49 protein-coding genes and 2 pseudogenes (2 of these 51 cut by a window edge) are annotated in these 56,661 nt (G+C 61.8%); 24 read left to right on the top strand and 27 right to left on the bottom strand.

Annotation, left to right across the window (positions count from 1 at the left end; all coding sequences use genetic code 11):
• The 3 genes and pseudogenes from BLS60_RS06630 to BLS60_RS06620 all read right to left on the bottom strand — a co-directional run.
• On the bottom strand, positions 1 to 895 hold the start of the coding sequence (locus BLS60_RS06630) for a sensor histidine kinase (protein WP_092366125.1). It extends 1,109 nt beyond the left edge of the window; the window shows 895 of its 2,004 coding nt (coding positions 1-895); the start codon lies at positions 893 to 895; its stop codon lies off the left edge, out of view.
• A 46-nt stretch (positions 896 to 941) separates the two neighbouring features.
• Positions 942 to 1,853, bottom strand: coding sequence for a putative 2-dehydropantoate 2-reductase (locus tag BLS60_RS06625; RefSeq protein WP_092366122.1), 912 nt, complete (start codon positions 1,851 to 1,853; stop codon positions 942 to 944).
• Positions 1,850 to 2,821 (bottom strand): annotated as a pseudogene (locus tag BLS60_RS06620) (response regulator); the annotation flags it as partial. The gene BLS60_RS06625 and the pseudogene BLS60_RS06620, both read right to left, overlap by 4 nt.
• 255 nt (positions 2,822 to 3,076) lie before the next feature.
• On the opposite strand from BLS60_RS06620, the gene BLS60_RS06615 reads away from it, so the two are divergent.
• Entirely contained in the window at positions 3,077 to 3,556 is a 480-nt protein-coding gene (locus tag BLS60_RS06615) for a YajQ family cyclic di-GMP-binding protein (protein ID WP_092366119.1), read from the top strand.
• Between the two features lie 73 nt (positions 3,557 to 3,629).
• Positions 3,630 to 4,472 (top strand): mechanosensitive ion channel family protein, encoded by an 843-nt coding sequence (locus BLS60_RS06610; RefSeq protein ID WP_070882115.1) that lies wholly within the window; start codon positions 3,630 to 3,632, stop codon positions 4,470 to 4,472.
• A 47-nt stretch (positions 4,473 to 4,519) separates the two neighbouring features.
• On the opposite strand, the gene BLS60_RS06605 is transcribed toward BLS60_RS06610, so the two are convergent.
• Together BLS60_RS06605 and BLS60_RS06600 are read right to left on the bottom strand one after the other, a co-directional pair.
• Complete coding sequence (locus tag BLS60_RS06605) at positions 4,520 to 6,079, bottom strand: AmpG family muropeptide MFS transporter (protein ID WP_092366117.1); 1,560 nt, start codon at positions 6,077 to 6,079, stop codon at positions 4,520 to 4,522.
• 107 nt (positions 6,080 to 6,186) lie between these two features.
• Positions 6,187 to 6,549 (bottom strand): MGMT family protein, encoded by a 363-nt coding sequence (locus BLS60_RS06600; RefSeq protein ID WP_092366114.1) that lies wholly within the window; start codon positions 6,547 to 6,549, stop codon positions 6,187 to 6,189.
• Between the two features lie 149 nt (positions 6,550 to 6,698).
• Here BLS60_RS06600 and BLS60_RS06595 point away from each other — a divergent pair, with 149 nt between their 5' ends.
• Entirely contained in the window at positions 6,699 to 7,703 is a 1,005-nt protein-coding gene (locus tag BLS60_RS06595; RefSeq protein ID WP_092366111.1) for a DUF481 domain-containing protein, read from the top strand.
• Positions 7,704 to 7,770: 67 nt separating this feature from the next.
• Here BLS60_RS06595 and BLS60_RS06590 read toward each other — a convergent pair whose 3' ends face one another.
• Positions 7,771 to 8,529: an SDR family oxidoreductase gene (locus tag BLS60_RS06590; RefSeq protein ID WP_070882119.1), complete on the bottom strand. Its 759-nt coding sequence runs from the start codon at positions 8,527 to 8,529 to the stop codon at positions 7,771 to 7,773.
• Positions 8,530 to 8,619: 90 nt separating this feature from the next.
• Between BLS60_RS06590 and BLS60_RS06585 the strand changes: the two genes are divergently transcribed.
• From BLS60_RS06585 to BLS60_RS06555, 7 genes are all read left to right on the top strand, one after another.
• Positions 8,620 to 9,351 carry a HugZ family pyridoxamine 5'-phosphate oxidase gene (locus BLS60_RS06585; RefSeq protein ID WP_092366108.1) on the top strand — a complete coding sequence of 244 codons (732 nt, stop codon included), beginning with the start codon at positions 8,620 to 8,622 and terminating at the stop codon, positions 9,349 to 9,351.
• Between the two features lie 63 nt (positions 9,352 to 9,414).
• Complete coding sequence (locus BLS60_RS06580) at positions 9,415 to 9,879, top strand: FxsA family protein (protein WP_070882121.1); 465 nt, start codon at positions 9,415 to 9,417, stop codon at positions 9,877 to 9,879.
• A gap of 270 nt (positions 9,880 to 10,149) precedes the next feature.
• Entirely contained in the window at positions 10,150 to 10,443 is a 294-nt protein-coding gene (locus tag BLS60_RS06575) for a co-chaperone GroES (protein ID WP_042554944.1), read from the top strand.
• Positions 10,444 to 10,491: 48 nt separating this feature from the next.
• Entirely contained in the window at positions 10,492 to 12,132 is a 1,641-nt protein-coding gene (groL, locus tag BLS60_RS06570; RefSeq protein WP_070882122.1) for a chaperonin GroEL, read from the top strand.
• 224 nt (positions 12,133 to 12,356) lie between these two features.
• Positions 12,357 to 12,560: a hypothetical protein gene (locus tag BLS60_RS06565; RefSeq protein WP_241077659.1), complete on the top strand. Its 204-nt coding sequence runs from the start codon at positions 12,357 to 12,359 to the stop codon at positions 12,558 to 12,560.
• 111 nt (positions 12,561 to 12,671) lie between these two features.
• The gene (locus BLS60_RS06560) at positions 12,672 to 13,502 is read left to right on the top strand and encodes an isocitrate lyase/PEP mutase family protein (protein WP_092366105.1); all 831 of its coding nucleotides are present in this window, start codon (positions 12,672 to 12,674) and stop codon (positions 13,500 to 13,502) included.
• A 14-nt stretch (positions 13,503 to 13,516) separates the two neighbouring features.
• Complete coding sequence (locus tag BLS60_RS06555) at positions 13,517 to 14,194, top strand: extensin-like domain-containing protein (protein WP_420848438.1); 678 nt, start codon at positions 13,517 to 13,519, stop codon at positions 14,192 to 14,194.
• Positions 14,195 to 14,198: 4 nt separating this feature from the next.
• Here the strand turns inward: BLS60_RS06555 and BLS60_RS06550 are convergent, their stop codons facing one another.
• A complete protein-coding gene (locus BLS60_RS06550) occupies positions 14,199 to 14,609 on the bottom strand; it encodes a hypothetical protein (RefSeq protein WP_092366099.1) in 411 nt (136 codons plus the stop codon).
• Positions 14,610 to 14,704: 95 nt separating this feature from the next.
• Between BLS60_RS06550 and BLS60_RS06545 the strand changes: the two genes are divergently transcribed.
• From BLS60_RS06545 to BLS60_RS06530, 4 genes are all read left to right on the top strand, one after another.
• Entirely contained in the window at positions 14,705 to 15,487 is a 783-nt protein-coding gene (locus tag BLS60_RS06545; protein ID WP_092366096.1) for a class I SAM-dependent methyltransferase, read from the top strand.
• Positions 15,488 to 15,629: 142 nt separating this feature from the next.
• Entirely contained in the window at positions 15,630 to 16,139 is a 510-nt protein-coding gene (locus BLS60_RS06540) for a (2Fe-2S)-binding protein (protein WP_092366093.1), read from the top strand.
• Positions 16,136 to 17,125 (top strand): FAD binding domain-containing protein, encoded by a 990-nt coding sequence (locus tag BLS60_RS06535; RefSeq protein WP_092366090.1) that lies wholly within the window; start codon positions 16,136 to 16,138, stop codon positions 17,123 to 17,125. The genes BLS60_RS06540 and BLS60_RS06535 overlap by 4 nt, the downstream gene beginning before the upstream one ends.
• Positions 17,122 to 19,317 carry a xanthine dehydrogenase family protein molybdopterin-binding subunit gene (locus BLS60_RS06530; protein WP_092366087.1) on the top strand — a complete coding sequence of 732 codons (2,196 nt, stop codon included), beginning with the start codon at positions 17,122 to 17,124 and terminating at the stop codon, positions 19,315 to 19,317. The genes BLS60_RS06535 and BLS60_RS06530 overlap by 4 nt, the downstream gene beginning before the upstream one ends.
• 114 nt (positions 19,318 to 19,431) lie before the next feature.
• Here the strand turns inward: BLS60_RS06530 and hutC are convergent, their stop codons facing one another.
• The 8 genes from hutC to BLS60_RS06490 all read right to left on the bottom strand — a co-directional run bounded on the left by hutC (position 19,432) and on the right by BLS60_RS06490 (position 28,377).
• Complete coding sequence (hutC, locus tag BLS60_RS06525) at positions 19,432 to 20,145, bottom strand: histidine utilization repressor (RefSeq protein ID WP_092366084.1); 714 nt, start codon at positions 20,143 to 20,145, stop codon at positions 19,432 to 19,434.
• A gap of 112 nt (positions 20,146 to 20,257) precedes the next feature.
• Entirely contained in the window at positions 20,258 to 21,790 is a 1,533-nt protein-coding gene (hutH, locus tag BLS60_RS06520) for a histidine ammonia-lyase (protein ID WP_070882132.1), read from the bottom strand.
• Positions 21,791 to 21,793: 3 nt separating this feature from the next.
• Complete coding sequence (gene hutU / locus BLS60_RS06515) at positions 21,794 to 23,464, bottom strand: urocanate hydratase (RefSeq protein ID WP_092366081.1); 1,671 nt, start codon at positions 23,462 to 23,464, stop codon at positions 21,794 to 21,796.
• A 41-nt stretch (positions 23,465 to 23,505) separates the two neighbouring features.
• A complete protein-coding gene (locus tag BLS60_RS06510; protein ID WP_070882134.1) occupies positions 23,506 to 24,819 on the bottom strand; it encodes a YjiH family protein in 1,314 nt (437 codons plus the stop codon).
• Positions 24,820 to 24,944: 125 nt separating this feature from the next.
• Positions 24,945 to 25,886 (bottom strand): formimidoylglutamase, encoded by a 942-nt coding sequence (gene hutG / locus BLS60_RS06505; RefSeq protein ID WP_092366075.1) that lies wholly within the window; start codon positions 25,884 to 25,886, stop codon positions 24,945 to 24,947.
• Complete coding sequence (gene hutI, locus BLS60_RS06500) at positions 25,876 to 27,093, bottom strand: imidazolonepropionase (RefSeq protein ID WP_092366072.1); 1,218 nt, start codon at positions 27,091 to 27,093, stop codon at positions 25,876 to 25,878. The genes hutG and hutI overlap by 11 nt, the downstream gene beginning before the upstream one ends.
• 160 nt (positions 27,094 to 27,253) lie before the next feature.
• Positions 27,254 to 27,628, bottom strand: a complete 375-nt coding sequence (locus BLS60_RS06495) for a GFA family protein (RefSeq protein ID WP_092366069.1) — start codon at positions 27,626 to 27,628, stop codon at positions 27,254 to 27,256.
• A gap of 113 nt (positions 27,629 to 27,741) precedes the next feature.
• Complete coding sequence (locus BLS60_RS06490) at positions 27,742 to 28,377, bottom strand: TetR/AcrR family transcriptional regulator (RefSeq protein WP_070882138.1); 636 nt, start codon at positions 28,375 to 28,377, stop codon at positions 27,742 to 27,744.
• A 90-nt stretch (positions 28,378 to 28,467) separates the two neighbouring features.
• On the opposite strand from BLS60_RS06490, the gene BLS60_RS06485 reads away from it, so the two are divergent.
• Together BLS60_RS06485 and BLS60_RS06480 are read left to right on the top strand one after the other, a co-directional pair.
• The gene (locus BLS60_RS06485; RefSeq protein ID WP_092366066.1) at positions 28,468 to 29,571 is read left to right on the top strand and encodes an efflux RND transporter periplasmic adaptor subunit; all 1,104 of its coding nucleotides are present in this window, start codon (positions 28,468 to 28,470) and stop codon (positions 29,569 to 29,571) included.
• Positions 29,572 to 29,577: 6 nt separating this feature from the next.
• The gene (locus BLS60_RS06480) at positions 29,578 to 32,664 is read left to right on the top strand and encodes an efflux RND transporter permease subunit (protein WP_092366063.1); all 3,087 of its coding nucleotides are present in this window, start codon (positions 29,578 to 29,580) and stop codon (positions 32,662 to 32,664) included.
• A gap of 55 nt (positions 32,665 to 32,719) precedes the next feature.
• Here BLS60_RS06480 and BLS60_RS06475 read toward each other — a convergent pair whose 3' ends face one another.
• From BLS60_RS06475 to plsB, 3 genes are all read right to left on the bottom strand, one after another.
• Positions 32,720 to 33,397: a DUF4197 domain-containing protein gene (locus BLS60_RS06475; RefSeq protein WP_092366060.1), complete on the bottom strand. Its 678-nt coding sequence runs from the start codon at positions 33,395 to 33,397 to the stop codon at positions 32,720 to 32,722.
• A 128-nt stretch (positions 33,398 to 33,525) separates the two neighbouring features.
• Positions 33,526 to 34,629 carry a peptidoglycan-binding domain-containing protein gene (locus BLS60_RS06470; protein WP_070882142.1) on the bottom strand — a complete coding sequence of 368 codons (1,104 nt, stop codon included), beginning with the start codon at positions 34,627 to 34,629 and terminating at the stop codon, positions 33,526 to 33,528.
• A 123-nt stretch (positions 34,630 to 34,752) separates the two neighbouring features.
• The gene (plsB, locus tag BLS60_RS06465) at positions 34,753 to 37,236 is read right to left on the bottom strand and encodes a glycerol-3-phosphate 1-O-acyltransferase PlsB (RefSeq protein WP_092366057.1); all 2,484 of its coding nucleotides are present in this window, start codon (positions 37,234 to 37,236) and stop codon (positions 34,753 to 34,755) included.
• Positions 37,237 to 37,714: 478 nt separating this feature from the next.
• Here plsB and BLS60_RS06460 point away from each other — a divergent pair, with 478 nt between their 5' ends.
• Complete coding sequence (locus BLS60_RS06460) at positions 37,715 to 38,692, top strand: GntR family transcriptional regulator (protein WP_092366054.1); 978 nt, start codon at positions 37,715 to 37,717, stop codon at positions 38,690 to 38,692.
• Between the two features lie 10 nt (positions 38,693 to 38,702).
• Here BLS60_RS06460 and BLS60_RS06455 read toward each other — a convergent pair whose 3' ends face one another.
• The gene (locus tag BLS60_RS06455) at positions 38,703 to 40,238 is read right to left on the bottom strand and encodes a UxaA family hydrolase (protein ID WP_092366051.1); all 1,536 of its coding nucleotides are present in this window, start codon (positions 40,236 to 40,238) and stop codon (positions 38,703 to 38,705) included.
• A gap of 214 nt (positions 40,239 to 40,452) precedes the next feature.
• On the opposite strand from BLS60_RS06455, the gene BLS60_RS06450 reads away from it, so the two are divergent.
• The 6 genes from BLS60_RS06450 (at position 40,453) to BLS60_RS06425 (ending at position 46,515) form a co-directional block, all read left to right on the top strand.
• Positions 40,453 to 40,956, top strand: a complete 504-nt coding sequence (locus BLS60_RS06450; protein ID WP_092366048.1) for a TRAP transporter small permease — start codon at positions 40,453 to 40,455, stop codon at positions 40,954 to 40,956.
• Positions 40,957 to 41,022: 66 nt separating this feature from the next.
• A complete protein-coding gene (locus BLS60_RS06445; protein ID WP_167357657.1) occupies positions 41,023 to 42,300 on the top strand; it encodes a TRAP transporter large permease subunit in 1,278 nt (425 codons plus the stop codon).
• A gap of 102 nt (positions 42,301 to 42,402) precedes the next feature.
• On the top strand, positions 42,403 to 43,422 hold the full coding sequence (locus BLS60_RS06440) for a TRAP transporter substrate-binding protein (protein ID WP_092366042.1): 1,020 nt from the start codon (positions 42,403 to 42,405) through the stop codon (positions 43,420 to 43,422).
• Between the two features lie 65 nt (positions 43,423 to 43,487).
• Positions 43,488 to 44,405, top strand: a complete 918-nt coding sequence (locus BLS60_RS06435; RefSeq protein ID WP_092366039.1) for an NAD(P)-dependent oxidoreductase — start codon at positions 43,488 to 43,490, stop codon at positions 44,403 to 44,405.
• Positions 44,402 to 45,250: a fumarylacetoacetate hydrolase family protein gene (locus BLS60_RS06430; RefSeq protein ID WP_092366036.1), complete on the top strand. Its 849-nt coding sequence runs from the start codon at positions 44,402 to 44,404 to the stop codon at positions 45,248 to 45,250. Before BLS60_RS06435 ends, BLS60_RS06430 begins: the two co-directional genes overlap by 4 nt.
• 59 nt (positions 45,251 to 45,309) lie before the next feature.
• The gene (locus tag BLS60_RS06425; protein WP_092366033.1) at positions 45,310 to 46,515 is read left to right on the top strand and encodes an alpha-hydroxy acid oxidase; all 1,206 of its coding nucleotides are present in this window, start codon (positions 45,310 to 45,312) and stop codon (positions 46,513 to 46,515) included.
• Positions 46,516 to 46,716: 201 nt separating this feature from the next.
• On the opposite strand, the pseudogene BLS60_RS06420 reads toward BLS60_RS06425, so the two are convergent.
• From BLS60_RS06420 to BLS60_RS06390, 6 genes and pseudogenes are all read right to left on the bottom strand, one after another.
• A pseudogene (locus tag BLS60_RS06420) lies at positions 46,717 to 47,567 on the bottom strand (dihydroxy-acid dehydratase domain-containing protein); the annotation flags it as partial.
• A gap of 383 nt (positions 47,568 to 47,950) precedes the next feature.
• On the bottom strand, positions 47,951 to 48,997 hold the full coding sequence (locus BLS60_RS06410) for an Ldh family oxidoreductase (protein WP_092366030.1): 1,047 nt from the start codon (positions 48,995 to 48,997) through the stop codon (positions 47,951 to 47,953).
• Positions 48,994 to 50,520: a tripartite tricarboxylate transporter permease gene (locus BLS60_RS06405; protein ID WP_092366027.1), complete on the bottom strand. Its 1,527-nt coding sequence runs from the start codon at positions 50,518 to 50,520 to the stop codon at positions 48,994 to 48,996. The genes BLS60_RS06410 and BLS60_RS06405 overlap by 4 nt, the downstream gene beginning before the upstream one ends.
• 9 nt (positions 50,521 to 50,529) lie before the next feature.
• Positions 50,530 to 50,985 (bottom strand): tripartite tricarboxylate transporter TctB family protein, encoded by a 456-nt coding sequence (locus BLS60_RS06400; RefSeq protein WP_092366024.1) that lies wholly within the window; start codon positions 50,983 to 50,985, stop codon positions 50,530 to 50,532.
• Positions 50,986 to 51,053: 68 nt separating this feature from the next.
• Positions 51,054 to 52,043 carry a tripartite tricarboxylate transporter substrate binding protein gene (locus tag BLS60_RS06395; protein WP_092366021.1) on the bottom strand — a complete coding sequence of 330 codons (990 nt, stop codon included), beginning with the start codon at positions 52,041 to 52,043 and terminating at the stop codon, positions 51,054 to 51,056.
• 159 nt (positions 52,044 to 52,202) lie between these two features.
• On the bottom strand, positions 52,203 to 53,147 hold the full coding sequence (locus tag BLS60_RS06390) for a LysR family transcriptional regulator (protein WP_244153371.1): 945 nt from the start codon (positions 53,145 to 53,147) through the stop codon (positions 52,203 to 52,205).
• Positions 53,148 to 53,312: 165 nt separating this feature from the next.
• On the opposite strand from BLS60_RS06390, the gene BLS60_RS06385 reads away from it, so the two are divergent.
• Positions 53,313 to 54,494: a fumarylacetoacetate hydrolase family protein gene (locus tag BLS60_RS06385; RefSeq protein ID WP_092366018.1), complete on the top strand. Its 1,182-nt coding sequence runs from the start codon at positions 53,313 to 53,315 to the stop codon at positions 54,492 to 54,494.
• Between the two features lie 41 nt (positions 54,495 to 54,535).
• On the opposite strand, the gene BLS60_RS06380 is transcribed toward BLS60_RS06385, so the two are convergent.
• Together BLS60_RS06380 and BLS60_RS06375 are read right to left on the bottom strand one after the other, a co-directional pair.
• Positions 54,536 to 55,948 (bottom strand): M16 family metallopeptidase, encoded by a 1,413-nt coding sequence (locus tag BLS60_RS06380; RefSeq protein ID WP_092366015.1) that lies wholly within the window; start codon positions 55,946 to 55,948, stop codon positions 54,536 to 54,538.
• Positions 55,948 to 56,661, bottom strand: the end of a protein-coding gene (locus tag BLS60_RS06375) for a Na/Pi cotransporter family protein (protein WP_092366012.1). The gene runs 930 nt beyond the window's last position; only the last 714 of its 1,644 coding nucleotides appear in the window; the start codon falls outside the window, past its right edge; the stop codon is at positions 55,948 to 55,950. Before BLS60_RS06375 ends, BLS60_RS06380 begins: the two co-directional genes overlap by 1 nt.

Raw genomic sequence — 56,661 nt, 5'->3', positions numbered from 1 at the left:
CTGAAGGCATGGAGTCGATGATGCTATTGAGGTAGTTCTGGAAACCGGTGAGTTTCTTCTCGATCTTGCTGCGCACCTGCACTTCGAGTTCTAGCTTGCGGTTCGACAGGCGGGTTTCCTCGGCCAGTCCCTGAGCCTGATTGTAGGCCTCTTCGGAATCATCACGGGCACGCTTGAGCTGCTGCTCGCGGGCTTCGATGCGCGTCAGCATGGTGTTGAATGCCTCGGCGAGGCTGCCGATTTCGTCCTGGTTACCGCGCCGGGCACGCAGTGAATAGTTCTCTTCGCGGGTCACCTGGCGGGTCAGTTCCTCCAGGCGCTTGATCGGGCTGGTGACCAGCCGGCGGATCTGCCGCGCCACGAGCAGCCACAGCACCAGGCTGAAGCCGAGAATCACCAGGCTGGCGGTCAGCGTGCCGGTGTAGAAGGCGCCAGGCAGCTCGCTGGAGGCGACCAGCAGCAGGTAGCCTGGAGGTGCGTCGAGCTGGGGCAGTTCGACCAGTTGATTGGCGCGAAACTCGCCAAGGCGCCAGTCATCCAGTTCGACGACCCGGGAAGGCAGCTGTAGTTTTTCGCCGCGCTGCAGTTGCGCCAGGCTATCGCCGTTGGCGTCGTAGATCACTGCCGCACGCAGCGGCGCGTAACCATCGAGACGCCTGAGCAAGTCGTCGGCGGCCTGGGCTGAACTGAGCGCCTCGCGGCTCAGAGCGGGGCTGGCAATCAGCCGGCTGAGGGTTTGCAGAGCCTGGGGCGCCACGCTTTCCTGGGAGATCCAGTAGGCGGCACTGATGAAAGTCAGGTTGGCCACCACCAGCACCGCCGTCAGTAACACCAACAGGGCAGCGAGCAATTTACGGCCAACGGGTAGATTTTTCAGGCGGTGGCGCAGGCGCATGGGGCTATATCGTGACGGCGGGCAGAGGTGCAGGTTAGCGCGCGTCTCAGTGGTGCGGCAATCCGCAGCTGCCCAAGTGTGCCTGCAAGCGGTGATGAATCACTTGTAGGCGTGGCAGCCTCAGCCCGGCCTTCGAGCCTGCATTGCAGGCATAGCCCAGCAGGTAGCTGATCTCGGTGCGACGTTTGGCGGCGACGTCCTGGTACATGGAGGAGTAGTTGGTCGCTGTGGCCTGGATCACCCGCCAGACATCCTCGCGCAGGTCTGCCGCGGCCGAAGGCTGTCCGCATGCGGTCAGTAGCTCGATCAGCTCTGCACACAGATCATCGACTTCCCCACGATGCGTCTCGAGCTCGCCGTTGCGGCAGCCGTGCAACACGGTCAGTGGGTTGATCGCGCAATTGAGCGCCAGCTTGCGCCACAGCCGGGAAACAATATCCGTGCTCCAGGTATGGGCGATGCCGCTCTGCTGCAGATCGGCCAACCAGCCCGGTGGCGTCTCATCCGCAGGATCGCCGAGCCAGGTATGGCCCTGGCCGGCGAACACCACGCGCCAGCCACCCTCACGAAAGGCGCCCTCGGTGCTGGAGGCAAATACGCAGCGGCATTGCGGTAGCAGGGCGGCGACTTCGTCCTGGCTGCCCAGGCCGTTCTGCAACAGGATGACCTCAGCGCCTGGTTGAAGGCGGTGAGCGACATGCTTGATTGCGTTCGCTGCGTCATAGGCTTTGCAGGCCAGCAGCAGTCGCTGGATCGGTGTGTCGCTATCGACGCTGTCCGCCGGGATGGCGTAGCGGGTGGCGTGGTCATGCTCGACCAGGGTGATAGCGCCAACCTGGCGATAGCTTGCCAGGCGCTGCGGATCGCGGAGGATAAGGTTTATTGGCACGCCTGCACGATGCAGGCGTGCAGCCCACACGCTGCCGAGGCTTCCTGCACCGAGCACGTGCCAGGTCATGGGCGGGGCAGGCGTACTGCGGTGACCCGGCCGCTGGCGTGCGCTTCCGGCAACAGGCGGGCGGCAACATCGAGCAGTTGCTGCTGCTCCAGCGGCAGCGCCTTGCTGTCTAGCCCGACCACGGCAAAGCCGGCCTTGAGAGAAATGAAGCCTTCGCTGGTCTTGAAGGCCTTCAGATTGAGGCCTTCATGCAAGCGCTTGAAACTGCTCGGCGCGCATTCGTGCAGATCGTCGAGCAGGGTGATTAGGGCAAAGTGCCGGTCGTCCAGGCTAACCAGCACATCTAATGGCCTAACCAGTTGCTGCAGACGGCGGGCCACACTGCGCAGCAGTTCGGTATAGAACTGCGTGCCGTGGCTACTGATCAGCTCGTCGACGCCTTGGAGACCGATCATCATGTAGCACATCGCACCGCCGCGCGATTCCACCTGGCGCAGGCTGTCGGCAAGTTTCTGCTTCAGGTAGCGGGTATTACCCAGACCGGTCAGCGGGTCGACCAGATTGCGCTCTTCAAGGGAGGCGATGTTCTGCACCAGCAGCGCATTCTCATGAAGCAGGCGCTGCAAGGTATTGCACAGACGATCAGCAGCGAAAACACGCGGCAGCAACTGTTCATTCATCGATGACTTGCTGATGAAGTCATCGACGCCGCGATCAAAGGCTTCGCTAAGCACATTCTCGCCTTCCTTGCCGGTCAGCAGCACGATGTAGGTGTAGTGCTCGGCTGCTTCGTCGAGCTGGCGTACCCGGCCGGTGAGCTCCAGGCCGTCCATCTCGGGCATCAGCCAGTCAGCAAGCAGCACACTGGCGGGGCGTTCTTCAAGGTTGCGCAGGGCCTCGGCAGCGCTGGTGGCAAAGCGTACGTCCTGATAACCAGCTTGACTCAGCGCGCGGCCGATTATGGCGCTGGAGAACTTGGCGTCGTCCACCACCAGAATGCTGAGATGGGGGTTGGGCATGATGGCACTCGTAGGCAAGAAAACAGGTCGAGGAAGAGGAGTAACCAATACAACGCCGAACGGTCTGTATCAGAGCGGATATAATGATCGCGCCAATTATATCGTCAAGTCATGCGCGTGGCTTGCTGAGACGTTATTCACGATCTCGCGAACAGCCAATCAGGCACGGCAATCGGCCGGACTCGCTATGGCAGAGGTCAGCCTGAGCACGGCAGATCGAGAAAACGTTCCCTGCAAAGCTGCGCCCCTATCAGGAGGAATTCCATGCCTTCATTCGACGTGGTGTCGGAGCTGGATAAACACGAACTCACCAACGCCCTGGACAACGCGGCCAAGGAGCTGGAGCGACGTTTCGACCTGCGCGGCAAGTGCAGCTTCGAGACCAAGGACAAGGCCGTCACGCTAACCGCCGAAGCGGATTTCATGCTCGAGCAGATGCTGGAGATCATTCGCTCCTGCCTGATCAAGCGCAAGATCGACGGCCAGTGCATGGAGACCAAGGACGCCTACGCATCAGGCAAGGTGGTCAAGCAGGAGGTCGAGTTCCGCGAGGGCATCGACAAGGAGCTGGCGAAGAAGATCGTCGCGCATATCAAGGACGCCAAGCTCAAGGTACAAGCTGCCATTCAGGGTGAGCAGGTGCGGGTGACCGGCAAGAAGCGCGATGACCTGCAGGAAGCCATCGCCGCCTTGCGTGCCAAGGAATTCGGCATGCCGCTGCAGTTCAATAACTTCCGCGACTGATCGACGCCTGACGCACTGCATCGCTGGAAGCGTTCCACGCTATTGCTGCAGCGCTTAATACGAGGAAACACCTATGGATTTATCCGCTGAATTCGACCACTTGCTGCAGGAATCGCAAGCCTGGTTACCGATGATCATGCACTACGCCAGCCAGCTGCTGCTGGCGGTGGTAACGCTGCTGATCGGCTGGTGGCTCATCAACCGGCTTACCAGCAAGATCAGCGGCCTGCTGGCGGCTCGCAAGGCCGATCCGGCGCTGCATGGCTTTATCGGTAGCCTCGCCAACATCGTGCTGAAGGTGCTGTTGTTGGTCAGCGTCGCCTCGATGATTGGCGTGGAAACCACCTCCTTCATCGCGGCCATCGGTGCTGCCGGCCTGGCCATTGGCCTGGCGCTGCAGGGCAGTCTGGCCAATTTCGCCGGTGGGGTGCTGATCCTGCTGTTTCGTCCGTTCCGCATTGGTGATTGGATCGAAGCGCAGGGCGTAATGGGCACGGTCGACAGTATCCAGATCTTCCACACGGTGCTGCGTACCGGTGACAACAAGACGGTCATCGTGCCCAATGGCAATCTGTCGAACGGCATCATCACCAACTACAACCGTCAGCCGACCCGCAAGGTGGTGTTCGACGTGGGTGTGGATTACGAGGCTGATTTACAGAAAACCCGCGAGGTCCTGCTGGGGCTGGCGGACGATCCTCGCGTGCTGAAAGATCCGGCACCGGTGGCCGTGGTTACCACGTTGGGTGACAGTGCGATCACTGTTTCACTGCGGATCTGGGTGGAAACGCCCAACTACTGGGACGTGATGTTCATGCTTAACGAGCAAGCCCGCGACCGCCTCAGCGCGCAAGGGATCGGCATTCCGTTTCCGCAGCGTGTGGTACGGGTCGTTCAGGAAGTGGCCGCCGAGTAACCGTGTTGTCCGCATAAACCCTGCCAGGCTTGAACTGGCAGGGTTTTTTATTGCTTGTTGTCTGGCTCTGGCTCTGGCTCTGGCTCTGGCTCTGGCACTAGCGACGAGCCGCGTTGCTGGTACCACTGCAAGGCAATCATCAGCAGGGTCGGAATGCCCATCAATGCGGTGAGCAGGAAGAAATCGGCGTAGCCATATTTTTCCACCAATACGCCTGAGTAGCCGCCGATCAGGCGTGGCAGCAACAGCATGATCGAGCTGAGCAGCGCATATTGCGTCGCCGAGAATTTCAGGTTGGTGAGGCTCGACAGGTAGGCGACGAACGCGGCTGTGGCCATGCCGGAGCTGAAGTTGTCGGCAGAGATGGTGAAGATCAGCATCTGCAGATCGGCGCCCATACCCGCCAGCATCAGGAACAGCAGGTTGGTCGCTGCTGACGCGACGCCGCCGATGAACAGGATCGGCATGATGCCGAAACGCACGATCAGCAGGCCGCCAGCGCCAGCGCCAAGCAGCGTCATGATCAGCCCGAACAGCTTGCTGACACTGGCGATCTGGTCCTTGGTGAAGCCCTGGTCGATGTAGAACACGTTGGCCATCACGCCCATCACCGTGTCCGACATGCGATAGGTGGCGATCAGCCCAAGCAGCAGCAGGGCTTGCCAGCGGTAGCGCAGGATGAAGTCGTTGACCGGCGTGAGTACCGGCGCCAGGCCGCGGCGGCCGAAGGTGGACAGGCACAGGCAGGTGAGCGTGGTGTAAAGAATCGCGCGCAGGAACGCACGGTCTTCGAGCAGAAGGTCCCACAGGGTGGCTTCGCCGGTGATCAGGCTGGGGAAGTCGGTGTTGTAGAGCTGGGTGAACATCGCCGGTACCGAAACCAGCAGCACGATCAGCACCAGCACCGAGGCGATCTGGTGGCTGAAACCGTACTTGGCGGCGGCCAGTTGGGTCTTCAGCGAGACATCCGGCTCCTTCATCCACAGGCTGGTCAGCAGGCCAGGCAGCATCATCAGCGCAAACAACAGATAGGTGCCGGCCCAGGCTGCGTGCTGGTAGAGCAGCACGGTCGAACCCAGGCCTTCAGCGACATACAGCGCTCCCGCCGTGGCCAATAACGCGGCGACGCGGTAGCCAGCCATATAGCTGGCAGCCAGCGCCGCCTGGCGGGTGTCATCGACGATTTCTAGGCGGTAGGCATCGACGGCGATGTCCTGGGTGGCCGAAGCAAAGGCCACCAATACTGCCAGAGCGATCAGCCAGGTCAGGTGGGTATGCGGGTCGCACAGCGCCATGCCGGCCAGGCCAATGGCAATCAGTATCTGCGACAGTACCAGCCAGGAGCGCCGGCGGCCGAGCTTGCCGAGCAGCGGCAGGCGCCATTGATCCAGCAGGGGCGACCACACCCATTTGAAGGCGTAGGCGAGCCCGATAAGGCTGGCGAAGCCAATGGTTTCCCGCGCAACGCCTGCTTCGCGCAGCCACACGGAGAGCGTTGAAAACACCAGCATGTAGGGCAGGCCGGCGGCGAATCCGAGCACCAGTAGAACCAGTGTCGAGGGACTGGAATAGGCAGCGATCGCGTCGCGCCAGCTTTTACGATGCATTGGGCAGGGTCGGCCTGGAGGGAGGGAGCATGAACAAATGGCGCACTCTAGGGGCTAGGATCGGGTCAGTGCAAGCTGACAGCGCAACGCTGGTGTCGGCAACAGGCTTATTGCGCCGAAGGGCGCCAGCCATGGCGGCGGATATCCACCCGGTCATTGTGGGATAGCACCCCTTCGACGCGCAATCGGGCGCGTTGTTCAACGCCGCTCGGGCTGCCGTCTGCCAGGCTCAGGCGGCCGCCAGCAGCGACCACCCGGTGCCACGGCAGGCTGGTGCCGTCAGGCAGTTGGCTCAAGGCGCGGCCTACCCAGCGCGCAGCGCGGCCCAGGCCGGCCATGGATGCCAGTTCGCCATAGGTCACGACCTTGCCTTCCGGCACTTGAGCGAGCGCCAGGTACAAGGCGTCGCGTCGGGCCTGCAGATCGGTAACGGCCAGTGGCGCGTTGTCACTCGCCTGTCGTGTGGTCATGGCAGGCTCCTGTCTATAAATGGCGTGCAGAGCGGCGGTTTCGACGCCAGTCGTGAACTCGCATGGATTCCGTCGGTCATTTCTTGCTCATATATCGGGTATGCGGATAATGCCCGATTTACCGCGAACCGGAGCATCAACACCCGCTTATGTTTACTCGAACTCTTTTGTGCGTGAGCCTCAGCGCGGCAGCGATGCCCCTCATGGCAGACACCGTCTGGATGAAGAACGGTGACCGACTGACCGGAACAATCAAACTCCTCGACGGCGGCAAGCTGTTGCTGGAGACCGATTACGGCGGCTCCATCCCGTTGAGCTGGAGCAAGATTGCTACGTTGGAAAGCGATCACGAGCTGCTGGTCAAGGAAAATGAAATCACTGGCGAACGCGCCAAATCCCTCCTCGCTTCTGACGAAGGCAAGGTCACGCTGGCCAACGGCGATACGCCGAAGACCGTCGAGCTGGCCAGCATCAAGCAGATCATGAAGCCTAAGCCCTTTGTCGAAGACTTCCTGTGGAAGGGCAATGTCGATGTGGCCATGGACTACAAGCGCGCCGAGAGTGACACCGACGACTACGACGTCGACCTCAAGACCCAGGCGCGGCACGGCAAATGGCGTCACAACGCCACGGTGGATTACAACCGTGAGCTCAGAAATGACGTGGTCAGCACCGACAATTGGGGTACCGAGTACGCCCTAGATCGCTTCCTTGACGAGCAATGGTTCTGGCAGGGTCGTTTGGAATACAAACGCGACAAGATCGAAGACCTCGCTCGCGAGCGTACCGTCGGCACTGGTCCGGGTTACCAGTTCTGGGACAACGAGCTCGGCGCACTCTCGGTTGCCAGTCTGCTTAACCGTACCGACTACGAATACGCTGACGGCGAGAAGGACAACTTCTATGCCATCAGCATGCGCTGGGACTACAACCGTTATCTGGTCGGCAAGACGTTCGAGCTATTCAGTACTGGCGAAGTTGGCAAGCCGCTGTCAGGGGTTGCCGACTATTCTCTGGATGCCGAAGTGGGCCTGCGCTACAAGGTCACGGATTGGGCATCGCTCAATATGAAGGCCTCGAAAGATCAGGTCAGCGGCTCGGACGGCGACAAGGACGAGACCCGTTACACCGTTGGCTTTGGCGTGGGCTGGTAACCGTCCGCGAGCAATAGCAAAAAGCCCCGCATCAAGCGGGGCTTTTTTATGGCTGATGTAATGGATGCTACATGCGCACGCCACCGTCTAGTTCGAGAATGCGCCCGGTGAAATAGTCGTTCTCCAGCAGGAAGGCGACCGAGTGGGCAATTTCCCGCGGCTTGCCCAAGCGCTTGAGGGGTATCACTGCGGTCATGCGTTCCAAGGCTTCGGGCTTCATGCTGGCGACCATATCGGTCTCAATGAGGCCAGGCGCGACACCGGCCACGCGGATGCCGTAGCGGGCCAGTTCGCGCGCCCATACCACGGTATCGGCGGCGACCCCGGCCTTGGCGGCCGAGTAGTTGGCCTGGCCGACGTTGCCTGCGCGTGAGACCGAAGAAATGTTGATGATCGCACCCTCGTTCTGCAGCTCGATCATCTTCGCTGCCACTTCGCGGGTACACAGGAACACGCCGGTCAGGTTGACGTCGATCACCGATTGCCACTGCGCCAGACTCATCTTGCTCATTTCGCCGTCTTTGACCTTGATAGTCAGGCCGTCGCGCAAAATGCCGGCATTATTGACCAGCCCGTTGATCGAGCCGAAGTCCTCGGCGATCTGTGTGACGGTCTGGATGACCTGTTCCTCGCTGGCGACGTTGCACAGGTAGGTGCGCGCCTGGACCCCCAGCGCGCGGCACGCGGCAGCGGTCTCATCGAGCTTTTCCTGATTGAGGTCGACCAGCGCCAGGCGCACCCGTTTTTCCGCGAGGTATTCGGCCATGGCCCGGCCAAGCCCCTGACCGCCGCCGGTGATTATGATGACCTTGTCTTCGAGCTGCATGCCAATCCCCTTCGAATAGTTGGCGGGATGCCGTGAGCAGACTGTAGCGATTATCCTAGGTGCTTGTCTGCGTCCATCAGGAGTCGTGATATGAGCGAGCAAGCCAAGCGTCAGGCCCGGGAGCTGCTGCTCCGGGAATACCGGGGCGTGCTGTCGACCCAGTCCAAAGCCATGCCAGGCTTTCCCTTCGGCTCGGTGGTGCCTTATTGCCTGGATGCCCAAGGCTGGCCGTTGATCCTGATCAGCCGCATCGCCCAGCACACCCACAACCTCAAGGTCGATGGCAAATGCTCGTTGCTGGTCGCCGAGCGCGGTGCTGACGACGTGCAGGCAGTAGGCCGTCTGACACTGCTCGCAGAAGCCAGAATGCTTGATGAGGCGGCTGACATCGCGGCAGCGGCTGAGCGTTATTACCGCTACTTCCCTGAGTCGCGCGGCTATCACGACGCCCATGACTTCGATTTCTGGCGCCTGCAACCCGTGCGCTGGCGCTATATCGGCGGTTTCGGCGCGATTCACTGGCTCGATGAGGTAGCGCAGGCCAATCCGTTCGCCGGCGACACCGAGCTGCGCATGCTCGAGCATATGAACAGCGACCATGCCGATGCCATCGCGCATTATGTTGCGCTGAGCGGCCTGCCGCTTACGGAGCCGGCGCAGATGGTGGGTATCGACCGAGAGGGCTTTCACCTGCGTATCGGGCAAAGCCTGCATTGGCTGGCCTTTCCAATATCCTGTAACACTGCAGGAGAGGTGCGCGAAGCCCTTGTACGTCTGGCGCGGGCAGATGCCTGGCCAACAGAATTCGAGACTTCAGCTTGAATTAAGCGCATTCACCCATACTTCAGTCCTACTGGAAGTCGTTCTTCCGTTAAGGAAACCGTGATGCGCATTTTCATGTTGTTGTTGCTGCTGTTCCCGATTCTCGAGCTCACCGTGCTGATCTCGGTGGGCAGTGCTATCGGCGTGCTGCCGACCATCGCTTTGGTGATTGCCACGTCGATCTTCGGCGGTCTGGTGCTGCGTATCGCCGGTATCACCACCGCCTGGCGGGCCCGTGAACGGCTTGCCCGCGGCGAAATGCCTGATCAGGAAGTGCTGCAGGGCGTGATGATGGCGGTCGGTGGCGGCCTGCTGCTGCTGCCAGGTTTCATTACCGACATCATTGGTGTGCTCTGCCTGTTTCCGGGCACCCGCCGTTTGCTGATCGGTCGTATGCGCCGCCGTGCTGCCGAGCAGGCCGAGCGCCGACGTGCCTTCGCTGATGATCTGGCGGCGCGCAATGGACAGCCTGGCCCCGGTGCGAGCAAGCCGAACGTGCTGGAAGGTGAATACGAGCGTCGCGACTGATCGAGTCGCTACGCCACTGCAAGCCCTGGGTTGGCCCACGCCAGCCTGGGGTTTTTCGCTTCTGTAGCGGTGATTTGCAGACGCTGCGCGAAGAAAATTTTTCCGCCCCGCCCTTGAATTGCTCTTGATCGACCTTATGTAGCGGTCACCGCAAGGTTTTTTCAGCGTTCTGCGCTGAAACATATTTCGGTGCTACGTGTAATGCGCAGCGCCATGATCCTGCCGGTGAGAACACCGGTTGAAGTCAACAACTATTGGGAGAGATCGACAATGAAGCTTCGTCCTTTGCATGACCGCGTCGTGATCCGTCGCAGCGAAGAAGAAACCAAAACCGCTGGCGGTATCGTGCTGCCGGGCTCGGCTGCCGAGAAGCCGAATCAGGGCGAAATCGTTGCTGTAGGTACTGGCCGTGTTCTGGATAGCGGTGAAGTCCGCGCGCTGGCCGTCAAGGTCGGTGACAAAGTGGTTTTCGGCCCGTATTCGGGCAGCAACACCGTCAAAGTAGACGGCGAAGACCTGCTGGTGATGAGCGAGAACGAAATCCTCGCTGTCGTCGAAGCCTGATTTCCCGCGAATCTCCGTTTAACCGTCAAGAATTGAGGATCAATTTCCATGGCTGCTAAAGAAGTTAAATTCGGCGACTCCGCCCGTAAGAAAATGCTCGCCGGTGTGAACGTCCTGGCTGATGCCGTTAAAGCGACCCTGGGCCCGAAAGGCCGTAACGTGGTACTGGAAAAGAGCTTCGGTGCTCCGACCATCACCAAGGACGGCGTTTCCGTCGCCAAAGAAATCGAGCTGAAAGACCGTTTCGAAAACATGGGCGCTCAGTTGGTCAAGGACGTTGCGTCCAAGGCCAACGACGCTGCTGGTGACGGCACCACCACCGCTACCGTTCTGGCTCAGGCCATCGTCAACGAAGGCCTGAAAGCCGTCGCTGCCGGCATGAACCCGATGGACCTGAAGCGTGGTATCGACAAAGCCACCATCGCCATCGTCAAAGAGCTGAAGAATCTCTCCAAGCCGTGCGCTGACACCAAGGCGATCGCTCAGGTTGGCACCATCTCTGCCAACTCCGACGACTCCATCGGCCAGATCATTGCCGAAGCCATGGAAAAAGTCGGTAAAGAAGGCGTAATCACCGTTGAAGAAGGCTCGGGCCTGGAAAACGAACTGTCCGTCGTAGAAGGCATGCAGTTCGATCGTGGTTACCTGTCCCCGTACTTCATCAACAAGCCGGACACCATGGTGGCCGAGCTGGACAGCCCGCTGCTGCTGCTGGTCGACAAGAAGATCTCCAACATCCGCGAAATGCTGCCGGTGCTGGAAGCTGTTGCCAAAGCTGGCCGTCCGCTGCTGATCGTTGCTGAAGATGTTGAAGGCGAAGCGCTGGCGACTCTGGTCGTCAACAACATGCGCGGTATCGTCAAGGTCGCTGCCGTCAAGGCGCCGGGCTTTGGTGATCGTCGCAAAGCCATGCTGCAGGACATCGCCATTCTGACTGGCGGTACCGTCATCTCCGAAGAAGTCGGCCTGAGCCTGGAAAGCGCTACCCTTGAGCACCTGGGTCAAGCCAAGCGTGTTGTCCTGAACAAGGAAAACACCACCATCATCGACGGCGCTGGCCAGCAGGTCGACATCGAGTCGCGCGTTGCGCAGATTCGCAAGCAGGTCGAAGACACCTCGTCCGACTACGACAAAGAGAAGCTGCAAGAGCGTCTGGCCAAACTGGCTGGCGGTGTTGCTGTGATCAAGGTCGGTGCCGGTACCGAAGTTGAAATGAAAGAGAAGAAAGCCCGCGTTGAAGACGCCCTGCACGCAACCCGCGCAGCCGTCGAAGAAGGCGTGGTACCTGGCGGTGGCGTAGCACTGGTTCGTGCTCTGCAGGCTATCGCCGAGCTGAAAGGCGACAACGAAGACCAGAACGTCGGTATCGCTCTGCTGCGTCGCGCTGTTGAAGCGCCGCTGCGTCAGATCGTTGCCAACGCCGGCGACGAGCCGAGCGTGGTGGTCGACAAGGTCAAGCAGGGTTCCGGCAACTACGGCTACAACGCTGCAACCGGCGTCTATGGCGACATGATCGAGATGGGTATTCTCGATCCGGCCAAAGTCACTCGTTCCGCGCTGCAAGCTGCTGCTTCCATCGGTAGCCTGATGATCACCACCGAAGCGATGATCGCTGAAGTGGCTGACGACAAAGGCGCCCCGGCTATGCCGGACATGGGCGGCATGGGTGGCATGGGCGGCATGATGTAAGCCACCCGGCACCAGCTGTAAGAAGAACCCCGCGCTTGCCGCGGGGTTTTTTTTGCCTGTTATCTGGGGGCGTGAGTGAAAGGCGGTGACTGCGACCGAATTCGCGAGGGCATACCGTTCGTCTTGCTAACCGTTGCATTGCACTATTGTGATCTAGTGTTAGCCAACGTTGTTGGCTTCACTATCAAGAGGTTGCGATCGTGAGATTAGAAATAGCGCGAGGTATGTTTCTTGTCGCTGCGCTCAGCGTGTCGGTGTTCGCGGCCGCCTCCTGGTATGAACCCGGACATGGCGTGGTCAACAGTCATGGGCGCAGTTACTGTGTAAACCCCGATCTCAAGCGTGTATCGGCGCCTCAGGTGCAAGCCAATCAGAACCTGCTGTGGCTGATGTTGAGCCTGTCTCAGGGCATGCGACCGCAAGGCTGATTACCTGTCCTCTGATATCGCTGACAAAACAGTGAATTTCTCCGTACCTGGAAAACTCCGATACCCTGCGCAGTGATCCGATCAGATCGGCCAGCCTCAGGGGGAAAGAGCATGTCCACTCAGCAGCTTCTCGGCGAACGCTTCAGCCAACTGCATCGGCAGGACGGTCTGCTGATAATGCCCAACCCGTGGGACGCCGGTTCGGCAAAGATGCTCGCCGGTCTCGGCTTCCAGGCTTTGGCGACCACCAGTGCGGGCCTCGCATTTTCCTTGGGTCGGCGCGATGCCGAAGGCGCGGTGTCGCGCGACGAGGCGTTGGCCAACGCCCATGACATCGTGGCGGCCACTGCACTGCCGGTCAGTGCGGACCTGGAAAACGGTTACGGCGATGGCCCCGAGGACTGCGCGCACACGCTGCGTCTGGCCGCCGCTGCGGGGCTGGTCGGCGGCTCTATCGAGGACGCTACGGGCCGCGCCGATGCACCTATCTACGCATTCGAATTGGCGGTCGAGCGCATTCGCGCCTCGGCGGCTGCGGTGCGCAGCCTGGACTTTCCGTTCACCCTGACCGCGCGCGCAGAAAATTATCTGCACGGTTGCGCTGATCTGGATGACACCATTCGCCGCCTGGTGGCCTACGCCGAGGCAGGCGCCGACGTGCTCTACGCACCGGGCCTGACCCAGCGCGACGAAATTGTGGCGGTGGTGCAGGCCGTGGCGCCGCGCCCGGTCAACGTGCTGGTCGGCTCACCCAGCCTGCGCTTGTCACTGGACGAGTTGGCCGAGCTCGGCGTCAAGCGCGTCAGTCTCGGCTCCAACTTGGCGCGTGTGGCCTACGGTGCGTTTCTGCAAGCGGCAACGTTGCTGGCCGATTCGGGCGATTTGCGCGGGGCGCACGAGGCACTGCCGTTCGACCGCATCAACGATCTGTTCCGCGGCTGAGCGTGCGCCAGTTTCTGATCGCCTTATTGTTGTTCGTGCTGGTGGGCGGCCCGCTGGCGCTGTACCGGCAATGGATTGACGTGCCGCCACGCTGGAACCCCTGGGCACCGCTGGATCTGCGCGATACGCCGAACTGGCTGACCGATTACAAGCTGCGCCGTCTGCAGGACGACCCGGCGCTGTGCCGCACAGTGCTGGATACCTCATCGCTGCGCTACGTGACGCTGCAGGACAGCACACCAGCAGCCGATTGCCCGCTGACCAACACCGTGCGGGTGCAGGGCAGCGAGGTGCGCTTGAGCAGCAGCTTCATCGCTACCTGTCCGGTGGCGGCAGCATTCGCATTGTTCGAACGACATGGCTTGCAGCCCGCCGCTCAACAGCGCTTCGGCCAGCGCGTCACGCAGGTCGATCATGTCGGCAGCTTCGCCTGCCGCACCATTGCCGGCAGCCAACGACGCAGCCAGCACGCCTCGGCCAACGCGCTGGATATCGTCGGCTTTCGCCTGGCAGATGGCACTCGGATCAGCGTGCTACGCGACTGGCCGGGCAGCGATAACAAGTCGTTGTTCCTGCGCCAGGTGCAAAAGGCCGCCTGCGACAGCTTCAACACCACGCTGGGCCCGGATTACAACGCCGCGCACCGCGACCATTTCCATCTGGACATGGGCCTGTTCCGCATGTGCCGCTGAGCGCTCAGCCGACCAGGCGCTGTTGCAGCGTCAGGCGCCCGAGCAGCAGTTCCCAGGGTTCCAGCGCTTCCTCGAGCAGCGGATTGGTGGCGGCGTTTTCGCTGTCGCCAAGCGGGGCCAGCAATTGCGGTTGCAAGGCCAACTGATCGAAAAGCTGATCGCTGTCGGCGTCGTTCAGCGAGCAGTTGAATTGACGCTGGATCATCACGTCTTCGAGCGTGCGAACGCCCAGTGAGGGGGCGATGTCCGCCGGTGCTTGGCTGGCTGCTGCGGGTGCGGCCTGCGGCGGCTGCATCGACAGCAGCACGCTGCGTAGAATCTGGTCATACAGCGCCGCACCGGCACTCGATGGTGTACCAGCTTTCTGAGCGGCGACCCGGGTGTCGCCGGGTATCTGGGAGATGACATCGAACATCGAACGGCTGGCTCTGGCAAACTATCGCATCACAGGCTATCGGCCGCTCGATGCCTGAGTTGAGCCTTTCTACCGTTATCGATGGACGATCCACAATGAGCGAAGCACCCACCGCCGCGCGTATCCGCATGGAGGCCTTGGCGCCACATCTGCACGAGGCCGCGCAGCAATGGGCGCAACGCCTTGGGCTGGCGTTCGACGATGTAGACGCGGGGTTTGCCTTGCAGCTGGGCGAGGCCGGCCTGCAGCTTGCCGAACTCGGCCCACAGGCGCCGGGGCCGGTACGCGTGGATTTTGTCGAGGGCGCCGTGGCGCATCGCCGCCAATTTGGTGGTGGTGCCGGGCAGATGATCGCCAAGGCCGTTGGTATTCAGCAGGGGATTCGTCCCGCCGTGCTGGATGCCACCGCAGGGTTGGGGCGTGATGCGTTCGTGCTGGCCAGCCTTGGCTGTACGCTCAGTCTGATCGAGCGTCAGCCATTGATCGGCGCTTTGCTGGAAGACGGCCTGCAGCGTGCAGCCATTGATAATGAGGTGGCAGCCATCGTCGCGCGCATGCGTTTGCTGCAAGGCAACGCGATTTCGATCATGGCCGATTGGCAGGACGAAGCGCCCCAGGTGATCTACCTCGACCCGATGTTTCCCCACCGCGACAAGAGCGCGCTGGTGAAGAAGGAAATGCGCCTGTTCCGGCCCTTCGTCGGTGACGATCCGGACGCCCCGGCGCTGCTCGCCGCGGCGCTCAATCTGGCCAGTCATCGTGTGGTGGTCAAGCGCCCGCGCAAGGCGCCGATCATCGAAGGCGCCAAGCCGGGCTATGCGCTGGAAGGCAAATCCAGCCGCTACGACATTTACCCGCTCAAGAAGCTCACGCCTTGAGCGGGCGCGGCTTCGGCCCGGCAGGTTGAACACCAGCGGCTGCCAAGCGTGACCGCTCTTCGCGCAACCTGAACGATTTCCGGACGCTTACCTCAGATTTTGAACGGATGCATGAGACATCCGAGCAAACCGAGGTAGCCCCATGAGCGAGACCACCACCGACGGCGCCGAGCGCCGTACGATTTCCCTGTCGCTGAACGGCAGCCCCCTGCAGGTCGATGTCTACCCGTGGATCACCGCGCTTGACCTGCTGCGCGAACAACTCGACCTGATCGGCACTAAAAAAGGCTGTGACCACGGCCAATGCGGTGCCTGCACGGTGCTGCTTGATGGTCGCCGGGTGAATGCCTGTCTGACCCTCGCGGTGATGCTCGACGGCCACCAGCTGACCACCATCGAGGGCCTGGCCGACGGCGATGAGCTACATCCCATGCAGCGTGCCTTCGTCAAGAACGACGCCTTCCAGTGCGGTTATTGCACGCCGGGGCAGATCTGCTCTGCGGTCGGTTTGGCGGGCGAAGGGCGGATCAAGGATGCCAGCGACATTCGCGAGCGAATGAGCGGCAATCTGTGCCGCTGCGGCGCGTATAGCAACATTCTGGCGGCCATTGAAGAAGCGCTGCCCGAGACAGCCAAGGCGGTGCGCTCATGACGCCTTTCGCTTACAGCAAACCCGCAGGCATCGACGAAGCCGTTCGCCTGGCCGGGCCAGACAGCCAATTCATCGCCGGCGGTACCAACCTTGTCGACCTGATGAAGGAAAACCTTGTCAGACCCAAACGGCTGATCGACATCAACGCCTTGCCCCTGCGCAATGTCGAGACCACGGCGCAAGGTGGTTTGCGCATCGGTGCGCTCGTCAGCAACGCTGACCTGGCCTGGCACCCGGAGGTGGAGCGGCGCTATCCGTTACTCAGCCAGGCGCTGCTGTCCGGTGCCTCGCCGCAGTTGCGCAACATGGCCAGTGCCGGTGGCAACTTGCTGCAGCGCACCCGTTGCCACTATTTCTACGACAGCCAGGTGCCCTGCAACAAGCGCGAACCGGGCAGCGGCTGTCCTGCGCGTGATGGCCTCAATCGCTATCACGCCCTGTTCGGCGCCAGTGACCAGTGTGTGGCGGTGCATCCTTCTGACTTCTGTGTAGCGCTTGCGGCACTCGATGCCGAGGTGGTGATCATCGGTCCCGAGGGCGAGCGTCGGGTTCCGTTTGGCGAGTTTCATCGCCTCCCGGGCGATACCCCGCAGCAGGACACCGTGCTGCAAGCGGGCGAGCTGATACTGGCGATCGAGTTGCCCGGCGAAGATTTCTCCGCGCACAGCGCTTACCTGAAACTGCGCGATCGCGCCTCGTTCGCCTTCGCGCTTGTGTCGGTAGCCGCTGCCCTTGAGCTGGAGGGCAATGGGCAGATTCGCCAGGCCCGTCTGGCGCTGGGCGGGGTCGCCCACAAACCCTGGCGGCGCAAGGAAGTGGAAGACGGCTTGATAGGCTCGCAGGCGACTGCCGAGCGGTTTGCCGAAGCTGCCGATCAGCTGTTGAAAGACGCGCAACCACTGGCCCACAACGGCTTCAAGGTGGAGCTGGCGAAACGCGCCATCGTTCGAGCCCTGACGACCGCAGCGCAAGGAGTCCGCCCATGAATGCGCGAACGCTTGGCAAACCCCTCGACCGCGTCGACGGCCCGCTGAAGGTCAGCGGTCAGGCTCGTTATGCTGCGGAATACCCCGCCGACGGGCTGTTACATGGCAGCGTGATCTGCAGCGTCATTGCACGTGGACGCATAGTGCGGATCGATGCATCTGCTGCCGAGGCGCTTGAGGGGGTGTCGCTGGTGCTCAGCCATCTGAATCGCCCGCCGCTGGCTCAGGACGACGAGAGCTACGAGGATGACGACGCGGCCGATGGTTCGCCGTTTCGTCCGCTGTTCAATGAGCGCATCCGTTACAGCGGGCAGCCCGTGGCACTGGTCGTCGCCGATACGCTGGAGCTTGCTCGCCATGCGGCCTCGCTGGTGCGCATCGAGTACCAGCAGCAGCCGCACGAAACTGATCTGCGGCAGGCGCTGGACCGCTCCCACGCAGCCCCGGCGGAGCTGCCGAAGCCGCGCGGCGATGCCGATGCGGCCATCGCCGGCGCCCCGCTTAGCCTGCAGCTGGAATACGAGTTGCCCAACGAATATCACCATCCCATGGAGCCGCATGCCTCGACGGTGATGTATCAGGCCGACGGCAGCCTGCTGGTGCATGACAAGACCCAGGGGCCGCAGAATAGTCAGCAGTACCTTGCCAGCGTGCTCAAGCTCGATCCCAGCCAGGTGCGGGTGCTGTCGTCGTTCGTCGGCGGCGCCTTCGGGTCGGGTCTGCGACCTCAGTATCAGTTGCCACTCGCAGCGATGGCAGCGCTGAAGCTGCAACGGTCGGTACGCGTGACGCTGAGCCGTCAGCAGATGTTCACCTTCGGTTATCGCCCGCGTGCCGTTCAGCGGCTGCAGCTAGGCGCTGCGGCTGACGGCAAGCTGCAAGGCCTGGTACACGAAGTGATTGGCCAGACTTCACGCTTCGAAGACTTCACCGAACACGTCGCCGAATGGTCCGGCATGCTTTACCACTGTGATCACGTGCGCCTGGCGTACCGGCTGGTGCCGCTGGACGTCTACACGCCGCTCGACATGCGTGCGCCCGGCGCCGCGACCGGCCTGTTCGCCCTGGAATCGGCGATGGATGAATTGGCCTGGGCCGCCGGGGTCGATCCGTTGCAACTGCGCCTGACCAACTATGCACAAACCAACCAGAACGAGGGCAAACCGTACTCCAGCAAGGAGTTGCGCGCGTGCTATCAACAGGGCGCCGACGCTTTTGGCTGGAGCACGCGTGACCCGCAGTCACGCAGCATGCGCCAGGGCAATCAATTGGTCGGCTACGGCATGGCTACCGGCGTCTGGGAAGTCATGCAGATGCCGGCCAGTGCCCGCGCCACGCTGACCGCCGACGGTCGGCTGATCGTAGCCAGCGCGACGTGCGACATCGGCCCGGGTACCGCCACGGCGATGACTCAGATCGCTGCCGAAGCGCTGGGCCTTGACCCCGCACAGGTGATCTTCAAACTCGGCGATTCGAGCTTGCCGAAAGCGCCTTTGCAGGGTGGCTCGTTTACCGTGTCGTCGGTTGGCAGCGCCGTGCAGGAAGCCTGCCAGGCGCTGGCCGCGCAGCTCTGCGATGCCGCACGCCAACTGCCGGACGCGCCGTTTACCGATGGCAGCGCGTTGCGTTTCGTCGATGGCCGCGTTCAGCAGGGCGACGACACCCGGCGCGCGGTGGAACTGAGAACCCTGCTGGCTCGTCACGGTAGCCTGGAGGCTGAAGTTCAGGCGCAGCCGAGCAAGCAGCGCGAGCGATATGCCAGCGCCACCCATTCGGCCGTCTTCGTCGAAGTGCAGGTGGATGAGCAATTGGGCACCGTACGGGTAACCCGGGTGGTGAGCGCCATTGCGGCTGGACGCGTGGTGAACCCGAAAACGGCGCGCAGCCAGATTCTCGGCGGTGTGGTGTGGGGCGTCGGCATGGCGCTGCATGAAGAGGCGATGATCGATCATGGATTGGGTCGCTGCATGAACCACAACCTGGCTGATTACCACCTGCCGGTGCATGCCGATATTGGCGATATCGAGGTGATTTTCGTCGAGGAGGAGGACCAGATCGTCAATCCGCTTGGCTCCAAAGGAGTCGGCGAAATCGGCATCGTCGGGGTTGCGGCAGCGGTTGCCAATGCGGTTTATCACGCCACTGGCAAGCGTATTCGCGAGTTGCCGATCACTCTCGACAAGCTGCTCTGATCGATGTTGATACCCGGCGCGTCCCTGGAAGGACGTGCCGGCGATCAGCTGCGCGTGTTGGCAAATACCGTGCAGATGCCAGCATCAATAGACGCGCGCGGATTAATCCTCCATTTAGCGGTGCTTGGTGCTCGAGCGTAACTTGTAGCGTTCACCCGGGTGGATGAGACGCACGTAGCTGATCAGGTGCTCATCGGACCAGGTTCGGCGGATCATCGACAAGCAGGCTGCCCCCGGCGCAATCGCCAGCCACTCGGCGGTCTGCGCGTCAGCGTGTACAGCCTCGACCACATGTTCCACATCGCTGATCGGGCAGCTGGCAACCAGCACCTCGTTGGGGGTTTGCCTGGAGAAGTCGCAGCTCAGGTAGTGCGGCACCCAGCGCGGATTGACGAAGCGATCCTCGAGCTGGATCGGCACGCCGTCTTCCAGGTGCACCAAAATACTGTGGAATACCTCGGCGCCGATGCGCAGACCCAGTTTCAGAGCCACTTCATCGTCAGCAGCGACTGCCTCACTGCGCACGATGTGATTGGCATAGGCATGCCCGCGAGCGCGTACTTCGGAAGCGATGTTCATCACCTCATGCAGCGAGGATTCGGACTTGCGGTCGGTGACGAACGTACCGAGGCCGGCCTGACGAACTAGGTATCCCTGCTGCACCAGATTATTGATGGCCTTGTTGGCGGTCATGCGGCTGACCGAAAAATCCTTGGCCAACCGCTCTTCCGGAGGGATCTGGTGATGCAGCGGATAATCACCGTTGCCGATCCGCTTGAGCAAAAACTCTTCGATTACTTTGTAGCGAGGGGGCGTCGCGCTGGTCACAGGCCCTCCAGGGCGCCATCAAACGGCAGCATGATAGCGCGCCCTCTGCGCCTTGCCATCAGCCGCGGCTGATCGCGGCGCACAAGGCATCCGGTAGGCACTGTGCCGCTGTTCACAGGCTGGGCAGCAGCGAGTTCGGCAGCAAGGCGTTCAGGCAGCCGCTGGCGAGAAGCGCACTGGCCGCTTCGATGTCCGGTGCGAAGAAGCGATCCTCCTGGTAGTACGGCACTTGTGCACGCAGCAGGCCGCGCGCCTGCTCCAGCTTCGCCGAACTCTTCAGACCATGGCGGAAATCCAGCCCCTGGCAGGCGCCCAGCCATTCGATAGCGAGTATGCCGCGCACGTTCTCGGCCATCGGCCAGAGGCGTTTGCCGGCGTTGGGCGCCATGGAGACGTGATCTTCCTGGTTGGCCGAGGTTGGCAGACTGTCGACGCTGGCCGGGTGGGCCAGCGCCTTGTTGTCGCTTGCCAGTGCCGCGGCGGTGACCTGGGCGATCATGAACCCCGAATTGACGCCGCCGTTCTCGACCAGGAAGGGCGGCAGCTGAGACATGTGGCGGTCCATCATCAGCGACGTGCGGCGCTCCGAAAGTGCACCGATTTCGGCAATGGCCAAGGCGAGGTTATCAGCGGCCATGGCCACCGGTTCGGCATGGAAGTTCCCGCCAGAGAGCACGTCACCTTCAGCAGCGAATACCAGGGGATTGTCCGACACGGCGTTCGATTCGATTTCCAGCACCTCGGCGGCCTGGCGCAGTTGGGTCAGGCAGGCGCCCATTACCTGAGGCTGGCAGCGCAGCGAGTAGGGGTCTTGCACCTTGTCGCAGTTGGCGTGCGAGCGTGATACCTCACTGCTTTCGCCGAGCAGGGCTCGATAGGCTGCCGCCACATCGATCTGCCCGTGCTGGCCGCGCGCGGCATGGATGCGTGCATCGAATGGCGTGCGCGAGCCGAGCATCGCCTCCACGCTCAGCGCCCCGCACACGGTGGCTGCGGCGAACAGGTCCTCTGCCTCGAACAGGCCACGCAACGCATAGGCAGTAGATACCTGAGTGCCGTTGAGCAGCGCCAGGCCCTCCTTGGCCGCGAGGGTCAGCGGCTGCAGGCCGGCAATCGCCAGCGCCTCGGTGGCCGGCAGCCATTGGCCTTTATGGCGGGCCTTGCTCTCACCGAGTAATAACAGGGACATATGAGCCAGCGGCGCCAGATCGCCGGAAGCGCCAACCGAGCCCTTCAGCGGGATGTGCGGGTAAACCTCGGCATTGAGCAGGGCGATCAGCGCATCGATCACCGTGCGGCGGATGGCCGAGTAACCACGGGCGAGGCTGTTGATCTTGAGCAGCATGATCACCCGTACCATGGCGTCATCCAGCGCCTCGCCAACCCCGGCCGCGTGAGAGAGGACCAGCGAGCGCTGCAGTTTTTCCAGGTCAGCCGGGTCGATTCGGGTCGATGCCAGCAGGCCAAAGCCGGTGTTGACGCCGTAGACCGTGCGACCTTCGGCCAGGATATTCGCGACACAAGCGACGCTGGCTTCGATGCCCGCATCGGCGCTGGCATCCAGCGACACGCGGGTCGGCTGCAGATAGACGCCGCGCAGCTGAGCCAGGGTCAGCGTGCCGGGTTTCAAATTCAGGGTGGTCATGACTCAAACTCCTTGAGTGATCATGGGCAGGTTCAGGCCCTGCTCATGGGCGCAATCTATGGCGATCTGGTAGCCCGCGTCGGCATGGCGCATAACCCCGGTGGCCGGGTCGTTGTGGAGCACACGAGCGATTCGGGCAGCGGCTTCATCCGTGCCATCGCAGACGATGACCACGCCGGAGTGCTGCGAGAAGCCCATGCCGACACCACCGCCGTGGTGCAGCGATACCCAGGTGGCACCGCCGGCGGTATTCAGCAGGGCGTTCAGCAGCGGCCAGTCGGACACCGCATCGGAACCATCGGCCATGGCCTCGGTTTCGCGGTTGGGGCTCGCAACCGAGCCGGAATCCAGGTGATCACGGCCGATGACTACCGGTGCGCTGAGCTCCCCGGAGCGCACCATCTCGTTGAACGCCAGGCCCAGTTTGGCACGCTGGCCGAGGCCGACCCAGCAGATCCGTGCTGGCAGCCCCTGGAAGGCGATGCGCTCGCGCGCCATGTCCAGCCAGCGATGCAGGTGGCTGTCGTCAGGGATCAGTTCCTTGACCTTGGCATCGGTCTTGTAGATGTCCTGCGGGTCACCTGACAACGCCACCCAGCGGAACGGGCCGATGCCTCGGCAGAACAGCGGCCGGATATACGCCGGAACGAACCCGGGAAAATCGAACGCATCGCTGATGCCTTCGTCCTTGGCCATCTGCCGGATGTTGTTGCCGTAATCGAACGTCGGCACGCCCATCTTCTGAAAATCTAGCATGGCCCGAACGTGCACCGCCATTGACTGTTTGGCCGCTTTGACTACGTCTGCCGGATGGGTCGCGGCGCGTGCCTTGTACTGCTCCCAAGTCCAACCGGCCGGCAGATAGCCATTGAGCGGGTCGTGGGCGCTGGTCTGATCGGTGACCATGTCCGGGCGCACACCGCAGCGCACCAGCTCTGGCAGCACGTCGGCTGCGTTGCCGTGCAAAGCGATCGAGACGGCCTTGCCTTCGCCGGTATAGCGAGCGATCCGCGCGAGGGCATCGTCCAGGTCGGTGGCCTGCTCATCCACGTAGCGGGTGCGCAGGCGGAAGTCGATGCTGCTCTGCTGGCATTCGATGTTCAACGAGCAGGCGCCCGCCAGGGTTGCCGCCAGCGGTTGGGCCCCACCCATGCCGCCAAGCCCTGCGGTGAGCACCCAGCGTCCGCTCAGGTCGCCGCCGTAATGCTGGCGGCCCGCTTCGACAAAGGTCTCGTAGGTGCCCTGCACAATGCCCTGGCTACCGATATAGATCCACGATCCCGCGGTCATCTGGCCGTACATGGCCAGGCCCTTGGCATCCAGTTCATTGAAGTGTTCCCAGGTCGCCCAATGGGGAACCAGGTTGGAGTTGGCGAGCAGCACCCGCGGAGCGTTGGCGTGGGTCTTGAACACCCCGACCGGTTTACCGGATTGCACCAGCAACGTCTCGTCGTCTTCCAGCACCTTGAGGGTCTCGACGATCTTGTCGTAGCACTCCCAGTTGCGCGCCGCCCTGCCGATACCGCCGTAAACCACCAGCTCCTTGGGATTTTCCGCTACCTCGGGGTCCAGGTTGTTCATCAGCATGCGCAGTGGCGCTTCGGTCAGCCAGCTTTTGGCATTCAAGCGAGTGCCACGCGGGGCACGGATTTCGATGTCGCGAAAGGTGGTCATGGCAGATTCCTTGAACGAAGAACGACAAGTTCGGGAGGCATTCAGAGCCAGCCCAGGTACTGGGCCAGGTGGGCGAGCGGGATGCTGAACAGCAGACTCAGCAGGCAGCGTTGCAGCCAGATCAGCAACAGGTCGCGAAGGCGCAGCGGGATGCGGGTGGCGAGAATGCAAGGGATGGAGGCAGAGAAGAACAGCATGCTGCTGACCGAGACGATCGCCGTGACGAAGCGCACCAGCTGATCGGCGTCCTTGAGCAGAATCACCGGCAGGAACATCTCCGCCAGCCCGGAGGCCAAAGCGCTGGCCACCTGCATCGGCTGCTCAAGGCTGAACAGCCAGGTGACCGGATAAAGCAGCAGACCGATGACATCGAACAAGGGCGTGTACTTGGCCGCCAGCAGGCCCAGCAAACCGACCGCGAGGATGCTCGGCAGAATGGCCGAGGTCATGCGCAGGCCGTCCACGAAGGTGCTCCATAGCGCCAGCCTCAGCGCCGGTGCGCAGGCGGCTTGTGCTACCCCAGCCCGCCAGGCGCTGGCAAAGCGGCTTTCACCTTTTTGCAGTTCGGGCTCCGGCAGGCGCTCGGCAGACAGCGAGGCGAGCGGATAGAGACGCGCAGTCACCGAAGTGACCAGAAAGGTGATCAGCAGGGTGCTCCAGAAGTACAGGTTCCACTGCTCCATCAGGTTCAGGGTCCTGGCGATCACCACCAGAAACGGAACCGAAACGGTCGAGAATCCAGTAGCGATAATGGCCGCATCGCGCAGGCTGTAATGGCCCTCGCGATACATGCGGTCAGTGATCAACAGCCCGACCGAATAGCTGCCGGCAAACGAGGCAACCGCATCGATGGCCGACTTGCCCGGCGTGCGCCATAGCGGACGCATCACCGGCTGCATCAGCACCCCCACCAGTTCCAACAGGCCGAAGCCGATCAGGAACACCAGCGCCAGCGCCCCCAGCGGGACGATCACGGTCAGGCTCAGCACCAGCTTCTCGAACAGAAACGGCAGCATGTCCGGTTGGTAGAGCGCAGCCGGGCCGAGCTCGAGCAGGTAAGCACCGCCCACCAGCAAGCCGAGCGTCCTCAGGACGCTGAACAGCGCTGCGGTCGAGCTGCGCCGCCAGGAACCATCGAGCCAGGGCATCACGGCGCCGTAAAGCATGAACAGCATGGCGCACCCAATCACCAACGGCCGGGCATGGGTTTGCAGGGCCGACGCCGCATGATCGAGCAGCAGGCTCGAACGCCCGGCCAGCTCGACCGGCACGAAGAACAGCAGTATGCCGATCAGGCTAAAGCCCAGCAGGCGGGCGACCGCTGCTGGGCTGCTACGGACAGTTGCGTCTGGCACCTTATCGCTCCGCATTGCAGCATGCTTGCGGAGCAGGCTGAGCAGCGGGTTTCCAGCAGGATTGGATAGGCATCTGGGGCGTTCTCTCTAATTATTGTTATTGGCAGTGCTCGATTCGCGGGTATTCAGTCGCTCGATGTCAGTACATGGATCAGGCGGGCCGCCGCGCGTGCCGTGCGGTTGTCGATGTCATGAAGAGGATTGAGCTCTGCCACATCGATCAGGCGCACTTTGCCGCTGGCCTTGAGCCGCAACAGCAGGGGTTCGAGCAGCGAGATCGCTACGCCACGTGCAGCCGGAGCACTGACGCCTGGGGCTTCGCAGGCGGGCAGCACGTCGATATCCAGGGTCAGGTAGAGCGCGTCGCAGTCGTTAGCGAAGGCATCCAGCTCGCGGCCAAGTGCTTCGAGGGTGCTTTCGCTGATGTCTCGATCTTCACGTATCCATACGCCCAGTTCCGCGGCCCGAGTGAATAGCGCGCGGGTGTTGCTGGCGCGGCTGATACCCAGGCAGGCGTAGCGAAATGGCCAGCCGCGCGCGACGCATTGGTCGGCGATCTGCGAGAACGGCGTACCCGACGAACGCACGTGAGCCGGGTCGCGAAGATCAAAATGGGCGTCGAAGTTGATGATGCCGATCCGTGGCGCTGGCTGTTTGCCAAGGTGCCCGGCCAGGCCCGACCAACTGCCGTAAGCCACCTCGTGACCACCGCCCAGCACCAAGGGCTGATGCCCCGCGTCGAGCAATGCGCGCACCGCATAGGCGAGACGCGTCTGCGCGGCTTCGAGATCGCCGTCATCGCAGGCGATGTCACCGGCATCGTAGGCGGGCGCGTCTCGGTGCCACGCCAGGTTGGCCAATGCCTTACGAATCGCGGCGGGGCCACCGGCGGCGCCGATGCGCCCGTGATTGCGCTGCACCCCCTCGTCACAGGCGAAGCCGAGCAGGGCGAGGCCGGGCTGGCTCGCGTCGGCCAATGGTTGAACGCGCTGGTGCCAGCGTGCACTGTCTGCCTCAGGGTCGACACGTCCGGTCCAGGCGTCCATGCAGAACTGATCAACGGGCATGGCTGATGACTCCATTGAAAACGCGCTGGCGCAGACGCCCGGCCTGCACCGCGTAGGCCAGCTCGGCCGGGTGCTGGATATCCCACAGGCACAGGTCAGCGGTGGCGCCGATCGCGATACGCCCCAGCTCCGGCCGGCCCAGCGCGCGCGCGGCATGGGCCGTCATGCCTGCCAGAGCCTCGCGCGGCGTCAGCCGAAACAGGGTGCAGGCCAGGTTGGCCATGAGCGTGGGCATGCACAGCGGTGACGTGCCCGGGTTGGCATCGCTGGCCACCGCCATCGGCACGCCATAACGACGCAGCAGGTCAATCGGGGGCAGCCGGGTTTCCCTCAACACATGAAACGCCCCGGGTAGCAGCACCGCGATGGTCCCGGCGTCTGCCAGCGCTTGCACGCCGCTTTCATCCAGGTATTCGATATGGTCGACCGACAAGGCGCCGTAGTGTGCCGCCAGTGCGCTGCCGCCCAGGTTGGAGAGCTGTTCGGCATGTGCCTTGATCGCCAGGCCATGACTGATCGCGGCCTGGAAAACTCGCTCGCACTGGGCGGTGGAGAACCCGATTCCCTCGCAGAACACGTCCACCGCATCGGCCAGCCCCTGCGCGGATGCGGCCGGAATAATCTGCGTGCAGACCAGGTCAATGTACCCGTCGGCGTCGTCTGCGTATTCCGCCGGAAGGGCGTGAGCACCAAGCAGAGTCGTAGTTACGCGCACGGGCCGCAGGGTTGCCAGGCGGCGGGCCACACGCAGCATCTTCAGTTCGTCGTCGAGGGTCAGGCCGTAACCGGATTTGATTTCCACCGTGGTGACGCCATCGGCGAGCAGGGCATCCAGGCGCGGCAGGCTGGCGCTGATCAATTGCGCTTCACTGGCCGCCCGGGTCGCCCTGACCGTGCTGAGGATGCCGCCGCCAGCGCGGGCGATGGCCTCATAGCTGACGCCTTCCAGGCGCTGCTCGAACTCGGCGGCGCGGTCGCCGGCATACACCAGGTGAGTATGGCAATCGACCAACCCAGGGGTCATGACGCCGCCATGCCCGGCTTCTTCGGCGCCGGCCGCCAGCGCAGGGTCGAACTGGCTCTCTGGCCACAGGCCCGCTATCTGGCCTTGCTCTACCAGCACGGCCATCGGCTCGGGCTGCTGATCGAGGCCGTCGAACACGGTGGTATTGCGCCAAAGCAAGCGCTTGGATTGCGGGTGTGCCATGGGATAACCCTTTTTGTAATGTATATACATTTAGAGGGTTGGCTGGCGATGGTCAAGTGCTTTTTGGGGTGAATCTGAAGGCCTTGCTGCTAGCACGATGGATAATGTCTATACATTTGTGCGGCTCAGGTTCGTTACGCGGCTGTTGGGCGGCCTTTGATCACTCCTGGCGGTCGTGGTCGTAGCGTCTGGCGAGCGGGAATTCAGGCAACCAGGCTTCGCGCCGGGTGGTCCAGCTTTCGTAGGTCGGAGTCATTTGGTCGGGCGAATCGAGCGTGCCCAGATGCACTTCGATCTCGTCGGCAGTGCGGGCGAAAACCGATGAGCCGCAGCGCGGGCAGAAGAAGCGCCCGGCGTAGTCGCGGGTTTCACCCTGAATCGTCACCGCTTGCTGGGGAAAGATTGCCGCTGCGTAGAAGAGTGCGCCATGGTGTTTACGGCAATCGAGGCAGTGACAAATGCCCACTCGGCTGGGCAGTCCCACGGCCTTGATACGAATGTCGCCGCACAGGCAGCCGCCAGTGATTGGTTTCATGTCGCACCTCCTCAGCTAGCGATCAGCCGCATTGGCAGGGGAGCGGATGACCATCGTGCAGAGAAACCTAGCAGCTGACCCAGCGCATCGCCTGGCCGCCTATCAGGTGGCGCTCAGAGCCGGTACGCGCGAATGAACATCTGTACCGCCGATTGCGCATGCTGCTCTTGTTCGGCTTCGCTCTGGGGCGCGCCGCAGCCAATCAGCAGGCGGAAGTTGGCGCAGCCCTTGAGTAGCGAAAAGAACTGATCGGCTGCCACGCTTGCCGACTCGATACGCAATTGGCCAGCCTCATTAGCCTTGCTCAGCAAACGCTCCATTTCGCTCAGCAGGCGCTTCGGACCGGCTTCGTAAAAGACTCTGGCCAGTTGTGGGTCCTGGGTTCCCAAGCTGCTCATCAGGCGATGCAACTCGACCGATTCTGCGCTGTTGATCAAGCGGTTGAAGCCGCGGGCGATGTTCAGCAGCACACCTTCCAGAGGCACACCGTCGGGCCGTTCGAAGAACAGCTCGGGCAACTGTTCTTCGCACTTGGCTTTCACCGCTGCGCAGAACAGCGTCTCCTTGTCGGTGAAGTGGCTGTACACGGTCAGCTTGGAAACACCGGCGTGGGCGGCAATAGCCTCCATGCTGCTGCCCGCATAGCCGTAGCGCAGGAACAGGCATTTGGCGGCTTCGAGGATGGCCTCGCGCTTGGCGGGATCTTTGGGGCGGCCGGGGCCACTGGAGGGCAAGGGAGTATTCGACATCGGATCATTTTAATACTGGACTGGCGAGTACGGTATTTCTAATATGCCGCCACTACAAGTATTAAAAAAGTTCCTCAAAGGACGCTCACCATGTTCCGCCATGCGCTGTCTCGCCTTGCCCCTGTCTGTATGGTTATGTCTCTCGTCGCGTGCAGCAATGCGGAGGCGCCGCAGCCAGGTATTCGTCCTGCGATGGTGGCGCAGCCGCAGCTGGCGGCCGAACTGGTGGCTACTTACCCAGGCGAGATCCGCGCTCGGCTGGAGCCGGAGCTGGCGTTCCGCATCGGCGGCAAAGTCACCAGGCGCCTGGTTGAAGTCGGACAGCGAGTCGAGCAGGGAACGCCCTTGGCCGAGCTCGATCCGCAGGATGTACGTCTGCAACTGGATGCATCGCGTGCTCAGCTGCAGTCGGCCGAGGCCAACCTGAAACTGGCCCGCGCCGAGCGCGAACGCTATCGCACCCTGCAGCAGAGGGGGATGGTCAGCCAGTCGCAGGGTGATAGCGCGGAAAACACCTTCCGCGCCGCCGAAGCGCGCCTGCGCCAGGTGCGTGCCGAACTCAACGTCGCCGATAATCAGGCCAGCTATGCCGTGCTAAAGGCGCCGCAGACTGGTGTGATCGTGCAGCGCAGTGCCGAAGTTGGCCAGGTTGTCGCGGCTGGCCAGACGGTGTTCGTGCTGGCCGCCGATGGCGAACGCGAGGTGTTGATCGACCTGCCCGAGCAGATGATCCGCACGCTGCGCATCGGCCAGGACGTCGCCGTAGAGCTGTGGTCGCAGCCGGGTGAGCGCCTGGCCGGGCGTGTTCGCGAGCTGTCGCCAGCGGCTGATCCGCGGTCGCGTACCTACGCCGCGCGTATTGCCTTGCAGCAGCACGATGCTCAGGTCGAACTCGGGCAGAGCGCACGGGTATTTATCGCGCATGACGGGGATGTGCCGCTGGCCGTGCCGCTCTCGGCATTGACCGCAGAGAAGGATCAGCCGTACGTCTGGGTAGTCGACCCGCAGACCTCCAAACTCAAGCGCACGGCAGTGCGCATCGGCCCTTATGGCGAGAAGCAGGTGCCGGTGCTGGAGGGTTTGCAGGCCAGCGACTGGGTGGTGGTGGCCGGTGTACAGGTGTTGCTGGAAGGCCAGCAGGTACGCCCGGTTGATCGACAGAATCGCCCGGTAGAATTGGCTGCGAAGGAGTAAGCGGACATGTCGTTCAACCTGTCTGCCTGGGCGCTGCATCACCGCCAGATCGTCCTGTACCTCATGTTGCTGCTGGGCATCGTCGGGGCGCTGTCATATTCCAAGCTCGGCCAGAGCGAGGACCCGCCGTTCACCTTCAAGGCCATGGTGGTGAAAACCAACTGGCCGGGCGCGACCGCTGAACAGGTGGCGCGGCAGGTCACCGAGCGCATCGAAAAGAAGCTGATGGAAACCGGAGAATACGAGCGCATCGTGTCGTTCTCGCGGCCGGGTGAATCGCAGGTCACCTTCATGGCACGAGACTCCATGCATTCCGAGGACATTCCCGAACTCTGGTATCAGCTGCGCAAAAAGATCGCCGACATCCGCCACACACTGCCGGGCGGTATCCAGGGACCGTTCTTCAACGATGAGTTCGGCACCACCTTCGGCAACATTTATGCGCTGACCGGCAGCGGCTTCGACTACGCAGTGCTCAAGGACTACGCCGACCGCGTGCAGCTGCAGCTGCAACGGGTCAAGGACGTCGGCAAGGTCGAGCTGGTCGGCCTGCAGGACGAGAAGATCTGGATCGAGCTGTCCAACACCAAGCTGGCCACGCTCGGCCTGCCACTCGCCGCCGTGCAGCAGGCCCTGGAACAGCAGAACGCGATGGCCGTCGCGGGCTTCTTCGAGACTGGCTCCGACCGTGTGCAATTACGTGTGAGCGGCAGTTTCGAGAGTGTCGAGCAGATCCGCGATTTCCCCATCCGCGTGGCGGATCGCACCTTTCGCATCGGCGACGTAGCGGAGGTCAGCCGCGGCTTCAACGATCCACCCGCGCCGCGCATGCGTTTCATGGGCGAGGACGCCATCGGCCTGGCGGTCTCGATGAAGCCGGGCGGCGACATCCTGGTGCTGGGCAAAGCGCTGGAAGGCGAGTTCACCCGCCTGCAGAACAACCTGCCGGCGGGCATGCAGCTGCGCAAGGTGTCCGACCAGCCGGCAGCGGTGAAGACCGGCGTCGGCGAGTTCGTCAAAGTGCTTACCGAAGCGCTGATCATCGTGCTGCTGGTGAGCTTCTTCTCACTGGGGCTGCGCACCGGCCTGGTGGTGGCACTGTCGATTCCGCTGGTGCTGGCGATGACCTTCGCCGCCATGTACTACCTGAATATCGGCCTGCACAAGATTTCCCTCGGCGCGCTGGTGCTGGCGCTGGGTCTTCTGGTGGACGACGCGATCATTGCCGTGGAGATCATGGCGATCAAGATGGAGCAGGGTTACGACCGGCTCAAGGCTGCGAGCTTTGCCTGGACCAGCACCGCTTTCCCAATGCTCACCGGCACGCTGATTACCGCGGCGGGCTTTCTGCCGATCGCTACGGCGCAGTCGGGCACTGGTGAATACACCCGCTCGATCTTTCAGGTGGTGACTATCGCGTTGCTGATGTCCTGGGTCGCTGCGGTGATGTTCGTGCCTTACCTGGGCGCGCGTTTTTTGCCAGATATGGCCAAGCGTGCCGCACACCAGCACGGCGGCAACGTGGGTGGGCATGATCCCTATGCCACGCCGTTCTATCAGCGCATTCGGCGCCTGGTGGACGGGTGCGTGCGCCGCCGCAAAACGGTGATCATGCTCACCCTGGCGCTGTTCGTCGGCTCGATTCTGCTGTTCCGTTTTGTGCCGCAGCAGTTCTTTCCCGCTTCGGGACGGCTGGAGCTGATGGTCGATTTCAAGCTCGCCGAAGGCGCCTCGCTGGTCGCTACCGAAGCTGAAGTGCGGCGCCTCGAGCAGCGGCTTACCGGGCATCCTGGTGTGGATAACTACGTGGCCTATGTCGGCACCGGGTCGCCGCGCTTTTATCTGCCGTTGGACCAGCAACTGCCGGCGACCAGCTTCGCGCAAATCGTGGTGTTGGCGAAAACCATCGAGGATCGCGAGGCGGTACGCGCCTGGCTGATCGACGTGCTGCACGATGAGTTTCCGAGCCTGCGCACGCGCATCTCGCGTCTGGAAAACGGGCCGCCGGTAGGTTATCCGGTGCAGTTCCGGGTGTCCGGCGAGCACATTGCCGAGGTGCGCGAACTGGCCCGCCAGGTCGCCGCCAAGGTGCGAGAAAACCCCGATGTGGTCAATGTGCACCTGGATTGGGAAGAGCCGAGCAAGGTGGTCTACCTGAGCATTGATCAGGATCGCGCGCGCGCTCTGGGCGTGAGCACCTCCGATGTCGCGAGTTTCCTGCGTAGCTCGCTCAACGGCTCGTCGGTCAGCGACTATCGCGAGGACAACGAGCTGATCGAGATACTCCTGCGCGGCACCCCGCAGGAGCGTCAGGCCCTGCAGTCGTTACCGAGTCTCGCGGTGCCGACTGAGAGCGGCAAGAGCGTGGCGCTGGCACAGATCGCTACCCTCGAATACGGTTTCGAGGAAGGCGTGATCTGGCACCGCAACCGCCTGCCAACGGTGACCGTGCGCGCCGATATCTATGGCACGCAGCAGCCGGCGACGCTGACCGCGCAGATCCTGCCGACCCTGGCCGAGATACGCGACAAGCTCCCCGATGGATACCTGCTGGAAGTCGGTGGCGCGGTGGAGGATGCATCCAAAGGCCAGGCGTCTGTGAACGCCGGCGTGCCGTTGTTCATTGTGGTGGTGCTGACGCTGCTGATGCTGCAGCTCAAAAGCTTCTCGCGCTCGGCGATGGTGTTTCTCACCGCGCCGCTGGGGCTGATCGGCGTGACCTTGTTCCTGCTGCTGTTCGGCCAGCCGTTCGGGTTCGTGGCCATGCTCGGCACCATCGCGTTGTCGGGGATGATCATGCGCAACTCGGTGATTCTCGTCGATCAGATCGAGCAGGACAGGGCGGCAGGTCTGGACGCCTGGAATGCCATCGTCGAGGCCACGGTGCGCCGTTTTAGACCCATCGTGCTGACCGCCCTGGCCGCGGTGCTGGCAATGATTCCGCTATCGCGCAGTGTGTTCTTCGGGCCGATGGCGGTGGCGATCATGGGCGGCTTGGTGGTAGCGACGGCGCTTACGCTGCTGTTTCTGCCTGCCCTGTATGCCGCATGGTTCAGGGTCAAGCCGAGCGACAAGCCGACACCGGCTGAATAACGGGGAGCCCGCAGGCTGGAGACGGCACGCCCGTCCCACCCCGCGGTGATCCCTTTTACAGAGCGCCGAAGACCTTCTTGGCCAGGCTGGTGGCAGCGGCTGCCGGGTTGTCGCGGATGCCGGCTTCCTGCTTCGCAATCATCTCGAACAGGCCATCTAGCGCCTGCTCGGTCACGTAGCTTTCGATATTCGCACTCTTGGCGTCGAGCACGCCGAAGGTGGCGGCCTGGCTGGCGAAGCTGTTGTACTGCTTGGCCAGGCCGACCTGGTCGGTGGCCTGCTTGACGATAGGCAGGAACCTGGCGCGGATCTGCTCGCGGCTGCTCTTGTTCAGGTATTGAGTCGCCGAGTCCTGCGGGCCGGAGAGGATCCCTTTGGCGTCCTGCACGGTCATCTTCTTGACCGCGTCGACCAGCAGCGCCTGGGCTTGTGGCACAGCGGCCTCGGCGGCTTTGTTCATGCTGGTTTCCAACTGCTCGACCTGGGCACCCATGCCCATCATCTTCATGGTCTTGGCCGCCTTGCCGAGTTTGCCCGGCAGTTCGATGCGCACCTCGGGGTTGCCGCTGAAACCACCTGGCTTGCCGAGCTGCTGCACGGCCACCTTGGCGCCCTGGGTGAGGGCATCCTTGAGGCCGCCGCTGGCATCCTGCTGGCTGAGGTCGGAAAGCGACAGGGCGAACACGTTGGCGGACAGCAGCAGGCCGGCGACGAGAGCGGGGATGCGGAGCATGGCAGTAACCTTCAAGCGGGGAGATGTGCAGCGAGCTTAGCAGGCAGCACTACGAGGCGGCGAAGGTTTACAGCGTGAAGGGAGTCGGTGCGAGAGGAGGGCACGCCCCGAAGGGCGTGCCGGGGGCATCACTGGACTTCGAGGGCAGCCAGGCTTTCCAGCGTCAGGGCGCCGACGGCAAAACCATTGGCGGTCTGGAATTCGGTCAGCGCGTCGAGAGTGCGCTTACCGAGTTTGCCATCGACGCTGCCCGGGTTGAAGCCGCGCTTGACCAGGCTCTGTTGCAGGCGGGTCACCAGGTTATCGTCGATATCGACATCGCATACGGTCTGCCGCGACACGATGCGCGCGTTGCCTTCGAAGCGGGTGACCTGCAGCTGGCGCTTCTCTTCCGGCACGATAATCTGGTTGGCTTCGACCGGACGCACCACTTCAGTAGAGGCGACCTTGGTGTATTCGGGATCGACGGTGACTTCGATGGCTTGCGCGGGCTTATCGACAATCCAGCGGGTCACGCTTTTGTACTCGGCCGGGTCGGTTTCAATCCGCACGGTTTCCGGCGATACCAGTTTCTTGACCTTGACCACTTCCTGCTTGGCCGGCACCTGTCGGGCACAAAATGCCATGGCGCCGGTGCCGCTCGAATAGCGGGTGCCGGCGGCGCGGCACTGGTCGAGGACAGTCTTGGCTTCTTCGAGGGTGATGGTTTCCTGGCTGTCTTGGTAAACGGCAGGTACCACCACGTAGCGTTTAACCTCAGGGCGAATCTTCACCTGCTCGGACACCACGCGGTAGGTCGGCGGCTCGATGCGGTAGGTCTTGGTGCCTTCGCGGGTAACCACCTGCTTGAAGCCCTTGTCGAGTTCAGCAGGGGTGACGGTGATCTTGTTCACCGAATCCTTGATGACGATTTCCTGGGTGCTTTGCACCGGGCGCGGTCTGACCTGGGCTTGAACCCAGCACTGGCCCGGCTGGATTTCGTATTCACGCGGTTCCTGAGCGCTCAACGCGGCCATCGGCGGCTGAGCCGACGCGGGCTGGCTGCTCGGCATTGCTGCTGATGCACTCTGAGGCGTCGGCTGCGCCTTGTCCGGCGCCGCAGCGGCTGGTTCTTGTTGTGCAACGGGCGCCGGTTGTGCCGGCTTGTTTTCATTATCGGTCGATGCGGACGGCTGCATGGCGCAGCCCGAAACCATGATCGCCAGTGATCCCAGAATGGTGTAATAACGCACGAAAATCCCTGCCCTAGATGGCCCCAACGACGCATCTTAGGTGCTGTCGCGGTAAAGCTCAATAACGCTCGCCAGCTATCGGCCCATCAGCTCGGCAGGAGGGCCTTGCGACCTATGCCAGGTCTACATCCCGTCTACGATCTCTTCGCTGCGATCCATGGTCACCTGGCGTATGGACAGGCGGATTTCCGCAGGCAGCACACGTTTGGCCGCGCCTTCGGCCAGCTCGGCGAACGCGGGAGGGTGGCTGAGTTTGCCTGCCTCGTCCTTGCGCAGCACGCCCTGATCGATCAGCGTCTGGATGAAGTGACGGAACAGGCTCTTGTCGAAAAACTCCGGAGCATTGAGCCCATGCAGGATCGACAGGCGCTGCGCCATGACCGTACACAAATCTTCCAGCTCTTCGGCGCTGATGCTGTTTTGCCCGGCGTTGAGCAGCAGCGCGCTGGCCATGTAGAAACGCTGCAAGGTCTGAGCGATAGCTCTCGAGAGCAGCGTCAGCAGCACGAAATGTCGCGAGCTGGGCGCTGGGCGTAGGTAGACGCCGTTGTCCTCTTTGAGCAATCCCTGCTCGACGAAGGCCTGGAGCCACTGATCGACCACAGCGTCCAGCTCGTCCGACGACCAGCGGATATACAGCTCGGCCTGCAGGTATGGATACAGCGCATGGACGAAACGCAGAATCTGCTCGCGGCTCATCCGTCCGCTGCTCTGGAAGAAGCTCGCGATTAGGCCGGGCAGCGCAAAGATGTGCAGCACATTGTTGCGGTAATAGGTCATCAGAATGGCGTTCTGCTCATCCAGATAAAGGATGCGTCCCAGCGCATCTTTCTGCTCCGAAAGCAGCTCCATGCCGCGCACGTATTCGATCAGCGCCAGGCCGTCACCTTCTGGCACCGTGGTGTGTGGCGAGTACGGCACACGGCGCAGCAGGCTCTGATAAAGGTCGAGGATGCGCGTCAGTGCGCGCTCGTCCAGCGCCAGCTTGCTGGTTGAAAGCAACGCCAGCGCGACCAGGTTGACCGGGTTGATCGCCGCAGCTTCGTTGAGGCGCTGAGCGACGCGTTCGCCGAGGCGATTGGTGGTTTCGTTGAGCCACGCCGGGCGATAGTCCGGCCCCAGGTTCTGGTCGCGCCAGTCCGGCTGCTGCCCGTCGAGGAAGTTGTCGAGCTTGATCGGCTCGCCGAAGTTGACCCACACATGGCCAAAGCGTTGCTTGAGCGCACCGATGACCTTGAAGATATCGAAGATCGATTCCTTCTTCTTGCTCGCACCACGCAGCTCGCCCAGGTAAGTGCGGCCTTCCAGTACACGCTCGTAGCCGATGTACACCGGCACGAACACCACCGGCAGGCGATGGCTCTGCAGGTAGCTGCGCAGGGTGATGGCCAGCATGCCGGTTTTCGGCCGCAGCATGCGGCCAGTACGCGAACGACCCCCTTCGACGAAGTACTCCACCGGGTAGCCCTTGCTGATCAGGGTGTGCAGGTATTCATTGAACACCGCGGTGTAGAGCGGATTGCCTTTGAAGGTACGACGCATGAAAAAGGCGCCGCCGCGGCGCAGCAGACCGCCGATGATCGGCATGTTGAGGTTGATGCCGGCGGCGATGTGCGGTGGCGTCAAGCCGTTGCGAAACAGCAGGTAGGAGAGCAGCAGGTAATCGATGTGGCTGCGGTGGCAGGGCACATAGATCACCTCGTGACCCTGGGCGATGTCCTGCACGCCTTCGATATGGTTGACCTTGATACCGTCGTAAATCTTGTTCCAGAACCACGACAGGATCAGTTCGAGGAAACGGATCGCCGTGTATGTGTAGTCCGAAGCGATTTCGTTGCCGTAGCGCAGGGCCATCGCCTCGGCTTTCTCAACGGAAATATTCTCTCGCTCGGCTTCCTCGACGATTGCCTGACGAACCTGCGGGCCATGTACCAGACCCTTGACCAGGTTACGCCGGTGCGACACGTCCGGGCCGATAACGGCGGCCTTCTGGTTGCGAAAGTGCACCCGCAGGATGCGATGCACCATGCGCAGGGTGCGTTCCTGGCCTTTGTTCTGGCCGATCAGCTCGCGCAACTGAATGGGTGTGGAAAACTGCACGCGGGTGGTGCGACCGAGGATCAGAATGCTGACCAGCCGGCGCAGGCGCCCGGTGACGGCCCAGCCATCGGCGAACAACAGTTTCCAGGCGCTGGTTTCGCGGTTCGGCGACTGGCCCCAGAACACGCTGACCGGAATGATCTGCGCTTCCTCGCCACTGTTCTCGTCGAGTGCGCTGACCATGCGTTGCAAGGTCGGAGAAATGCCACGCTTGTCCTGCCGCCCGAACCAGTCTGGCTCGGGTGTCAGGTAAAAGAACGCCGCCGGCTCGATCAGATCACCCACCGCCACCGAGAGCACGGGGCGTGGCAGGCCAGCCTTGGTGCACTCGTGGTCGAGCACAGCCAGATCGCTCATCGAAGGCTGCTGCAGCACATAGAACACCGGCTTGCTGCGGTCGAGCTTGAGGCTGAAGGCCGACTGATTGATGGTCTCCGAGCGTACCCACAGGTACAGCAGGCGGCGCAGGGTACCGAAGGCAAGGCGGCGAAGCGGAGAGCGGGTCATACGAGATCTGGCTGTGGCAACGAGCCTTGGCTCGGGGGCGCTAGTGTGCCGGATCACCGCGCAGTCGGCAAAATCTTGTAAAAGTTACCGTTTCGCTGCGAAAACTCTCTAAAACCAGCCTGGTTGATTAGTGGCCATAGGGCGCATGGTGCATCTCCTGAGTAAAGCTTAAGGTTGCCGAAGCCTATCCAAGGTGTCGGAATGCGCATTGACGACAGAGAGGTACATGCGTGACATGTTAAATGCTGTTCATCTCTTTAATCATGTAGTTAGCAGTAATAATGTTCAATGTGGCCATCTAGTATCGCTGGCCAGTGACACTGCGGTACATTGCACGCACTAATGCTAAGTGCAGCTCCGGTATCAGCCTTGAAGCCTTACGGAAGGTTGTGTTGCTTTGCAGATGTAGATAGGGCGCTGCGTTCTTGATCAGAATGCAGATTGCCACGCTTAGGGCAATGAAAGTGGCTCAAATAGAATGAAAAAACACCTTAACGATCAGCTCTTCGAAATCATCGCGGCAAGTATTAGTACAGGGCGCCTTAAAGAGGGTACGTTGCTGCTTGAAGGTGCGCTGGCAGAGCTCTTCGGTGTGAGCCGCTCCCCGGTTCGACAAGCGTTGGGAAATTTGCATAAAAAAAGAATGTTATGCACATTTGACGGTCGCGGTTATTTAGTTGGGTCGGAGCCTGGAGAAATACTACGACGCAAGCTGGAGGCTACTGATTTCAAATTGAGTGAAGGCAGCTCGCAAACTCCTCGTAAAACCGAAAGCTGGAGGGGGGTATATGACCGTATTGAGCGCGGTTTGTTGCACCACTCTCTGTATGGCACATACAGAATCAACGAGCTGGAGCTCTCGCGCTATTATTCGATCAGCCGTACTGTGTCCAGCCAGGTACTGACGCGCCTGTCACTCATGGGGTTAGTGGAGCGTGATGAGCGTTCGCGCTGGCAATTGACGCAGTGGGACGAACAGCGCCTGGGCGAACTATATGAAGTGCGTAGACGCCTGGAACCTTACGTTCTCATGCAGGCAGCTGAGTTTCTCAAGCAGGAACAGCTTGCCCGATATATAGAACGCTTGCATCGGGCAATAGACACCTATCCCGATATTGATAGTAGCCAATTCGATGACTTAGAAAGTGACCTGCACATCGAGACGCTTGGGCATTGCCCTAACCGCCAGATGCTACAAATTTTGCGGCGCACCCACTCGCTGCTGCTGTCGGGCAAGCATATATTGCTCGATAAGAGTTACTTCCCGGACGAAGAACCGTTTTTTCGCGAGCACTTGAGCATCTTTGAAAACTTGCAGGCAGGCCGTGGCGATCTGGCCGCGCGGAGTATGGAAGAGCATTTGGTCATCGCCGAACGCAAGGTCAAGCAGCGCCTGGCCTATTTCAGGGAGCACAACCGCATCGCGGCCGTGCCCTACCTAGAGCGACTTTCCTGAGGCGTGCCGATCAGGTCACTGCACCCACCTGCCATGGGACGAACTCGTTGTCCCCATAGTTGTACTGTTCACTCTTGGAAGGTGTGCCCGAGGCGATTTCGACCAGGATGTCGAAGATCTTCTCGCCCGCCTCGGCAACGCTCAGTTCACCGTCGATGATGCCGCCGCAATTGATGTCCATGTCCTCCTCCAGGCGGCGGTACATATCGGTGTTGGTCGCCAGCTTGATGCATGGCGCCGGTTTGAAGCCCGACACCGAGCCGCGCCCGGTAGTGAAGCAGATCATGTTGGCGCCGGAGGCGACTTGGCCGGTCACCGACACCGGGTCATAGCCGGGGCTGTCCATGAACACGAAGCCATGTTCGGTGATCGGTTCGCCCCATTCATAGACGCCGTTGAGCGAGCTGCTGCCTCCTTTGGCCGCAGCGCCTAGGGACTTTTCCAGGATGGTAGTTAAACCGCCGGCCTTGTTGCCGGGGGAGGGATTATTGTTCAGCTCCGCACCATTGATGCGTGTGTAGTTTTCCCACCAAGTCAGGCGATCGAGCAGTTTCTGAGCAACCTCGTGGCTGGTGGCGCGGGCGATCAACAGGTGCTCCGCCCCATAGATTTCCGGTGTTTCACTGAGAATGGCGGTGCCGCCGTGGCGCACCAGCAGATCGGCTGCGTAGCCGAGCGCCGGGTTGGCGGAGATGCCCGAATAGCCGTCCGAACCACCGCACTGCATGCCGACCATGATGTGTTCCACGCTTTCCGAGGTGCGCTCCAGGCGTCCGATGGCTGCGAGCATGTCGGTGACTTGATCGATGGCCTTGGCGATGCTGGCACGGGTGCCGCCGGCATTCTGGATGTTGAACACGCGAAAGTTCGGTCCTTCGCTGAGGTTGTAGCGCTTCATCAGTGACGAAATCTGGTTGGTTTCACAGCCCAGGCCGATGATCAGCGCGCCGGCAATGTTCGGGTTGCAGGCATAGCCCCAGATGCTGCGCTCGAGAAACTTGAACCCTTCCGAGTCGGTGTTGATGGCGCAGCCGCTGCCATGGGTGAGGGCCACCACGCCATCAATGTTGTACTGCTTGAGCAGTTCCGAGCCATTGAAGTGTGTCGCTACCGCGCGGGAAACGGTGGCCGAGCAGTTCACGGTGGAAAGAATGCCGATGTAATTCCGTGTTCCCACGCGTCCGTCCGGACGCCGGTAACCCATGAAGCGTCGACGCTGTTCGGACGGTAGCACGGCGCTGCGCTCGATAACCGGCGGCAGCGTGTTGCTGGCATGACTGTCCGGCATGGCCACGTTGTGGGTATGAACATGTGCGCCGGCGGCAATGTCCTGGGTGGCCACACCGATGACCTGACCGTACTTGAGGATGTTTTCGCCTTTGGCGATGGCCCTGCGGGCGATCTTGTGGCCGCTTGGAATATCGTCGGAGGCCTCTAGAGCAAGGGTTTCGACGTGAACGCCCTGTGCTAGTGCCTTGCGCGCGACGGCGACTGAATCGACAGTGCTGAGGATGACCACGGACTGGTTTTGCGTGATGAGTTGCATGGGGTTTTTCTCATTGTTGTTTTATCGAGTGACGTCAATACTGACAAAAATGAACATTGCACGCAATATTTTTGGGTGATATGGTCGCTGCCACATAGCCGCCAAACGGCATACAAAAACAACAAATGCGAGGCTTTACAGATGGCTCTACCTGCCCATTATTCCTGTCTTTCCCGCACCGGCTCGACACGTCCTGACCGACAGGATGTTCGCCATGCATAAAGTCATCGAAGGCTACTTCACGCTGCTCAAGGTGCTGGGGATCATCTGCCTGGTGACCATGGTGGTCCTGGTGTTCGGCAACGTCGTACTGCGCTATGCCTTCAACGACAGCATTCTGATTTCAGAAGAACTTTCCCGATGGGCATTTGTATGGCTGACCTTCCTGGGTGCGGTCGTGCTGCTGCGTGAGCACGGTCACATGAGCGTGGACCTGGCACTGCGAGCGTTGCCGGGCTGGGGAGAGCGGGGCTGCCTGATCGCCTCGCAACTGCTGATGCTGGCCTGCTCGGGCCTGTTCTTCTGGGGTAGCTGGCAGCAGGTGCAGATCAACTGGACCATGCCGTCGCCGGTATCCGGCTGGTCGATGGGGTTCTTCTACGGCTCCGGGGTGTTCTTCGGGCTGTCGGCCTGTGCAATTCATCTTTACGAGATCGTGCGGCTTGCCGGTGGGGGAGACATCCATCGTCCGGACCTTTCTGCCGAGGTGCATCAATAGCACTGCCGCCCGCATGCCGCCGCTCGGTGGCGCGCTCTCCATAATAAAAACCGGAGTGATGTGATGATCATCATCGCGATATTCGTAGTGTCCCTGCTCGGCGCCATGGCCATTGGCGTGCCGATTGCCTATTCGCTGATCCTTTGTGCCCTGGCCATGATGTATCACCTCGATCTGTTCGATGCGCAGATTGTCGCCCAGGGTTTGATCAACGGGGCAGACAGCTTCCCGTTGATGGCCGTGCCGTTCTTCATGCTGGCTGGTGAGTTGATGAACGCCGGTGGCCTGTCCAAGCGCATCGTCAACATGGCGGTTGCACTGGTGGGCCATATCAAGGGTGGCCTGGGCTACGTGACCATTCTGGCGGCTTGTGTGCTGGCCAGCCTGTCGGGTTCGGCCGCTGCCGATGCGGCGGCGCTGGCTGCATTGCTGGTGCCGATGATGGTCAAGGTCGGGCATGACAAGGCCACCTCGGCGGGCCTGGTGGCAGCCTCGGGCATCATTGCTCCGGTCCTGCCGCCATCGATTGGCTTGATCTTGTTCGGGGTCGCGGCGAACGTATCCATCACCAAGCTGTTCCTGGCCGGTATCGCACCGGGTCTGATGATGGGCCTGTCGCTGTGCGTTGCTTGGTACCTGGTTTCGAACCGGGAAACCCTGATCACCCGGCCGCGGGCGCCGATGAAGGAAATACTCAAGACCTTTTATGAGGGTGTCTGGGCGCTGCTGCTGCCAGTGATTATTTTGGTTGGCCTGCGCGCCGGGATATTCACGCCGACCGAGGCCGGTGTCGTCGCCGCGGTTTATGCGCTGTTCGTGTCGCTGGTGATCTACCGGGAGCTGACCTGGAAAAGCATGTACCAAGTGTTGCTGTCCTCGGTGATGACCACGGCGATGGTGATGTTCCTGGTGGCCTCGGCGATGGTGGCGGCCTGGATGATTACTGTGGCCGACTTGCCAAGCGAAGTGGTCGGTGTGCTTGAACCGTTGATGGACAGCCCGCGTCTGCTGATGCTGCTGATCGTGGTGATCATAGTGATCATCGGCATGGCGATGGATATGTCGCCGATCATTCTGATCCTGGCGCCGGTGATGATGCCGGTGGCGGTCGAGGCGGGCATCGATCCGATCTACTTCGGCGTCATCTTTGTCATGACCTGTGCCATCGGCCTGATTACCCCCCCTGTCGGGTTGGTGCTCAACGTCGTCGCCGGGGTATCCAAGATCGACTTCCTGGCCACTGCTCGCGGCGTCATGCCGTTCCTGCTGGCGGAGTTGCTGGTGATCGGGCTGCTGCTGGCCTTCCCGCAGTTGCTGCTGGTCCCGGCGCAGTGGCTCTTCTAATCGAAAAATCTTGCGCCAGTTGACCGTGTTCAACTGGCGTGAACGGATGCATGCCCACTTCCATGCCAACAACGGCAGTAATAAAAACAAGAGGATCTAGCCATGAAGTTCATTCCTACAGCTCTGACTGCACTGCTCTGTACATCCGCGATGCTGGTTTCCGCTGCCGTGCATGCGGAAGAAATCAACCGCCACAACATCAAGGTCGCCTTCGTCCAGGCCAAGGATCACCCGCATGGTCTGGGGGCGAACAAGTTCGCCGAGATCGTCAAAGAGAAAAGCGGCGGCAAGATGAAGGTGATGGTATTCGCCAGCGGCACATTAGGCGGCGATGCCCAAGTGATCTCTTCCGTGCAAGGCGGTACCGTGGACATGACCCTGGTCACGCCGGGGCTGCTCACCGGCATCGAGAAAGGTTTCGGCCTGTATGGCTTGCCATTCCTGTTCCGCAACTCGGCAGAAGTCGATGCGGTACTCGATGGGCCGGCTGGCCAGAACCTGCTGAGTACCCTGGAGCCGCACGGCATCATCGGTCTGGGTTACTGGGACCATGGTTTCCGCCATGTCACCAACAGCAAGCACCCGGTCAACACACTGGAAGACCTCAAGGGTCTGAAGCTGCGCCTGCAGCAGATCCCCACGGCTATCGAGACGTTCAAAGCCTTGGGTGCCAACGTGGTGCCGCTGTCGTTCACCGAACTTTATACCGCCATGGAAACCCGTACCGTGGACGGCCAGGAGAACCCGCTTGCGGCTATCGAAACCTCGAAGTTCTACGAGGTGCAGAAGTACCTGTCGCTGACCGGCCACTTCTACGATCCGCTGGTGGCGATCTTCAGCAAACGCACCTGGGAAAAATTCAACGAGACCGAGCGTCAACTGGTGCGTGACGCGTCCCTGGAAGCGCAGGCCTACGAGCGCAAAGTGTCCCGTGAGATGGACGTCAGCTCGCGTGAGGCGCTGGCCAGGCAGGGTATGGAAATCAACGAAGTGGCACCGGCCGAGATCGAGCGTATGCGCGCTAAGGTTCAGCCGTCCAGCGACAAGCTGATTGCAGAATACGGTCCTGATCTGATGGCGGAAATGAACGCGGAGATCGCCAAAGTTCGCGCCGCTCAGTAACCCTTCATCCATAAGGCCGGCACCTCGGCGCTGGTCTTTGCATTTGCAAGCAAGGTGGATCCGTAATGACAGCTATTAATGTTGGGTTTATTGGCCTCGGGCTGATGGGCCACGCCATGGCCGCCAATATCCAGAACAAGGGTTTTGCGCTCGGGGTGATGGCACACCGTAATCGCCAGCCGGTTGATGACCTGGTTGCCAAGGGCGCCCGCGAGTTCGCCAATGCGGCACAACTGACTCGTGCCATGGATGTGGTGCTGCTCTGCCTGCCGGGCACTGCCGAAGTGAGCAAGGCGCTCGCTGGCGACACGGGCGTGCTGGCAGGTTTGCGCCCCGGGCAGATCGTGGTCGATTGCAGCACGGGCGATCCCAGCCGCACGGCAGAGCTTGCCGCCCAAGTGGTCGCGCAGGGTGGTCACTACCTCGATGCGCCCGTTAACCGCACCCCGAAGGATGCGGTGCTGGGGCGTCTCAATGTTTTGGCGGGTGGTGATGCGGCGGTGCTGGATAAAGTTCGCCCAGTGCTGGCGTGCTTCTCCGAAACCATTCATCACCTTGGACCGCTGGGCTCGGGGCACAAAGCCAAGGTGATCCATAACTTCATTTCCCAGGGTAATGCCACGATTCTGGCAGAAGCGTTCTGCACTGCGGCGAAGAACCAGATCGACCTGGCCGCCTTCGCGGAAATCTGCAGCATGAGTGGCGGCTACAGCCGCACCTTCGAGCGGATCATCCCCTACGTGTTGAACGGCGATGACTCCGGCCAGCAGTTCGCGTTGGCCAACTGCGAAAAGGACATGCGTTACTACACCGAAGTGACCAAGTCGACGCCTGTGACGGCCATGGTCGCCGATGCCGTATACCAGACCTTCATGCTGGCCAAAGCGCTGGGGCATGGCGACAAGTACGTGCCGCGCCTGTTCGATGTATTGGGTGAAATCAATGGTGTGCGCGTTAGTGCAACAGGGGAGAACAAGGCATGAAATTGTTGCGTTATGGCCCGGTCGGACGTGAAAGACCGGCAGTCGTGGCGGCCGACGGCAGCCTGCGTGATCTGTCAGCACATGTGGGGGATATCAGCCCGTGCACGCTTGATCCGCAGGTGCTCGATGAATTGCGGGCGCTGGACCCTGGCAGCCTGCCGCTGGTCGAGGCGGGTGAGCGCATTGGTGCCCCGGTTGCCAGCATCGGCAAGCTGGTGTGCGTCGGCCTGAACTATGCCGACCACGCCAAGGAATCGAACCTGCCGGTGCCTAGCGAACCGGTGCTGTTCATGAAGGCGACCAGCGCGATTTGCGGGCCGAACGACCAGGTGATCATTCCGCGCGGCGCGCAGAAGACTGACTGGGAAGTGGAGCTGGGCATCGTCATTGGCCGCAAGGCGCAGTACGTCGAACGCGAACAGGCACTGCAGTGCGTGGCGGGCTATTGCATCGTCAACGACGTATCCGAGCGTGCCTACCAGCACGAGCGCGGCGGCTCCTGGGACAAAGGCAAGGGCTGCGATACCTTCGCGCCTATCGGTCCGTGGCTGGTAACGGCAGACGAGATCGGTGACCTGCGCAACCTTGATATGCACCTGAGCGTGAATGGTGAAACCCGACAGAACGGCAATACTCGCACCATGATCTTCTCTGTCGACGAAATCGTCAGCTATATCAGCCAGTTCATGACGCTTAATCCGGGCGATGTGATTTGCACCGGAACGCCGCCCGGCGTTGGTGCTGGCATGAAGCCGCCGCAGTTTCTCAAGGCAGGCGACCGGATGACCCTGAGCATCACTGGCCTGGGCGAGCAGTGCCAGGACGTTGTTGCCTGGCAGCACTGATCTAACGGTGGCGCCCGGGATCATGGGCGCCATCGGTACGACCATTACGGGGATCGAACATGCAACGACGCTTGTATTCAGGGCGAGATTTTCGCCGTGCGCAGAATATTGCCGAACTGCGCGAAATGGCTCGAAGGCGCCTGCCCAATTTCTCCTTTGAATACGTTGAAGGCGGTGCCGACGACGAGTTCACCTTGCAGCGCAACCGTTCTATTTTCGAGAGTGTCACGCTGCAGCCGCGAACGCTGCGTGACGTGGGCGCGCGTGACCTGCAACGCAGCTTCTTTGGGCAAACTGCTCAATTGCCGTTCATGGTCGGGCCGACCGGCTTTAACGGGCTGTTGACCAAGGACGGCGACCTGCACCTGGCACGCGCTGCGGCCAAGGCCGGCATTCCCTTTGTCTTGAGCAATGCGTCGACCACCTCGATAGAGGACATTGCCGCCGTCGAGGGTGTGCGTGCGTGGATGCAGATATACCTCTACCGCACCCGTGACCACGTGGCCCGACTGGTTGATCGAGTCAAACGCTTGAATCTCGAAGCGATCATGGTGACCACCGATAGCGCGATTTTCGGCAACCGTGAGTGGGACAAGCGCAACTACGTGAAACCGCTATACTTGGACCTGCGCAATCGCCTGGATGTGCTCCGTCACCCCGATTGGATCTGGGATGTGTTGGTGCCTGGCGGTGTGCCGCGGTTCCAGAACCTGGGTAATCTGTTGCCGCCCGGCAAGGATTCGGTCAAGGGCGCAGCCAGTGCTCTGGCCGCCGAACTCGATCCGACCCTGAGCTGGGATGACATCGCCTGGTTGCGCGATATCTGGCAGGGCAAGCTGATCGTCAAGGGCATGATCCATCCGGACGATGCGCTGCTGGCCATGCAGTACGGGGTTGATGGTGTCGTTCTGTCCAATCATGGCGGGCGTCAGCTCGATGGTGCCGTGTCAGCGCTGGAAACCTTGCCGGAGGTGGTACGCATCAGCCAGGGACGGATGGAGGTGTTCCTTGATGGTGGCTTCCGCCGTGGCAGCGATATTGCCAAGGCGTTGTTGCTCGGGGCCAGTGGTGTATTGATCGGTCGCGCCGGTCTCTATGGCCTGGCTGCTGGCAAGGGGCCGGGAGCGGCACATGCCATCGACATCCTACGTGCCGAGCTGGATCGCACCCTGGGCTTGCTCGGTTGCAGCAGCCTGGAAGAACTCACTCCCGATCTGATCCATGCGTCGCACTGGCGGGCGCTGGCGGAGCGAATTCGCGCCTAGTGTTTTCCCACCGTCTCGTACCTCCCCACACTGCGGGTGCGAGGCGGTTTTTTATGCCGGCAGTGAAGAAGGGCGCCTCGGCGCCCTTCTTTATATTCATCGTATGCGACCTGTAGCGACTCCGTCCTTGTGACCGAATTCCAGGCTGTCCTGAGCAGGGTTAGCGCCAAGTATCATCGAGATGCTCGGCGCAAGCGTGGCTCAGTGCGAATGTCGCGGCACGGCGGAGCCCCGGCAGCCGACCCGAAAGTCGAAATCGCAACCTTCGTCGGCCTGCAGTACATGGTCGACGTAGAGGCGACGATAACCACTGTCTCAGAGCAGGCTTTGCGGTTGTTGCCAAGCCGCCAGACGCGTCTGCAGTTCCGCTTCTGAAATGTCCAGGTGCAGACGTCCGTCCGCACAATCGGGTTCGATGAAGTCGCCGTTTCGCACCACTGCCACCGGGCCGCCGGCGGCAGTCTCCGGTGTGACATGAAGGACCGCGGTGCCATAGGCGGTGCCGCTCATTCGCGCATCGGAATTGCGCACCATGTCGGTGATGCCCTTGGCCAACACCTTCGGTGGCAGACCCGTGTTGCTGACTTCAGCCGTGCCCAGGTAACCCTTGGGCCCGCAGTTTTTCACCACCAGCACGCAGGTTTCGTCGACGTCCAGCTCCCGCTCGACACCCATGCGCCCGGCAATGGCCTTGAGGTGGGTTACAACGTTGGTCGAGCCGCCGATCGCGGCGTTGATCCGGATCGCATTCTCAAAGGCTTCACGGGTGAGAGTTTTCGATAGACGCAGGTCTTCACGCACCATTTCAGCGATGCGCATGCCCGACAGATGGGCCAGTACATAGCGCCGCGAATCAACCGCCGGAATCGCTGCGTTGTGCGGCAGCGAGGTCCCAGTGCTTCGGCCATGCAGGCCATGGTCGAGGCCGTACCCATGGTGTTGCGGGTGTCCGCCGAACGCGACATGCCTGCTTCGGCGGCCATGAAGTCGTGAATCGAGATCTTGCCGGCCTTGACCTCCTCGCTGAGCTGCCAGACCACCGTGCCAGAGCCTGGTGTTTGCCATTGAGTATCGGCCGCCGGTGACCACGCTGCTTGAGTAGAACGACATGCTTGCGGTGCCGCCACGAAAAGTAGCGGCGCACTGCGCCCGCTACGGCATGTTGGCGATCGCCGAGCTTGACGCGGGGATAGAGGAGGACCTCAACCTTAATCTGTTGGCCTACGGTCATCACCAAGAACGAGGAGTTATTATCCCTGCTGCAAGGGGGCTGGCCTTGTAGCGCGAAAGTGCACAGTTACTACTCATAGCGCAAAGGGACGCGGTCTGAGGGCTCTGGAACAGTGGCCTCATGGCCATCCGTCCCGGAGCGATAGCTGATCTGCTAGCGCCTCAGGTTTTGCTCTGGTCAATACAATAACCGAACTGCGCGGAATCAGAATGGGTAATCACAACCCGCTTCGCTCGCCGCGGCTCTCAATGCGTCCAGCACGTCATCGGGCAACGCCAGGCCGTGTTCGAATGCCTTCTGGCGTCGAGCGATGCCGGCGTGGCCGGGCATGCGTACTGGGTGTTGCGGCGCGCGCGGGCGGCTGTTCAGGCAGGCATCGACGAAGTGATCCATTTCGGCCTTGAACGCCTCGTCACCGCCGAAAAACACGGGGTCGAAGGTCAGCACCGTGACGGCCGCGCCCCACTGCGTGGGATTGTCCTTGCGGCCGAAACCGCCCAGGCCGGCGGTCAATGCTTCCACCAGAGTGCCCAGGGCAAAGCCTTTGTGGCCGAACTCCAGGCTGCCCAGCGGCAGGATGCTGCCCGGCGGGCTGCTGAAGAAGGCCGCTGTGTCGCGGGTGGGCTGGCCGTCCTGGCCAAGCAGGGCGGCATGCTCCAGCTTGCCGCCGGCCTGATGCGTCTTGTTGACCAGGCCATTGGTGATGGTCGACATGCTGACGTCGATGAGAATCGGTTTGTCGCTGGTGGGAATACCAATGCCCAGGGGGTTGGGGGTGTACACCGGATCGAGGCCGCCATGGGGCGCCACCGAGGCTACGGCCGGGTCGGAGGTGAGTACCAGCGGCATCAGGCCCTGCTCGGTGTAGCGCTGCAGGTACGCCGCCAGGCAGGCGATGTGGTGCGAGCGGCGGATGGTCGCCACGCCGATGCCGAAGTTCCGTGCGGCCTGTGCGGTGAAGGCCAGGGCCTGCTCGACGCAGTATGGGCCAAGCAGGTAATCGGCATCATAGAGCACCGCAGCCGGGCTCTGCCTGACGATCTGCAGGCTGCTGGCACTGCCTTTGGCGTGGCCGGCGCGCAGGTCCTTGAGGTAACCCTGGGCCAGTTTCACGCCGTGGGTGTGGTGGCCGAGCAGGTCGCCTTCGACCAGCACTCGGCTGACCACGGCAGCGACATCGGGGCTGACTGTGGCGTCGAGGAACAGCTGTTCGATGAAGCGCTCGAGCGCTTGGGGGGCGATACGACTCATTCGGTGACTTCCTTGGGGGCCAGAGGGGCATTGCCGCGCTTGCGCCAGAGCCTGGCGAGCAGCGGGAACAGGGCAATGAGCACGACCATCAATGCCAGGCTGGCGCTGATCGGACGTTCGATGAAGGCCAGCAGGTTGCCGTCGGCCTTGATCATCGAGGTCATGAAGTTGTTTTCCAGGATGTTGCCCAGCACCAAGCCGAGGATCGCCGGTGCGATGGGGAAATTGGCGGTAGCGATCAGGTAGGCAACGACGCCACACGCCAGCATGATCCAGATGTCGGTCAGGCTATTGTTGATGGCGAAGGCGCCGACGATGCAGAAGCATAGGATGATCGGCATCAGCACCCGCGTCGGGGTGACGGCGAAGATGTGGGCACTGCGAATCGCCAGGTAGCCGATCGGCAGGAGGATCAGGTTGGCGACGAAGAACGCGGTGAACAGGCCATAGGCCATGGCGCTGTTGTCCATGAAGATGGTCGGCCCCGGGTTCATGCCTTTCATGTACAGCACACCGATGACGATGGCGGTGATCGAGTCGCCGGGGATGCCGAACACCAGTGCTGGAACCCAGGCGCCGGCGACCGCCGAGTTGTTCGCCGAGCCGGCGTCGACCAGCCCTTCGACGTGGCCGGTGCCATAGGCTTCGGGTGTTTTCGAACGCTTTTTGCTAAGCGCATAGGCAATCCAGGCGGCGATGTCGGCACCGGCGCCGGGCAGGGCGCCGATGAACGCGCCTAGGGTGCTACCCCGTATCACGTTCTTCCAATAGCGCTTGAGGTGCATCGGCACCTTGCCAAATACGCTGCCGTGCTGCGCCGCGATGGTGGGCGCGTCGTGTGCGCTGGTCAGCTTGTGCTGGGCGTAGAGCTTCATGACTTCGTACATGGCGAAGAAGCCGATCATCACCGGGATGAAGTTGATCCCGCCCATCAGGTCCGGTACGTCGAAGGTGAAACGCGGGGCGCCTGTGACCAGGTCGAGGCCCACGGTGGCCAGCAGCAAGCCGATCATCAGCGACAGGAAGCCCTTTACCGCCGACCCCTGGGAAATGAATACCGCGCTGCCCAGGCCGAGGATCGCCAGCCAGAAGTATTCGTAGGAGCTGAAGTTGAGGGCGAACTCCGCCAGTGATGGGGCGATCATTACCAGCACCAGGGTGCCGGTCAGGCCGCCGATCACCGAACAGGTGACGTTGAGGCCCAGGGCCTCCCTGGCCCGTCCCTTGCGGCCCAAGGCCGCAGAGTCGGCCACGTAGGCGGCGGAGGCGGGGGTGCCCGGGATGTTCAGGTAGGTGCCGGGAATATCGCCAGCGAAAATGGCCATGGCGGCGGTGGTAATGATTGCCGCGATGGCGGCCGTGGGCTCCATGGCGAACGTGATCGGCACCAATAGTGCGACTGCCATGGTCGCGGAAAGACCGGGAATGGCGCCGACGAAAACGCCGAAGACCGCAGCGATCATGATGACCAGCAGGGTCTGGAAGTTTAAGACCAGCAACATGCCTTCGATTAATTCATTCATAGCGGTTCCTCAGAAACCCAGTGGCCCGGTTGGCAGGGGAACCTTGAGCAGGTGCCCGAAGGACAGGCTGATCACGGTGGTGGCCGTCACGCTGATCGCCACAGTCGGCAGGATGCGTACGCCTTGCTGGATCAGCAGCACCAGCATGATCAGCAGCATCATCAGTGCCGAACCAAGGGTTTCGTTGAAGAGCACATAGGCGGCGACCAGTACGCATGGCAGCAGCGCGCCCAGGCTGGAGCGGATGAACCCCTGGGCGATATGAATGGCAGCGCCGGTCTGGCTTATCTGCCTCATGGCGCTGACGCCCAAGATCGTGCCTCCGATGATCATGCCGATGGCGATCAGCGTGGGGAACAGGTCGGGGCCGTAATGCATGCCCGGCACTGCCGGGAAATCGCGGGCGAGCACGATCACCACGATCCCCAGGGTGATGAAAATCAGGCCGAATAAAAGGTCTTTCATGACGGTGTTCTCTTACGGCGGGGCAAAAACGAGCGACGCTCCGGAGAGCGTCGCGGCGGGCAGAGGAATTACTTCTTCATGCCGATCTTTTCGATGATGTCGCCCATGTACGTGTTGTTGGTTTCTAGGAAGGACGAGAAGTCCGCGGCATTGCGCCATTCCATGCCGAAACCCAGCTTGCGCATGTAGGTGGTGTACTGCTCGGAGTGGTAGGCCTTTTCCAGGGCTTCCTTGAGGCGCTCGACAACTTCCGGCGGCATGTTCTTGGGGCCGGCGACGCCGCGCCATTCACCCAGCGAGTAATCGCTGCCCATGCTTTCCTTAAGGGTAGGAATGTCCGGGAAGGCCGGGTTGCGCTCGGGCGACAGGATCGCCAGGCCCTTGGCTTTGCCGGCTTCGATCATCGAGCGGGCCTCGGGGACCGAGGTCGGCACCAGCTGAATGCTGCCGGCCGCCAGTTCGACCATGGCCGGTGCGGCACCCTGGCTGGGAACGAAGGTGATCTTTTCCGGGGCGATGCCCTGTTCCAGCAACAGACCGGCAAAGGCCACGTGCCAGATACCTCCCAGGCCGGTACCGGAGGCCTTGATGGTGCCCTTGGGCTCGTTGCGGATGGCTTCGAGCAGCTCGCTGACGCTGTCATAGGGCGAGTCCGCCGCGACCTGAACACCCGGGTAGTCATAGTTGGTCATGCCAATCGGGGTGTAGTCCTTGTAGGTCAGCTTGGTCAGCCCCTGCCAGTGCATCATGTTCAATTCGCCGGTGATGAAGCCCAGCGTGTAGCCATCCGGCCTGGCCGCCGCCATCACGCTATGACCGACCACACCGTTGCCGCCGGCACGGTTGACCACGTTGATGGTGACGCCGAGCTCGGCTTCCAGGGCTGAGGCAATACCTCGTGCTGCGGCATCGCTCCCGCCACCGGCGGCCCAGGGCACGATCAACTGAATGGGTTTGTCCGGGTATGCCGCCATTGCCAGGGGAGAAACGAACAGTGCGGAGAGCAGGAGGGATTTCAAGGTACGGCGCGAGGCGCGCACAGCCTGGTACGAAAGCATGACAGTCACCTGTTGAAATTATTGTCAGTGATCACGTCGGCGCATTTGGGGCGCGCGGTCCGCGATAGCCCGTGCCAGAGAGCTGGGCATGAGTTGCAAACTATTGTCTGACAAGTATGACTGTCTAATGAGGCTTAGTAATCACTCCATAACGAACGGTTATCCGCGCTGGCCCAGCACGTGTTGCAGTGCGGTGCAGAATTGTTCGGCATTGGGTGGCAGCGGCTCGTTGCGGCGGCGGATGAGGCCATAGCCGAGCGATGGGGTTTGCAGCGGAGGTTGCAGCAGGACCAACTGGCCCAGGGCAACTTGCTGCAACACGATGGACTCGGGCAGCAGGGCCATGGCCTGGTTGTGATGCAGCAGGTGCAGGGTCGATTGCACGGAGGCGGTCTCCACCCTGTTGGTGGGGAAGCGGATGCCCGCATCGCTGAATGCCTGTTCGCTCATGCGGCGCAACGGTGTGTTGGGTGGATAGACGATCCAGGGCCAGTTTTCAAGGTCGCTGGCGCTCGGTGTGGCTTCCCACGCCAGCGGATGGCTCGGGTCCGCGCACAGCAGGAAGGGCTCGCAGGCGAGCTCTTCGTAGCTGAAGTGCTCCGGCTGGTGCGGCTCGATGAAGCGCCCGATGACTAGATCCAGTTGTTTGTGCTGGAGCATCTGCAGCAGGTGATCGCTGGTGTGTTCGAGTAACTCCACCGTCAGCAGCGGGCGTTGCTGCTTCAGGTGCAGCAGGGTTGCAGGCACCACCTGTGCGGTCGCAGCGAAGATCGCGCCGATGCGCAGGTGCCCGTAGCCGCCTTGGCGAAGCGTTTGCAGCTCCTGGGAGAAATGCTGGCAATCGTTGAGTGTGCGGCGTGCAAAGGCGATCACCACCTGGCCAAGCTCGGTGGCGACCAGCTCGCGCGGTTGGCGGTCGAACAACGGAAAGTCGAGCAACTGCTCGATCTCGCGCAGCATCTTGCTCACGGCGGGTTGACTGAGCCCCATCTGCTGAGCGGTGGCATGCATGTTGGCCGTGTCGGCCAGGGTCGCGATCAACTGCAGATGGCGCAGCCGCAACCAGTTGTGCAGGGCGGGAAGCTTGCTCAGGTTCACTGTCATGGCACTACCGGGAGTTCGGGGGCGATAACCAATGTGTATCGGGTCTTGACGATTCGTCATTGGTCGCGGATGCAGGTGCTTGGCTATGGTCGCACAGCATCGGCTGGAGCCTCCATTCATCTGTGGCGCTCGGCTGCCTCCCCACGACAATAAAAGAGCGTTGCCATGGCCCGTCCCGTAATTCTGACTCCCGATAACACTCTGCCCAACGACGGTTTGACCGGCACCCTGATCGGTCGTATCTGGCTTCCAGGTGCCGTGCCAGGACCTGTTCCTGTGCTGCTGCATGAGGATGGCGTGTTTGACCTCAGCGCTGTGGCCCCTACGTTGGCCGGGCTGTGCGAGCTGGACAACCTCCCGGCGCGCCTGCAAGACAGCCGCACGCAGCGGGTCTGCAGTGTCGCCGACCTGCTGGCCAACAGTGGCAGCGAGCGGGATGCATCGCGCCCAAGCCTGCTGGCGCCAGCCGACCTGCAGGTCATCAAGGCCGCGGGGGTGACCTTCGCCTCGAGCATGGTCGAGCGGGTCATCGAGGAGCGTGCCGGCGGCGATCCGCAGCGCGCCGAAGAAATCCGTGCCCAGGTGCGTGATGTGATCGGCGACAACCTGCGCAGTATCGTCCCCGGATCGGACAATGCCACCCGCCTGAAAACCCTGCTGCAGGAAAAAGGCCTCTGGTCGCAGTACCTGGAAGTAGGCATCGGCCCGGATGCGGAGGTATTCACCAAGGCGCCGGTTTTGGCCGCGATGGGCAGTGGCATGGATATCGGCATTCACCCCAAGTCGGCCTGGAACAACCCGGAGCCGGAGGTGGTGCTGGTGGTCAACAGCCGCGGCCAGGTGCTGGGCGCGACCCTGGGTAACGACGTCAATCTGCGCGATTTTGAGGGCCGCAGTGCGCTGCTGCTGAGCAAGGCCAAGGACAACAATGGCTCCTGCGCCATCGGTCCGTTCTTCCGGCTATTCGACGCCAGTTTTGGCATCGACGATGTGCGCAACTGTGAAGTGGACCTGCGTGTGGAGGGCGAGGATGGCTTTGTGCTCAAGGGTCGCAGCAGCATGAACCAAATCAGCCGTGATCCGTTAGATATCGTGGACCAGACGCTGAATGCCAATCACCAGTATCCCGATGGGTTCTTGCTCTATCTGGGTACTCTGTTTGCTCCCACCGAAGACCGTGACCAACCAGGTAATGGGTTTACTCACAAACTTGGGGATCATGTAAGTATCAGTTGTGGTCAGCTTGGAGGGTTGCATAACCGTGTGCAGCACAGCGACCAACTTTTGCCCTGGCAATTTGGTCTGTTGGCATTTATAAAAAATCTGGCTGATCGGCGGCTTATTTAACCGTATGCCACCGATTTGGCTAACAGCTGGTAGAGATCGGACTAGATCTTGGCATGACCTAAAGAGCGCCTGCGTATTAGCATCCACAGAAATAGTGCGCCTGTCAGCAGACTCAGCAATAAGCATGCTACGGATGCATACAGCCCTGTCATGCCGAACAGAGGTTTTTCCACGCGCTGGTAGGTCGGCTGTTTCAACAGCAGGTTGAGTGCGGCGTCGAGCTGGGCGGTGTGGATCTGCCGCAATTGCTTGGCGGGGTCGGCGAAGCGGCCTTCCTCGTAGTCGCCCAGCGAACTCCAGTAGTAATCGGCGAGCGCGGTGTTGCCCTGCACCGTCCAGTTCTGCCGGGCGAGGGCGACGTTGCGCAGGCGTTCTACGGTATCCGCGTCGAGGCCGTCACGGGCCAGCCCATGCAGCAGGTCGCGCACGCGTTGCAGGGTTTCGTCGACATCGCCGCGCGCCACCTCGGCGTTGATGCTGAAGAAGCTGCTGCTCGCGTAGGCGCTGCGCTCGACGCTGGGGCCATAGGCCAGGCCGTGCTCAAGGCGTAGCTCGCGGTACACCGCCCACTGCAGGTAGTCGCGCAACAGTTGCCAGGTGCCGTGGTCGAGCTCGCCGACCCAGGGTTCGGCGAAGATCAGGTGCACCTTCGCGGTGTCGCCGACCAAGCTATTGCGCAGCGTGCGCTCGGCTTCGGCCTTGCCGGTGCTTTCCGGCAGTTCACGTAACTCGGGCATGGGGCCGGGCGGCAGTTCGCCGAAGCGGCGCTCAAGGTAGGCGGGCAGGCGGCGATCCAGGTCTCCGACCATGATCAGGGTCATGTTGTTGGCCACGTACCACTCGCTGCGCAGGCGCTCCAGGGCGTCGGCGTTCAAATGGTCGAGCGAGTCGTGTTCGGCGCAGGCCAGGCCCAGTTCCATAGCCAGTTGTTCGGTAGCGTCGTTATCGCCCGCCGCGCTGCCGAGCAGGCGTTGCCAGGCCGCAGGGTGTTCGCCGTTCTCATGGGCGATCACCCGCTTGGCCGCGTCGATGCGGGCTTCGCTCAGCTCTGTGTTGAACAGCGCGGCGAGCAGCAGGTCGAGGGCGGCGCGCTGATTGGCTGCCGGTACCTCAAGGACGAAGGTGGTGTCGCTGTCGCGGGTGTAGGCGTTCCAGTCGCCGCCGAGTGCCTGCATGCGCGCTTCCAGCCCGGCCTCGCCGCTGTCATCGATGCCGCTGAACAACAGGTGTTCGAGCAGGTGCGGCAGCTCCTTGTGGCGGCAGTCGAACTGATCGAAACCAACGCCGACCACCAACCGAATGGACACATGGCCGCGTTCGCTGCTCGGCTTGAGGATCAACTGCAGGCCGTTATCCAGCGGGTAGCCTTCTACCTTGAAGCGATCCGCCGCCAGGATGGAGCTGCACAGCAACAGGCTCAGCAGGAGCGACAGCGTGCGACCAGTGGAGAGCACTACTCGCCACCTTCTTCGGCGAGCAGGGCGCCGGTTTCGTGGTTGCCGAGTACAGCGTAAGCGCTTGCGCAGAACAGCGAGTTGAGGCGTTTCATGTCGTCGATCAGTTCCAGGTGGAGAGAGCTGGTTTCCAGACTCTTGACCACCTGCTTGTGTAGACGTTCGACATGTAAATGGGTCAGCCGGCGTTCCTGGATGCGGAAGCGACGCTTCTCACGCAGTAGCTGGCGAGCGGCATCGGCGTCAGCGGAGAAGAACACCGACAGGCCCAGGCGCAGGTTGCCCAGCAGGCGCTCGTGCAGTTCGGTGAGTTCCACCAGTCCGCTTTCCGAGAAGGCGTGGCGCTGCGAGGTTTTCTCGTCCTGGATCTTGCCGAGCATGCGTTCGATGATGTCGCCGGCCCGCTCCAGGTTCGATGAGAACTCGATGATCTCCGCCCAGCGCCGGCTATCGTGCTCGCTCAGCTCCTCTCTCTGCACCTGGGCCAGGTAGAGCTTCACCGCGGTGTAGAGTGCGTCGATATCGTCGTCGATACGGCGCAGATCCTTGCCGAGAATCGGCTGGCTGCCACGCAGAGCATCGAGCAGGTGGCCGAGCATGCTGTCCACCAGATCACCGATGCGCAGGGTTTCACGCACGGCATTGGACAGCGCCAGGCTCGGCGTGGACAGCGCCGTGGGGTCGAGGTGGCGAGCCTTGGCCACGGCGTTCAT

Origin of the sequence: Phytopseudomonas seleniipraecipitans (genome assembly GCF_900102335.1) — a bacterium.
Lineage (GTDB): Bacteria > Pseudomonadota > Gammaproteobacteria > Pseudomonadales > Pseudomonadaceae > Aquipseudomonas > Aquipseudomonas seleniipraecipitans.
This window is presented reverse-complemented; position numbering and strand designations above follow the sequence as displayed.

What these genes read in the sequence shown, in the direction of transcription:
- BLS60_RS06540 (WP_092366093.1), top strand. Translation starts at nt 15,630, where the DNA reads ATGAGCGAGACCACCACCGACGGCGCCGAGCGCCGTACGATTTCCCTG.
- BLS60_RS06495 (WP_092366069.1), bottom strand. Translation starts at nt 27,628, where the DNA reads ATGAAACCAATCACTGGCGGCTGCCTGTGCGGCGACATTCGTATCAAG.
- BLS60_RS06385 (WP_092366018.1), top strand. Translation starts at nt 53,313, where the DNA reads ATGGCCCGTCCCGTAATTCTGACTCCCGATAACACTCTGCCCAACGAC.
- BLS60_RS06490 (WP_070882138.1), bottom strand. Translation starts at nt 28,377, where the DNA reads ATGTCGAATACTCCCTTGCCCTCCAGTGGCCCCGGCCGCCCCAAAGAT.
- BLS60_RS06460 (WP_092366054.1), top strand. Translation starts at nt 37,715, where the DNA reads ATGAAAAAACACCTTAACGATCAGCTCTTCGAAATCATCGCGGCAAGT.
- BLS60_RS06455 (WP_092366051.1), bottom strand. Translation starts at nt 40,238, where the DNA reads ATGCAACTCATCACGCAAAACCAGTCCGTGGTCATCCTCAGCACTGTC.
- BLS60_RS06530 (WP_092366087.1), top strand. Translation starts at nt 17,122, where the DNA reads ATGAATGCGCGAACGCTTGGCAAACCCCTCGACCGCGTCGACGGCCCG.
- BLS60_RS06550 (WP_092366099.1), bottom strand. Translation starts at nt 14,609, where the DNA reads ATGTTCGATGTCATCTCCCAGATACCCGGCGACACCCGGGTCGCCGCT.
- BLS60_RS06625 (WP_092366122.1), bottom strand. Translation starts at nt 1,853, where the DNA reads ATGACCTGGCACGTGCTCGGTGCAGGAAGCCTCGGCAGCGTGTGGGCT.
- BLS60_RS06405 (WP_092366027.1), bottom strand. Translation starts at nt 50,520, where the DNA reads ATGAATGAATTAATCGAAGGCATGTTGCTGGTCTTAAACTTCCAGACC.
- BLS60_RS06390 (WP_244153371.1), bottom strand. Translation starts at nt 53,147, where the DNA reads ATGACAGTGAACCTGAGCAAGCTTCCCGCCCTGCACAACTGGTTGCGG.
- BLS60_RS06615 (WP_092366119.1), top strand. Translation starts at nt 3,077, where the DNA reads ATGCCTTCATTCGACGTGGTGTCGGAGCTGGATAAACACGAACTCACC.
- BLS60_RS06425 (WP_092366033.1), top strand. Translation starts at nt 45,310, where the DNA reads ATGCAACGACGCTTGTATTCAGGGCGAGATTTTCGCCGTGCGCAGAAT.
- plsB (WP_092366057.1), bottom strand. Translation starts at nt 37,236, where the DNA reads ATGACCCGCTCTCCGCTTCGCCGCCTTGCCTTCGGTACCCTGCGCCGC.
- BLS60_RS06440 (WP_092366042.1), top strand. Translation starts at nt 42,403, where the DNA reads ATGAAGTTCATTCCTACAGCTCTGACTGCACTGCTCTGTACATCCGCG.
- hutG (WP_092366075.1), bottom strand. Translation starts at nt 25,886, where the DNA reads ATGCCCGTTGATCAGTTCTGCATGGACGCCTGGACCGGACGTGTCGAC.
- BLS60_RS06535 (WP_092366090.1), top strand. Translation starts at nt 16,136, where the DNA reads ATGACGCCTTTCGCTTACAGCAAACCCGCAGGCATCGACGAAGCCGTT.
- BLS60_RS06565 (WP_241077659.1), top strand. Translation starts at nt 12,357, where the DNA reads ATGTTTCTTGTCGCTGCGCTCAGCGTGTCGGTGTTCGCGGCCGCCTCC.
- BLS60_RS06430 (WP_092366036.1), top strand. Translation starts at nt 44,402, where the DNA reads ATGAAATTGTTGCGTTATGGCCCGGTCGGACGTGAAAGACCGGCAGTC.
- hutI (WP_092366072.1), bottom strand. Translation starts at nt 27,093, where the DNA reads ATGGCACACCCGCAATCCAAGCGCTTGCTTTGGCGCAATACCACCGTG.
- BLS60_RS06580 (WP_070882121.1), top strand. Translation starts at nt 9,415, where the DNA reads ATGCGCATTTTCATGTTGTTGTTGCTGCTGTTCCCGATTCTCGAGCTC.
- BLS60_RS06600 (WP_092366114.1), bottom strand. Translation starts at nt 6,549, where the DNA reads ATGACCACACGACAGGCGAGTGACAACGCGCCACTGGCCGTTACCGAT.
- BLS60_RS06590 (WP_070882119.1), bottom strand. Translation starts at nt 8,529, where the DNA reads ATGCAGCTCGAAGACAAGGTCATCATAATCACCGGCGGCGGTCAGGGG.
- BLS60_RS06480 (WP_092366063.1), top strand. Translation starts at nt 29,578, where the DNA reads ATGTCGTTCAACCTGTCTGCCTGGGCGCTGCATCACCGCCAGATCGTC.
- BLS60_RS06395 (WP_092366021.1), bottom strand. Translation starts at nt 52,043, where the DNA reads ATGCTTTCGTACCAGGCTGTGCGCGCCTCGCGCCGTACCTTGAAATCC.
- BLS60_RS06400 (WP_092366024.1), bottom strand. Translation starts at nt 50,985, where the DNA reads ATGAAAGACCTTTTATTCGGCCTGATTTTCATCACCCTGGGGATCGTG.
- BLS60_RS06585 (WP_092366108.1), top strand. Translation starts at nt 8,620, where the DNA reads ATGAGCGAGCAAGCCAAGCGTCAGGCCCGGGAGCTGCTGCTCCGGGAA.
- BLS60_RS06435 (WP_092366039.1), top strand. Translation starts at nt 43,488, where the DNA reads ATGACAGCTATTAATGTTGGGTTTATTGGCCTCGGGCTGATGGGCCAC.
- BLS60_RS06605 (WP_092366117.1), bottom strand. Translation starts at nt 6,079, where the DNA reads ATGCATCGTAAAAGCTGGCGCGACGCGATCGCTGCCTATTCCAGTCCC.
- BLS60_RS06560 (WP_092366105.1), top strand. Translation starts at nt 12,672, where the DNA reads ATGTCCACTCAGCAGCTTCTCGGCGAACGCTTCAGCCAACTGCATCGG.
- BLS60_RS06595 (WP_092366111.1), top strand. Translation starts at nt 6,699, where the DNA reads ATGTTTACTCGAACTCTTTTGTGCGTGAGCCTCAGCGCGGCAGCGATG.
- BLS60_RS06450 (WP_092366048.1), top strand. Translation starts at nt 40,453, where the DNA reads ATGCATAAAGTCATCGAAGGCTACTTCACGCTGCTCAAGGTGCTGGGG.
- BLS60_RS06485 (WP_092366066.1), top strand. Translation starts at nt 28,468, where the DNA reads ATGTTCCGCCATGCGCTGTCTCGCCTTGCCCCTGTCTGTATGGTTATG.
- BLS60_RS06475 (WP_092366060.1), bottom strand. Translation starts at nt 33,397, where the DNA reads ATGCTCCGCATCCCCGCTCTCGTCGCCGGCCTGCTGCTGTCCGCCAAC.
- hutU (WP_092366081.1), bottom strand. Translation starts at nt 23,464, where the DNA reads ATGACCACCTTTCGCGACATCGAAATCCGTGCCCCGCGTGGCACTCGC.
- groL (WP_070882122.1), top strand. Translation starts at nt 10,492, where the DNA reads ATGGCTGCTAAAGAAGTTAAATTCGGCGACTCCGCCCGTAAGAAAATG.
- BLS60_RS06575 (WP_042554944.1), top strand. Translation starts at nt 10,150, where the DNA reads ATGAAGCTTCGTCCTTTGCATGACCGCGTCGTGATCCGTCGCAGCGAA.
- BLS60_RS06410 (WP_092366030.1), bottom strand. Translation starts at nt 48,997, where the DNA reads ATGAGTCGTATCGCCCCCCAAGCGCTCGAGCGCTTCATCGAACAGCTG.
- BLS60_RS06610 (WP_070882115.1), top strand. Translation starts at nt 3,630, where the DNA reads ATGGATTTATCCGCTGAATTCGACCACTTGCTGCAGGAATCGCAAGCC.
- hutH (WP_070882132.1), bottom strand. Translation starts at nt 21,790, where the DNA reads ATGACCACCCTGAATTTGAAACCCGGCACGCTGACCCTGGCTCAGCTG.
- BLS60_RS06545 (WP_092366096.1), top strand. Translation starts at nt 14,705, where the DNA reads ATGAGCGAAGCACCCACCGCCGCGCGTATCCGCATGGAGGCCTTGGCG.